The 55,958-nt window shown below is 60.6% G+C and carries 57 protein-coding genes (1 of these 57 running past the window's edge); 9 read left to right on the top strand and 48 right to left on the bottom strand.

The genetic code is table 11. The features are described 5' to 3' along the window. Positions 1-879, bottom strand: the beginning of a protein-coding gene (locus HII33_RS12140) for a glycoside hydrolase family 65 protein (protein WP_179396082.1). 1,743 nt of this gene lie to the left of the window's left edge; 879 of the gene's 2,622 nt are visible here — the first part of the coding sequence; it begins with the start codon at positions 877-879; its stop codon lies off the left edge, out of view. A gap of 200 nt (positions 880-1,079) precedes the next feature. Here HII33_RS12140 and treP point away from each other — a divergent pair, with 200 nt between their 5' ends. Then, the gene (treP, locus tag HII33_RS12135; RefSeq protein WP_179396081.1) at positions 1,080-3,053 is read left to right on the top strand and encodes a PTS system trehalose-specific EIIBC component; all 1,974 of its coding nucleotides are present in this window, start codon (positions 1,080-1,082) and stop codon (positions 3,051-3,053) included. 55 nt (positions 3,054-3,108) lie between these two features. Here treP and HII33_RS12130 read toward each other — a convergent pair whose 3' ends face one another. The 7 genes from HII33_RS12130 to HII33_RS12100 all read right to left on the bottom strand — a co-directional run bounded on the left by HII33_RS12130 (position 3,109) and on the right by HII33_RS12100 (position 9,029). Next, the gene (locus tag HII33_RS12130; protein WP_179396080.1) at positions 3,109-3,447 is read right to left on the bottom strand and encodes a cupin domain-containing protein; all 339 of its coding nucleotides are present in this window, start codon (positions 3,445-3,447) and stop codon (positions 3,109-3,111) included. Between the two features lie 10 nt (positions 3,448-3,457). Beyond that, entirely contained in the window at positions 3,458-3,763 is a 306-nt protein-coding gene (locus HII33_RS12125; RefSeq protein WP_179396079.1) for a cupin domain-containing protein, read from the bottom strand. A 191-nt stretch (positions 3,764-3,954) separates the two neighbouring features. After that, the gene (locus tag HII33_RS12120) at positions 3,955-4,854 is read right to left on the bottom strand and encodes a DUF7916 family protein (protein WP_179396078.1); all 900 of its coding nucleotides are present in this window, start codon (positions 4,852-4,854) and stop codon (positions 3,955-3,957) included. Positions 4,855-4,868: 14 nt separating this feature from the next. Continuing rightward, positions 4,869-6,161, bottom strand: a complete 1,293-nt coding sequence (celB, locus tag HII33_RS12115) for a PTS cellobiose transporter subunit IIC (protein ID WP_179396077.1) — start codon at positions 6,159-6,161, stop codon at positions 4,869-4,871. 361 nt (positions 6,162-6,522) lie between these two features. Further along, entirely contained in the window at positions 6,523-7,113 is a 591-nt protein-coding gene (locus tag HII33_RS12110; protein WP_179396076.1) for a hypothetical protein, read from the bottom strand. A 165-nt stretch (positions 7,114-7,278) separates the two neighbouring features. Next, on the bottom strand, positions 7,279-7,932 hold the full coding sequence (locus HII33_RS12105) for an MIP/aquaporin family protein (RefSeq protein ID WP_179396075.1): 654 nt from the start codon (positions 7,930-7,932) through the stop codon (positions 7,279-7,281). 83 nt (positions 7,933-8,015) lie between these two features. Continuing rightward, on the bottom strand, positions 8,016-9,029 hold the full coding sequence (locus tag HII33_RS12100) for a helix-turn-helix domain-containing protein (protein WP_179396074.1): 1,014 nt from the start codon (positions 9,027-9,029) through the stop codon (positions 8,016-8,018). A gap of 112 nt (positions 9,030-9,141) precedes the next feature. On the opposite strand from HII33_RS12100, the gene HII33_RS12095 reads away from it, so the two are divergent. Next, complete coding sequence (locus HII33_RS12095) at positions 9,142-10,440, top strand: MFS transporter (protein WP_179396073.1); 1,299 nt, start codon at positions 9,142-9,144, stop codon at positions 10,438-10,440. A gap of 87 nt (positions 10,441-10,527) precedes the next feature. Here the strand turns inward: HII33_RS12095 and cls are convergent, their stop codons facing one another. The 13 genes from cls to HII33_RS12030 all read right to left on the bottom strand — a co-directional run bounded on the left by cls (position 10,528) and on the right by HII33_RS12030 (position 23,664). Beyond that, a complete protein-coding gene (gene cls / locus HII33_RS12090; protein WP_179396072.1) occupies positions 10,528-11,979 on the bottom strand; it encodes a cardiolipin synthase in 1,452 nt (483 codons plus the stop codon). Positions 11,980-12,221: 242 nt separating this feature from the next. Beyond that, a complete protein-coding gene (locus tag HII33_RS12085) occupies positions 12,222-12,344 on the bottom strand; it encodes a putative metal homeostasis protein (RefSeq protein ID WP_179396071.1) in 123 nt (40 codons plus the stop codon). 21 nt (positions 12,345-12,365) lie between these two features. Continuing rightward, positions 12,366-12,635 (bottom strand): 30S ribosomal protein S14, encoded by a 270-nt coding sequence (rpsN, locus tag HII33_RS12080; RefSeq protein WP_179396070.1) that lies wholly within the window; start codon positions 12,633-12,635, stop codon positions 12,366-12,368. Positions 12,636-12,646: 11 nt separating this feature from the next. Continuing rightward, positions 12,647-13,534, bottom strand: a complete 888-nt coding sequence (locus tag HII33_RS12075; protein WP_179396069.1) for a metal ABC transporter solute-binding protein, Zn/Mn family — start codon at positions 13,532-13,534, stop codon at positions 12,647-12,649. A 387-nt stretch (positions 13,535-13,921) separates the two neighbouring features. Further along, positions 13,922-14,098: a hypothetical protein gene (locus HII33_RS12070; protein WP_179396068.1), complete on the bottom strand. Its 177-nt coding sequence runs from the start codon at positions 14,096-14,098 to the stop codon at positions 13,922-13,924. Between the two features lie 16 nt (positions 14,099-14,114). Next, positions 14,115-14,447 carry a lactose-specific PTS transporter subunit IIA gene (gene lacF, locus HII33_RS12065; RefSeq protein ID WP_179396067.1) on the bottom strand — a complete coding sequence of 111 codons (333 nt, stop codon included), beginning with the start codon at positions 14,445-14,447 and terminating at the stop codon, positions 14,115-14,117. 107 nt (positions 14,448-14,554) lie between these two features. Continuing rightward, on the bottom strand, positions 14,555-15,979 hold the full coding sequence (gene lacG, locus HII33_RS12060; RefSeq protein ID WP_179396066.1) for a 6-phospho-beta-galactosidase: 1,425 nt from the start codon (positions 15,977-15,979) through the stop codon (positions 14,555-14,557). Positions 15,980-16,002: 23 nt separating this feature from the next. Next, positions 16,003-17,697, bottom strand: a complete 1,695-nt coding sequence (locus tag HII33_RS12055) for a lactose-specific PTS transporter subunit EIIC (protein WP_179396065.1) — start codon at positions 17,695-17,697, stop codon at positions 16,003-16,005. A 55-nt stretch (positions 17,698-17,752) separates the two neighbouring features. After that, positions 17,753-18,616, bottom strand: coding sequence for a transcription antiterminator LacT (lacT, locus tag HII33_RS12050; RefSeq protein WP_179396064.1), 864 nt, complete (start codon positions 18,614-18,616; stop codon positions 17,753-17,755). A 205-nt stretch (positions 18,617-18,821) separates the two neighbouring features. Further along, positions 18,822-20,621 carry an oligoendopeptidase F gene (gene pepF, locus HII33_RS12045; RefSeq protein WP_179396063.1) on the bottom strand — a complete coding sequence of 600 codons (1,800 nt, stop codon included), beginning with the start codon at positions 20,619-20,621 and terminating at the stop codon, positions 18,822-18,824. Positions 20,622-20,660: 39 nt separating this feature from the next. Beyond that, entirely contained in the window at positions 20,661-22,130 is a 1,470-nt protein-coding gene (locus HII33_RS12040) for a peptide MFS transporter (RefSeq protein ID WP_179396062.1), read from the bottom strand. A gap of 141 nt (positions 22,131-22,271) precedes the next feature. Next, positions 22,272-22,814, bottom strand: a complete 543-nt coding sequence (locus tag HII33_RS12035; RefSeq protein ID WP_179396061.1) for an ECF transporter S component — start codon at positions 22,812-22,814, stop codon at positions 22,272-22,274. Beyond that, positions 22,804-23,664, bottom strand: coding sequence for a PfkB family carbohydrate kinase (locus HII33_RS12030; protein WP_179396060.1), 861 nt, complete (start codon positions 23,662-23,664; stop codon positions 22,804-22,806). Before HII33_RS12030 ends, HII33_RS12035 begins: the two co-directional genes overlap by 11 nt. 151 nt (positions 23,665-23,815) lie before the next feature. Between HII33_RS12030 and HII33_RS12025 the strand changes: the two genes are divergently transcribed. Both HII33_RS12025 and HII33_RS12020 read left to right on the top strand, forming a co-directional pair. After that, the gene (locus HII33_RS12025; RefSeq protein ID WP_179396059.1) at positions 23,816-24,190 is read left to right on the top strand and encodes a DUF1093 domain-containing protein; all 375 of its coding nucleotides are present in this window, start codon (positions 23,816-23,818) and stop codon (positions 24,188-24,190) included. A 496-nt stretch (positions 24,191-24,686) separates the two neighbouring features. Then, on the top strand, positions 24,687-25,376 hold the full coding sequence (locus tag HII33_RS12020) for a DUF554 domain-containing protein (RefSeq protein ID WP_179396058.1): 690 nt from the start codon (positions 24,687-24,689) through the stop codon (positions 25,374-25,376). A gap of 47 nt (positions 25,377-25,423) precedes the next feature. On the opposite strand, the gene HII33_RS12015 is transcribed toward HII33_RS12020, so the two are convergent. From HII33_RS12015 to HII33_RS12005, 3 genes are all read right to left on the bottom strand, one after another. Further along, positions 25,424-26,077 carry a pentapeptide repeat-containing protein gene (locus HII33_RS12015; protein WP_179396057.1) on the bottom strand — a complete coding sequence of 218 codons (654 nt, stop codon included), beginning with the start codon at positions 26,075-26,077 and terminating at the stop codon, positions 25,424-25,426. Beyond that, positions 26,056-26,466 (bottom strand): peptide deformylase, encoded by a 411-nt coding sequence (locus tag HII33_RS12010; protein ID WP_179396056.1) that lies wholly within the window; start codon positions 26,464-26,466, stop codon positions 26,056-26,058. Before HII33_RS12010 ends, HII33_RS12015 begins: the two co-directional genes overlap by 22 nt. A gap of 720 nt (positions 26,467-27,186) precedes the next feature. Next, positions 27,187-27,405 (bottom strand): P8 family protein, encoded by a 219-nt coding sequence (locus tag HII33_RS12005; protein ID WP_218841977.1) that lies wholly within the window; start codon positions 27,403-27,405, stop codon positions 27,187-27,189. 177 nt (positions 27,406-27,582) lie between these two features. Here HII33_RS12005 and HII33_RS12000 point away from each other — a divergent pair, with 177 nt between their 5' ends. Next, a complete protein-coding gene (locus HII33_RS12000; protein WP_246287458.1) occupies positions 27,583-28,815 on the top strand; it encodes an MFS transporter in 1,233 nt (410 codons plus the stop codon). A 48-nt stretch (positions 28,816-28,863) separates the two neighbouring features. Here the strand turns inward: HII33_RS12000 and HII33_RS11995 are convergent, their stop codons facing one another. The 12 genes from HII33_RS11995 to HII33_RS11940 all read right to left on the bottom strand — a co-directional run bounded on the left by HII33_RS11995 (position 28,864) and on the right by HII33_RS11940 (position 39,262). Next, a complete protein-coding gene (locus tag HII33_RS11995) occupies positions 28,864-29,505 on the bottom strand; it encodes an SDR family oxidoreductase (RefSeq protein ID WP_179396054.1) in 642 nt (213 codons plus the stop codon). A gap of 87 nt (positions 29,506-29,592) precedes the next feature. After that, positions 29,593-30,171 (bottom strand): TetR/AcrR family transcriptional regulator C-terminal domain-containing protein, encoded by a 579-nt coding sequence (locus tag HII33_RS11990; protein ID WP_179396053.1) that lies wholly within the window; start codon positions 30,169-30,171, stop codon positions 29,593-29,595. Positions 30,172-30,222: 51 nt separating this feature from the next. Then, entirely contained in the window at positions 30,223-30,531 is a 309-nt protein-coding gene (locus HII33_RS11985; protein ID WP_179396052.1) for a hypothetical protein, read from the bottom strand. A gap of 223 nt (positions 30,532-30,754) precedes the next feature. Next, positions 30,755-31,684, bottom strand: a complete 930-nt coding sequence (locus HII33_RS11980; RefSeq protein ID WP_179396051.1) for an ROK family protein — start codon at positions 31,682-31,684, stop codon at positions 30,755-30,757. A gap of 125 nt (positions 31,685-31,809) precedes the next feature. Then, positions 31,810-32,118 (bottom strand): PTS sugar transporter subunit IIB, encoded by a 309-nt coding sequence (locus tag HII33_RS11975; protein ID WP_179396050.1) that lies wholly within the window; start codon positions 32,116-32,118, stop codon positions 31,810-31,812. A 13-nt stretch (positions 32,119-32,131) separates the two neighbouring features. After that, a complete protein-coding gene (locus HII33_RS11970) occupies positions 32,132-33,586 on the bottom strand; it encodes a 6-phospho-beta-glucosidase (RefSeq protein WP_179396049.1) in 1,455 nt (484 codons plus the stop codon). Positions 33,587-33,730: 144 nt separating this feature from the next. Continuing rightward, entirely contained in the window at positions 33,731-35,068 is a 1,338-nt protein-coding gene (locus HII33_RS11965; RefSeq protein ID WP_179396048.1) for a PTS sugar transporter subunit IIC, read from the bottom strand. A 288-nt stretch (positions 35,069-35,356) separates the two neighbouring features. Further along, positions 35,357-36,097 (bottom strand): MurR/RpiR family transcriptional regulator, encoded by a 741-nt coding sequence (locus HII33_RS11960; protein WP_179396047.1) that lies wholly within the window; start codon positions 36,095-36,097, stop codon positions 35,357-35,359. Between the two features lie 131 nt (positions 36,098-36,228). Next, positions 36,229-36,807 carry a uracil-DNA glycosylase family protein gene (locus HII33_RS11955; RefSeq protein ID WP_179396046.1) on the bottom strand — a complete coding sequence of 193 codons (579 nt, stop codon included), beginning with the start codon at positions 36,805-36,807 and terminating at the stop codon, positions 36,229-36,231. Between the two features lie 128 nt (positions 36,808-36,935). After that, the gene (locus HII33_RS11950) at positions 36,936-37,865 is read right to left on the bottom strand and encodes an L-lactate dehydrogenase (protein WP_179396045.1); all 930 of its coding nucleotides are present in this window, start codon (positions 37,863-37,865) and stop codon (positions 36,936-36,938) included. Further along, the gene (locus HII33_RS11945; RefSeq protein WP_179396044.1) at positions 37,862-38,464 is read right to left on the bottom strand and encodes a YdeI/OmpD-associated family protein; all 603 of its coding nucleotides are present in this window, start codon (positions 38,462-38,464) and stop codon (positions 37,862-37,864) included. The genes HII33_RS11950 and HII33_RS11945 overlap by 4 nt, the downstream gene beginning before the upstream one ends. Positions 38,465-38,611: 147 nt before the next feature. Beyond that, a complete protein-coding gene (locus HII33_RS11940) occupies positions 38,612-39,262 on the bottom strand; it encodes a hypothetical protein (protein ID WP_179396043.1) in 651 nt (216 codons plus the stop codon). Positions 39,263-39,489: 227 nt separating this feature from the next. Between HII33_RS11940 and HII33_RS11935 the strand changes: the two genes are divergently transcribed. From HII33_RS11935 to HII33_RS11925, 3 genes are read left to right on the top strand one after another with little or no spacing between them, the layout of a single operon-like run. Next, positions 39,490-41,862, top strand: coding sequence for an ATP-dependent DNA helicase (locus HII33_RS11935; RefSeq protein ID WP_179396042.1), 2,373 nt, complete (start codon positions 39,490-39,492; stop codon positions 41,860-41,862). Further along, the gene (locus HII33_RS11930) at positions 41,849-42,523 is read left to right on the top strand and encodes a hypothetical protein (protein WP_179396041.1); all 675 of its coding nucleotides are present in this window, start codon (positions 41,849-41,851) and stop codon (positions 42,521-42,523) included. Before HII33_RS11935 ends, HII33_RS11930 begins: the two co-directional genes overlap by 14 nt. Continuing rightward, positions 42,520-43,344, top strand: a complete 825-nt coding sequence (locus tag HII33_RS11925; RefSeq protein ID WP_179396040.1) for a sce7725 family protein — start codon at positions 42,520-42,522, stop codon at positions 43,342-43,344. Before HII33_RS11930 ends, HII33_RS11925 begins: the two co-directional genes overlap by 4 nt. 83 nt (positions 43,345-43,427) lie before the next feature. Here HII33_RS11925 and HII33_RS11920 read toward each other — a convergent pair whose 3' ends face one another. From HII33_RS11920 to HII33_RS11865, 12 genes are all read right to left on the bottom strand, one after another. Beyond that, positions 43,428-44,888 (bottom strand): C40 family peptidase, encoded by a 1,461-nt coding sequence (locus HII33_RS11920; protein WP_179396039.1) that lies wholly within the window; start codon positions 44,886-44,888, stop codon positions 43,428-43,430. Between the two features lie 203 nt (positions 44,889-45,091). Continuing rightward, entirely contained in the window at positions 45,092-45,799 is a 708-nt protein-coding gene (deoD, locus tag HII33_RS11915) for a purine-nucleoside phosphorylase (RefSeq protein ID WP_179396038.1), read from the bottom strand. A 27-nt stretch (positions 45,800-45,826) separates the two neighbouring features. Further along, complete coding sequence (locus HII33_RS11910) at positions 45,827-47,020, bottom strand: phosphopentomutase (RefSeq protein WP_179396037.1); 1,194 nt, start codon at positions 47,018-47,020, stop codon at positions 45,827-45,829. Further along, positions 47,020-47,682 (bottom strand): deoxyribose-phosphate aldolase, encoded by a 663-nt coding sequence (gene deoC, locus HII33_RS11905; protein ID WP_179396036.1) that lies wholly within the window; start codon positions 47,680-47,682, stop codon positions 47,020-47,022. Before deoC ends, HII33_RS11910 begins: the two co-directional genes overlap by 1 nt. Positions 47,683-48,009: 327 nt before the next feature. Continuing rightward, positions 48,010-48,708, bottom strand: a complete 699-nt coding sequence (locus HII33_RS11900; protein WP_179396035.1) for an ABC transporter ATP-binding protein — start codon at positions 48,706-48,708, stop codon at positions 48,010-48,012. Next, positions 48,701-49,483 carry an ABC transporter ATP-binding protein gene (locus HII33_RS11895; protein ID WP_179396034.1) on the bottom strand — a complete coding sequence of 261 codons (783 nt, stop codon included), beginning with the start codon at positions 49,481-49,483 and terminating at the stop codon, positions 48,701-48,703. The genes HII33_RS11900 and HII33_RS11895 overlap by 8 nt, the downstream gene beginning before the upstream one ends. Beyond that, entirely contained in the window at positions 49,452-50,426 is a 975-nt protein-coding gene (locus HII33_RS11890; protein WP_179396033.1) for a branched-chain amino acid ABC transporter permease, read from the bottom strand. The genes HII33_RS11895 and HII33_RS11890 overlap by 32 nt, the downstream gene beginning before the upstream one ends. 2 nt (positions 50,427-50,428) lie before the next feature. Beyond that, on the bottom strand, positions 50,429-51,307 hold the full coding sequence (locus tag HII33_RS11885) for an ABC transporter permease subunit (protein WP_179396032.1): 879 nt from the start codon (positions 51,305-51,307) through the stop codon (positions 50,429-50,431). Positions 51,308-51,392: 85 nt separating this feature from the next. After that, positions 51,393-52,586: an ABC transporter substrate-binding protein gene (locus HII33_RS11880; RefSeq protein WP_179396031.1), complete on the bottom strand. Its 1,194-nt coding sequence runs from the start codon at positions 52,584-52,586 to the stop codon at positions 51,393-51,395. A gap of 533 nt (positions 52,587-53,119) precedes the next feature. Beyond that, positions 53,120-53,581: a threonine/serine exporter family protein gene (locus HII33_RS11875; protein WP_179396030.1), complete on the bottom strand. Its 462-nt coding sequence runs from the start codon at positions 53,579-53,581 to the stop codon at positions 53,120-53,122. Between the two features lie 22 nt (positions 53,582-53,603). After that, positions 53,604-54,347: a threonine/serine exporter family protein gene (locus HII33_RS11870; protein ID WP_179396029.1), complete on the bottom strand. Its 744-nt coding sequence runs from the start codon at positions 54,345-54,347 to the stop codon at positions 53,604-53,606. Continuing rightward, positions 54,337-54,660 (bottom strand): thioredoxin family protein, encoded by a 324-nt coding sequence (locus tag HII33_RS11865; RefSeq protein WP_179396028.1) that lies wholly within the window; start codon positions 54,658-54,660, stop codon positions 54,337-54,339. Before HII33_RS11865 ends, HII33_RS11870 begins: the two co-directional genes overlap by 11 nt. Positions 54,661-54,808: 148 nt before the next feature. On the opposite strand from HII33_RS11865, the gene HII33_RS11860 reads away from it, so the two are divergent. Next, positions 54,809-55,708 carry a DMT family transporter gene (locus tag HII33_RS11860; protein WP_179396027.1) on the top strand — a complete coding sequence of 300 codons (900 nt, stop codon included), beginning with the start codon at positions 54,809-54,811 and terminating at the stop codon, positions 55,706-55,708. The last annotated feature ends 250 nt before the right edge of the window (positions 55,709-55,958 follow it).

Below are 55,958 nucleotides of genomic sequence, written 5' to 3'. Positions count from 1 at the left end.
CGCCTGGCGCGTGGTCGCCCACTGGGCGATCTGACCGTCTGCGTCGCGCTGCGCGACCACTCGCATGTGCCGCCGGTTCAGATCGCGGTACCGCGCGACGTTGTAGTTCTCCACGTCACCGTCGATCCCGGCCGTGATCGTTACCGGGCCGGTGTAGTCCAGCGGCGTCAGGGTCATCTGCAACCCATAACGGTGCCAGTCGCTCAGGCTCGCGCTTTTGCGCCAGACGACCTGCCAGTGCGTCAAGCCCACCGTGATCGTCGCGGTGGCGGTCAGCTCCCCAGTGCGCAGATCCAATCGGCGGTATAGGTCCTGGACCGTCTCTGGCGTAAAGGTGAAGTGCGCCGAAGCGACTTCGAGACGCAACCCCTGGGCGTCCGGGGCGTTCACGAAGTCTTCGTTGACCACGCGTTCCCCAGCGACCTGCGACGCCGCCTCATCATACAGCCCGGCCAAGTAAGTCGCTGGATACGTGTCATCACTGCACGTCATCCCCGGCAGCGTCCCACGCAACCCCATGAAGCCATTCCCCACAGTCAGGAGTGACTCCGCCGCGTATTCAGGCTTGCCTGGCTGATAACCCCAGTACTCGATCGTCCACGCTAATTCCTGTGCCCGCGCCGCGAGCGCTGCGTCTTCATCACCTGTGCCCGCCACGACCGGGATGTTCAGGCGTTCTTCGATGAATTGCTGCACGGCCAGATCGGCCTGAACCGGTGGATAATCGACCAGGATCCCGCCGGTCAGCGGGCCGTGGGCCTCGGCCCACGCGCACGCCGTCGCCAGCGTTGTGGCGTTCAGCGGCCCAAACTCGGCCTGCGCCGTCGCCGTTGCCACCATCACCTGGTCGTTGCGCTTGGTGAAGTACACTTTCGTCATCGTCAGCACCCCTTCTTGTCTATACAGGTTTATGAACCCATCATAACAGGCCATCACCGTTTTGCAAACAGAAAGCGCTCACGATGCCCAAAATCAAGGATTTGTATTTCGAGACAAAAAACTTGCATTTCGAAATGTAAGGGGTTACGCTTAACCTACGAACTCATCTATACAAGTTATCCACTAAGGAGGAATCGCTCATGGGTAAGTACCAATCAGACGCCAAAAAGCTGCTCGACGAGATCGGGGGCAGCGCCAATATTTCTAGCTTTACCCACTGCGCCACACGTATGCGTTTCGTGTTGAACGACGACGATAAGGCGAACAAAAAAGCGATCGAGGACATCCCGTCCGTTCGCGGTATGTTCACCAACGCCGGTCAGTTCCAAGTGATCATTGGGAACGAAGTCCCGGATTTTTATAATGACTTCGTGGACGTCGCCGGCATGGTCGGCGGCTCGAAGGAAGACGCCAAGGCCGCGGCGAAGGCCCACCAGAACCCGGTCCAAAAAGCGATCGCCACGTTAGCTGAGATCTTCACGCCGCTGTTGCCTGCCATCATCGTCGGTGGTCTGATCCTCGGCTTCCGCAACATCTTGGAAGGCGTGCAGTTCGGCGGCTCCACCATCGTTCAGCAGTCCCAGTTCTGGAGCGGCGTCAACGCCTTCCTCTGGCTGCCTGGTGAAGCGATCTTCCACTTCCTCCCAGTTGGGATCACCTGGTCCATCACCAAGAAGATGAAGACCACGCAGATCCTCGGGATCGTCTTGGGGATCACATTAGTCTCCCCACAACTGCTCAACGCTTACGCGGTCGCGAGCACGCCAGCGAGCAAGATCCCGTTTTGGGACTTTGGGTTTGCCCATGTCAACATGATCGGCTACCAGGCACAAGTCATCCCAGCGATGCTAGCCGGCTTCATGCTCGTCTACCTCGAGCGCTTCTTCCGGAAATACATCCCACAATCCGTCTCCATGATCTTCGTGCCATTCTTCTCGCTGATCCCGACCATCCTGGCCGCACACACGATCCTCGGCCCGATCGGCTGGAAGATCGGGGATGCGATCTCCGCTGCTGTGAACGCCGGGTTGACCAGCCAGTTCAACTGGCTCTTCGGGCTTGCCTTCGGTGCCCTGTACGCACCAGTCGTGATCACTGGGTTGCACCACACCACCCTGGCGATCGACGCCCAACTGATCTCCACCTATAAGAGCACGAACCTCTGGCCGATGATCGCACTGTCGAACATTGCCCAGGGTTCCGCGACCCTTGCTGTCGCGATCGCGCACCGCGGAAACAAGAAGGAAGAGCAGATCTCCGTGCCGTCCACCATTTCCGCTTACCTCGGCGTCACCGAACCCGCGATGTTCGGGATCAACCTGAAGTACGTCTACCCATTCGTCGCCGCGATGATCGGCTCCGGGCTAGCCGGGATGTTCGTCACCATCATGGGCGTACGTGCCTACAGCATCGGGGTCGGTGGGCTACCGGGGATCCTCTCCATCGTCGGCCAATTCATCCCAGCCTTTGCCATCGGGATGTTGATCGCGATCGCCGTTCCGTTCGTCTTGACCTTCGTCCTGCGGAAAGTCAAGTTCCTCAACAAAGTCGAATTCGTTGATGAAGCTGCCGCCACCGCGCCAGCGACCGACGTAGACGCTCAGCCTGCTGCGCCAGTTGCAGCTCCTGACGCGGTGACCCTTGACACCACCTCAGTGCACTTCGATTACCTCTACGCCCCGGTCAACGGTGACGTGATGCCGATCGAGGCGGTGCACGACCCCGTCTTTTCAACTAAAATGATGGGCCAAGGCTTCGCCGTTCACCCTGCGGACGGCCAGATCCACTCACCCGTCGTCGGCACGGTCCTGTCCGTCTTTGAAACCAAGCATGCGATTGGGATCAAGATGGATAACGGCCTGGAGATCCTGGTGCACATGGGACTCGACACTGTGGCCTTGCACGGCGATCCGTTCACCGTCCACGTCGAAGCCGGCGATCACGTGACCCCTGAGACGTTACTCGCCGACATGGACCTCGACCAAGTCGTGGCCAGCGGCAAAGACACCGACATCGTCGTCGTGATCACGAACACAGAAAAAGTATCTGAATACAAACTCCTCAAGGCCGGGACCCACAAGGCCGGCGAGGAAGTCGTCGCCGTCAAGGCGTAGCCCCACACAAAATGCCCGTCCAGCGATCGCTGGACGGGCATTTTTGGCGAGTGTATCAGACTTGCGGCTTAACGACGACTAGTAGCATCTGGAAGCCCTCGACTGCGTACAGGGAATGGCGCGCGTTAGCGGGGATCACGATCGACTCCCCTGCGTGAACGGTGAACGTCGCCGCCTCGATCCTGACTTCGGCCACGCCGCTCAGGATGTTGACCAGCGCATCTCCGGTCGCCGAATGGCCGCCGATCTCCTGGTCAGTCGCGACCGAAAACAGGGTCATGCCGAGGTCTGGCCGCTGGACCAAGGTCCGGCTGTTGACCTGATCTTCGTCTAGCGGGATCTGCGCCTTAAGGTCCAGGACTTGCGCCTGGGCGATCTTTTCAATATATGCCATGGGGCCCTCCTCATTTCGTCTCGATCTGAATGAACCGACACCGTTCGTCTGCACGCAGCATGTGTGGCGTGTCGGCTGGGATCACGATCATCTGGCCGGCTGTGACCGCCGTGGTCGTTGCGGCCACCACCATCAGTGTGCCATCGATCACCTGGATCAGTCGCGTCAGCACCGATCGTTCGTTACTGATGCACTCGCCAGCATCAAAGGCATAGGCGACGAATGGTAAGTCGATGCCAAGCTTGCGCCCGAACGACCGACTGGCGATCGCGTGCTCCCGGTACTGGATCAAATTCGCTAAGTCTAAAACGGTCATGTGTGGCCCTCCTCGGTATCGCTCTTTCTGTTGTACCCCGTTCGCACATGTTTTGCAACCACAGTCGACGGGACTGGCCGAGTCTCCTCACCGGTCTCGTCACGAGTCAAAAAAACACGCCGATCTACGATCAGCGTGCTCGGGGGTATTGCTTGCAGCAATGTTGGTACGCCACCGCTGCAAGCCACGTCTTAGCGTTCGACAGACAAGGCCATCCGGTGGAACGTGTGCCGCTTGCCGCGGACTGCGATGGACAACTGCAGGATATTCTCGGGGTCCGCATGACCGGAGAACCCGCCGTCCCCGATGTGGTGGATGTCGCAACCCGCACGCTTACTCGTCAGTGCCAGCGCCCGGATCGTCCCGACGTCCGCCCCTTCTTGCGTCGTGCCGATCGCCCCCATGACGAGCCGGTCTTGTTCATGCACAAAATGCACCATCTCGCTCATTTCCAGCTCACTCAACCCCGGGATCGTCCCGGCGACCGGGATCAGGATCACATCCGCCCCCGCCGCGATGTAATCACTGGCGATCTGATGATCGATCACCGGCTCGGAGACTCCCGCGCCGTGCATCTTACCCGCAATGATCATCCCGTTGAAATGACGCTTGGCCAGCCGCACTGCCGCCGTGATCTCACGGTTAGACACCCCTGTCGAAGGGTTTCCCGTCAGGCAGATGAAGTCGAACCCGAGCGTCGATGCGAGCTTCAGGTTAGTGGCACTCGCGATTCGACCGGACGAGATCGCCTTGGTCGTCTCACTCAGCGTCGCGTCTGGGTCAACCGGTTCTAAGTTCACGCCGATCGGCCGACCGGTCAGCTTCTTCAGCAGCCGGATCGGATCGTCGCTGGCCGGCAGGCCTTTGATCGCCCGAGTACCGAAGTCGAACAAGTTCAGCAGGATCAGGTCCGTCCCAAAAGCCGCCACATACTCCGCATTCGTAATGTTCTTCGTCATCGGATCCAGCGCCACATCATTCTCCGCGAGGATCGTGCGCCCCGCACTTGCCGCGATACTCGCGACCAATTCCGCACGCCCGAATTGCGCAAAGTCACTCGCCGTACAATTCAATAATCGCTTCACAACCATATCAGCTTTCTCCTCTAATCTGCGACGGTTTCGTCGCCCTGCTCTTCACGCAACGCCTTGTTATCGATCATCTTGAAGAACGGGTAGTAGATGATCGTCGATACCGCGATGATCACGACCTGCAAGATCGCCCCTGAAATATGACCACCGGTGGCTAAGTAGCCGCCGATGATCGGCGGCATCGACCACGGCACTAAGACGACCGCCGGAGCCACTAACCCGATCGCCATCGACACATACGACAGCGTGAAGCAGACCAACGGAGAGATCACATACGGCACAAGGATCAGCGGGTTCATGACGACCGGGAGCCCGAACATCAGCGGCTCGTTGACCGCAAAGACGGTCGGTGGCAGGCCGAGGTGCCCCATCTGTCGCATGTACTGACTCTTACTCTTGAAGAACAACAGTAGGGCCAACCCGAGCAACACACCAGACCCGCCAACCCAGACAAACACGTTCATGAACGTGTAGTTGAGGATATGCGGGATCGTTTTGCCCGCCTGAAAGGCCACACGGTTCTCATCCACGAACTGCAGCCAAGTCGGCTGCATCACACTGAGCACCAGGTCCCAGCCGTGGATCCCGACCATCCAGAAGACGGACGTCACCAGGATGGCAAAGACCCCACCCGCATAGCCGTCCCCGATCGCCGACAGCGGCTGACCGACGAACGTGTAGATCATATCGTGGATGTTCGTGTGCCCGATCGTTGAGATCAGCAAGCGAACGACCCAGAACAGCGTCAAGGTCACCCCCGATGGGATCAGGGCAACAAAGGAGCGACTGACTGCAGGCGGCACGTTGTCTGGCAACTTGATCACGATGTTTTTCTGCACGAAGAACCGGAACACTTCGGCTGAGACCAGCGCGACCAGGATCGCCACAAACAGGCCCTTGCTCCCTAGATAAGCGAGATCCAGCCCAGTTTTAGACATCGGTGTCACGAGAATGAACGTCGATAGGGACAGCAGGCCGGCTGAGACGCCACTGACCTTGTATGAATTCGCCAGGCTGTAAGCGATGGTGAAGGCATCGAGCAGGGCCATCACACTGAACGTCGCATCAACGACGAAGTTCATGTTCGCCTGCCACTGATCCCCGAACATACCCGCAATGAATTGGTTGAAAGCCGGCCACGGAAAACTCGACAAGATCACGAACACAGAGCCCACGATGATCAGTGGCATCGTGGTCACTAACCCATCACGGATCGCAACAAGGTGCCGTTCGCCCCCGATCTTCGTCCCGATCGGTAATAACTTCTCTTGCATGAATGATTGCACTTTAGAACCCGTACTACTCATAAAACCATCCTCCTTCGTGGTCACACACGGCTGCATTGGCCGTATTGGTCATAATGATCGGTGTCAGGCCTTGAACACAGTCGTAATTGTAAACAGTTTCACAATTTCGTGTCAACGGGTTTTTTGTTCTTTTTTAAGCCGTTTTTGTTAAATAGTTTTCGATTCGATATTACAACAGTCGTGATAAGCGACGATTCGAGTCTATCGCGACGCCTTTAGCGATCCACAGCACGCGTATCACCAATTTGTTCGTCGCGTTCGTGCCACTTTGAATTTCGTTATTTAATCGCCCCGTTTTTTGCCTAATATAACTGTCGTGATAAACGCAGGCACAAAAAAAGGCCCTTAACGAGCCTAGCCTTCAGGCCTGAAACCGCCGTTGCGCCCAGATCACGATCACTCGAAGCACCCACCCGGCATCGGGGTGCGGACCTGCTGCGACGAGCTCCGGCCAGTGAATCACGATCTGCCCTTGCTGCCAGGTCAGCCACTCGCCAGTCACCCGGACCACAATCTTCGACCAAGGCTTGCTCGCGTATGGCCCGAAGAAGTCGCGGTTCAAACCGATCAAGATCGCCTGACTACGGGTGGTCGCCGGATCCGCCAAGACCGCCCGTTGTAACTCCAGTCGTCCGATCGCAAACTCGGCCTCGGCTGCGCCTGCAATGATCAGCTGCTTCAGGCGCTGCTCGTAGGCGCGCCTCATCTCCGCCTGACCTGCTTGGACCCCTTGTTGGTAACGGTCCGCCTCACGGGCCTTCACCTGCTTGACTTGATGCCAGTCTCGCGCATCGACGAATGCCGCCAGATCAGCCTCATCAATGTCATATCCCGCCTTACGACTGCACAACGTCGCTTGCAGTTTGCCCGCTCTGATCCAGCGCCGGACCGTCTCCGCGTTGCTCACCAACCCCCGTGCCTGTAATACGGCCACTGCCTGTTCGACCTTCATGTCATTCACCTCACCGGTTATATTATACGTCTAATACTACAGTCGTGTTAACGTTTTTATGTGCATCAGGTCACAAGTGATCATCTGTTGGTTGACGACCGAGGCTTGCCCAGACCAAGCACCCGACAAAAAAAGCCGAGGACTTAGCCTCGGCTCGTGGTTCGTCTAATCTTCAGTGCCCAGCAGGAAGCGCCCGGCGAATGCGGCCAAGATCGCGCCGACTTCAGGTGCGGCGATGTAGAGCCACAAGTGGTTCAACCCAGTGCCGCCAGCAAACAACGCTGGCCCGATGGACCGCGCCGGGTTCAGGGACGCCCCCGTCAAGTTGACGGAGAAGATGATCAGGAGCATTAAGGCGACCCCGATCGCTAAGCCTGCGAACTCGGCGTTGCCGAACCGGTCGGCCGTGACCGCCAAGATCACCATCAGGAACAAGAACGTTGCGAGGGCTTCAACGAAAAACGCGACCCCGACGCTGAGCTTGGGGAAGTCCGTCTGCGCCATCTGCGTCGTTGGCAGCTTCAGGGCATCAACGATCACGCGCACTGCGCCGCTAGCCGCGATCGCACCGATGATCTGTGCGATCACATAGCCGACACCATCCATCAGCGGCGTCCGCCCGTTGATCACCATTGCGGTGGTGACCGCCGGGTTGAAGTGACCGCCAGAGATCCCGCCGAACGCGTACGCCGAGATCGTGATCGCCAGCCCGAAGCCGATCGCAATGGTCAGTGCGTCACCTTTCGCGAACAGGACCGCCCCGCTACCGAGAAAGACCAGCAGGAACGTCCCCATAAATTCAGCAACTAATTTTTGCATGTGAGTGCCTCCAATAAGTTTCGTGATAATTGCATTGCGTGAACCTCCTAAGCATACCACAAAAATGGTTGTAGACAATGTTTTTACATATAGAACGCCGCGCTGCTCCCGTCTTCCTGGTTGCGCAAGATGATGCGCAGGACGTCAGCATAGCCGTGATCGGAGCGCACGCCCAGGATGCGCTCGATGCTGATGGCCTGCTGGCAGGTCTGGGTCCCGCCGGCGACGTCCCCGGCGATGATCTGGAACCAACCGCGGCAGAACAGCAGGTTGTTGGCGTGTCCGAGGTCGCCAGTGCGCTGGATCTGGCGGTCCGCTTCGGCTAACGCGGCCTGCGCCCACTGCAGCTGGCGCGCGTTGATGAAGTCGGTGAACACGCCGAATAACAGGTCGACCCGCATATGCTGGACGCTGGGAAATAGCGCGTACTGCTCGGATCGAGTGAGCGCCACGCGCAACAGCTGATGGCTCGTATCGTTAGCGATGAAGATGTGAAACACCGAGAACCAGTAGAGCTCGAAGTACCCCCAAGTTTCAACGGAGTATAGGTAGCTGACCAGCGGCCGCACCATCTCGTTAAGCTTCGCCATCAGCACCCCAATTCTTGGGTGCTGATCGGCGCGGCGGCCCAGCTCATTGCCCCGCAGAACGGCCTGCATCACCTGGATCATCAAGGCGGAGAACCGCTCACGGCGCGTCGGCACGTGGCCGTCCGCCGGCTGCAGGTAGCGCGCGACGTCGGTGTCGAAGTCGGCGATCATCGCCGGGTCGTCCACCCCGGTCGAGGTCAGCGCACCCATGCGCTGGATCAGCGCCTCGAACACCGGGTCATCCTGGCTGTTGAAGGCCCCCTCCCGGTAGCGGTTGGCCTCATCCGGCGCCGGCAGCTGGACGGTGCGCTGGGCGCGCAGGAACACGAACTCCTCCAGCGACACCTCGATGCGCCCGAGCAGGTGCTCGAAGCGCGCGAAGCCGATGGCCAGTAGCCCCCGCTCGAACTTGCTGATCGCCGCCACCGAGTTCGTCGCGTCGGCCACCTGCTGTAGCGTCAAGTGTCGGTTGCGCCGCAGCTCGCGAAATAATGTCCCGTCGTCCATCTGACCCTCCTGGGCGTCGCCTACGTTTTTTTGACTATAGTTAAAAATCGCTCAACTTGGATAATACGCCCGCTAGACTGAAGACACAATCACAAGTTAGGAAGTGGCTTCTATGCACGAATACCTCACCAACCGCGGCTACCGTGCCTCCCTCAACGCCAATGTTCTCAGCGGCATCGGCGATTCACTGTACAACATCGTCTTCATCGTCTACGCCAGCCAGATGCCGTTTCGCACCCTCGCCGTGTCGCTGGCGTCCATGGCCGGGCTGCTACCCAGCCTACTGGCGATCATCACCGGCTACCTGGCAGACGAGACCCGGCGCAAGGTTCGCTGGATGATCACCGCGCGCCTGGCTCAGGCCGCCTTGTTCGGCCTGCTGGCAGTGGCGATCGCGCTACCGCACAGCCTACCGCTGTTCATCGGTCTGCTGGCGATCAACATTATGTCCGACCTGTGCGGCCAGTACGCTAACGGCCTGGGCATGCCGCTGCTGCGCCGGCTGATCCCCGGCAACGAGCTGAACGCCGCGATGGGTTTCACCACGGCGAGCCACACCACCGTCCAGATTATTTTCCAAGGTCTCGGCGCAACGGCCATCGTGCTACTGCACCACAACTACAGCGTGTTCGGTCTGATCAACGCGCTCACCTTCGTCGCCGCGGCCGCCGTGCTGCTCAACCAGCGCCGCGTGCTACTGGCCGCTCAACCGCCGATCGCCGCAGTCGCCGCACCGCGCGTGCCAATGCGTCGTAGCATCCCGGCCGCTCTGCGGTTTTTGGTCACCCAGCACTTCCTGTTCGCGGTGATCCTAATTGCGACGGCCTTCAACCTCTTCGGCGCCTCCACCGGGGCCCTGATGAACGTCACCCTGCTCAGCGCACCGCACCTATACTGGGGCAACTACGGGACCACCGTCGCACTGCTCAACATCGCTACCTCGCTGGGTCTGATCGCCGGGTCGTTACTGGCCCACGACCTGTTCGCCAAGCGCCCGCTGATGAAGCTGATGGCGATCAGCTCGGCGCTGCTCGTGGCCGCCAGTGCCGCCTTCATCTGGGGCGGTTCGCGGGTGCTGATCCTCATCCTGATGCCGGCGTTCGGTTACATGATGGGCAAGATCAATCCGCGCATCTCCGCGATGATGATGCGTCTGGTACCTGAGGACCAGCTGGCCAAGGTCTCCGGCGTCATCGACATGCTCGCCCTGATCGGCGCCCCTATCGGCCAGTTCGTCTTCCTCGGTCTGGCCAACCTGCTAACGCCTAGCGCCGGTTGGTGGGCCTTTGGCGGCGGTGCGGCGGTACTGCTCGCCGCCACCCTGCTCGTCGACCAGCGCGTGGCTGAGCCGGCGCTACCGGACGACGATGCGGTCACCGCAGCGCCTGAGCGCGTCAGCGACGGCGACTGACGCGCGCGCCATGGCAGCCTGCGCTTGGCGCGTACCAAAAACACGCCCTGCAGCGCTGCAAGGCGTGTTTGCGGCCGGTCGCCCCCGCTACAGGATCGGCGAGATCAGCCGTGAGAAGGTCTGCTTAAAGCGCAACCAGCGTGACATGTGGGCAAAATCTGCCGCGGTCACCAACCGACTGTGCGTGATGTCAGCCAAGAACCGCTTGTTCAGCCGTGTCGCGACGACCCGGTCGTAAACGAAGGCGTTGGCCTCGAAGTTCAGCTTGAAGCTGCGAAAGTCCATATTGGCCGAACCGACCGAGGCGATCGCCCCATCTGCGACCACGACCTTGGCGTGCAGGAACCCGGCCTCGTAGAAGTAAACTTTGGCGCCATCTTGCGCCAAACCGCGTGCGTAGTACTGGCTGGCGCGGTAGACGAAGGCATGGTCTGGCATGTGCGGGATCATCACGCGCACATCGACCCCAGAGTGGATCGCCCCTCGCAGCGCTGTCAGCACCGCGTCGTCAGGGATCAGATACGGCGTCTGGATGTACAAGGTCTCCCGCGCGGCGTTGATCATCTTGAGGTAGCCCAGCTTGATCTGCTCCAGGTCGTCGTGTGGCCCACTGGTGACGACCTGCATCATCGTGGTGCCCAGACCGCCGACCGTTTTGGGAAAATGCGTCTGATTGATGTCCAACGGGTGGTTGGGCACCGTCGCGTCCCAGTCGCAGATAAACTGCTGCTGCAGCGCCAGGACCGCGTCGCCTTCGACCTTCAGGTGCGTGTCCCGCCACGGACCGAATTTTTGGCTGCGCCCAACGTACTGGTCCCCGATGTTGAAGCCACCGATGTAGCCGGTCCAGCCATCGATCGCGACGATCTTGCGGTGGTTGCGGAAGTTCAGACGAAAATCGAACCGCGAACGGATCCCGAGGAACGGCTCGACGATCGCCCCAGCTTCGCGTAGCGGATCGAAGAACGTGCCTTTGGTCCCCAGCGACCCCCAGGCATCATACAGCACCCGCACGGTGACCCCTTCTTGCGCCTTGGCGATCAAGGTGTCACGGATCGTGTTGCCCAGCTGATCATCGTAGAACGTGTAGAACTCGACGAACACGTTGTGCTGTGCCAGCGCGATCTCTTTTTGCATATCGCGAAACAGCGTCGTCCCATCGGTGAAGATCGCAGTCTGGTTGTTCAGTGTGACGAAGCTCTGATCCGTATTCTGGAACTCCCGGATCATGCTCTTGACCGTCGATTGCACATGCGTGTCAGCCGGATCAGGCTTGGGCAGGCGCGCCTGCTGCTCGGCCAACACGGCGCTGAGCTCAGCGTGCGGCTGCACCCGGATCTTGTCTAACTGCCGGCGCGACAGCTTGCGGCCGAAGAAGTAATACGCAATGAAACCGATCAGCGGGGCAAAGTTCAACACGAGCAGCCACGCCCAGGTCGCGGCAATGTCGCGCTTCTCGCGGAATACGGTAATCACCGCACCGATCACGTTGAGCGTGTAGATCACGGTGATCACGGTCTTGATCGTTGTCCAGTCCATCCTGTTGGTCTCCTTCTACTACCCAGTTCCCCCCGTCTAATGTACCGCAGTGGGCGCGTCGCAACAATAGGCGCCGAGACGCCGAAGGGGCTGAGATAGACGTGGGACTAGCCCAGAATATACGCGTAGCCCCTAGCAAAACCTTCATTCAAGTTTTGCTAGGGGCCACGCTTGTCCGGCTTGTGTTACCCCGGTCGGGCGCAGTGCGCGCCGGGCCAAAAAGCCAGCTGATCAGTCATTGCCTAAGCTTTGCCCTGCCGCTTAGCGGCCTTGATCGTTCGCAAGGCGCGTTTGCGGGTCTTGATGTTCGGGCTCTTCATCTCACGCCGCGCTGTCGCGACGGTCACAGTCTTGGTCTGGGTCATCTGAGTCTCCTCCTTCGGGGATCACCAGCTGGCCTTTTTGACGCCGGGGATCTGGCCGGCGTGGGCGAGCTGGCGGAAGTTCAAGCGCGACAGGCCGAACTTGCGCATATAGGCGTGCGGCCGGCCATCCAGCTGGTCGCGATGGTGCAAGCGCACCGGACTGGAATCGCGAGGCAGCTGTGCGAGACCAGCGTAGTCACCCGCCGCCTTGAGCGCGGCGCGCTTGGCGGCGTATTTGAGGACCAAGGCCTGCTGGCGCTTGGCTTTTTCGATCTTAGCGGTTTTTGCCATCTGTTTCTCCTTTACTTTTGGGTGTTCTGGATCTTCTCGAGTTGGGCGTACTGGCTCATCATCCAACTCGTGTACGTCTGCTTGGCCGGCATGGTCTCGGTCACCTTCAGGACCGGGATCCCGGCGGCGCGGACTTGCGCGACGATGTTGCTGACGACCTTGCTTTCGACCTGGACATTTTGGACGAAAAAGGCGATCTGCTTGTGCTTGATCGCGGCCGTCAGCTCACGGATATCCTTAGGGCTCGGGTCCGTGCTCTCCTCGACCGCAGCGGCGAAATGCGGGTTGATGATCCGGTAACCCAGCGCACTCAGGGCGTTGCTGAAGACCGGCTCGGATACCGCCACCGCTTGTCCCGCGGCCTTCGCCTTGAGGCGCGCGATCTGCGCCGTCAGCGGCTGTAACTTCTTGATGTACGCCGTTGCGTTAGCGGTGTAGGCTGCGCGGTGCTTGGGGTCCAGCGCCCCGAACTGCTTCGCCAGCGCGCGCGCCATCTTGGGCATCACTTCGGGCTTATACCAGACGTGCTCGTTCTCCCCGTCACGGATCCCGACCACCTTGGCCGCCGATACCACCTTGACTGTGCCGCTATCGGCCCCGACCAGCTTATCCATCCAAGAATCGTAGCCGCCACCATTGACGATCACGACATTCGCCCGGGCGACGGTCTTGGCGACCGCCGTGGTCGGCTCATAGTCGTGCGGGTCGATGTCCGGGTTATCGATGACGCTGGTCACCGTCCCGTAGTCCCCGACGACCGCCTTGGCGACTTCCCCGTAAAAATCCACGCTCGAGACGACGGTCAGTTTGTTTGATGCCGCATGCGTCGAACAGCCACTTAGGGTTAGCGCGGCCCCAAGCGCTAGCACGGCCCCAGCAAGCCAATGTGTCAACTTCATAATGTTCCCCCATGTTTTGGATTAAATCGTAACCATTACGATTAACAATTAATATCTTACCAGCTTTGGCCCCGCTGTCAAGCCCAACTTAATCGTAATCATTTCGGTTAAATAATGTTCAAGAATAGCACGCGCGCCCCTTGGGGTCAAGGCGTGCCCCGAAACAGCGGCCTGATCAGCGGCGCTGCGACCAAGGGTGCTTTGGACGCTGACCAGTCGCCCTTCCCCACTGATCAGGCCGCGGTGCTCAGCGCGCCATCACACTTGGCCCGTAGGCTCGTGCGTCGCAAGCGGTCCGCGCCGGTCTTGGGCCTGCCACGCAACTGGGCTTCACCGAGCACACAAACAGGGGGCCGTGACGATCGTCACGGCCCCCACTTACGTATTTCAGCCAAACTTATAGAGCAAGATTGCGGTCGTGATGACCGCAGCCGCAGCCAGCGAGGCCAAGTCCCCGCCGGAATAGGGCCGTTGTTTAGCCCGACGCACCCCACGCGGCCGGATCACAGCGAGGCTGACTCCGATCAAGCACAGCGCCCCGAACAGCATCAGTAGCTTTGACATCGCAGGCCTCCTTCGGTCACTTGTCTTCGAGTGCCTTGACCCGCTTGAGCAGGCGGATCAGATAGCGGGTCTCATCGATCAAGAGCATCGTGGTCATCAACGTGTCTTGCCCGTGCACCATGATGAACGTCACGTCCATGTTAGCGCCACCGGCCTCCTCGCTGAGGATCTTGGTCTGCTGGTTGTGCGCGTCGTTGATATCGCGTTGCGCTTCCTCCAGCAAAGCTGCGGCCTTCTCGAACTCACCGGCCTCCGCTGCATCGAGGGCGTGCAAGGCGGCGGTGCGGGCATCGCCCGCGTATGCCACCAGTGCAAACCCGACCATCGAAATCTCTTCTTTAGTTGCCATCCGTATACCTCCGATTATTGTGGTGCGATGCTGCGAACGGGTCGCCCGGTCCTCATGCTGACACGGTCAACTCGCGCTACCGGTGCTGTTCGGCGCCAAATGCCGGTTCAGTCCGGGATCACATGTGTGTCACTGACTTGCTTGAACCAGTGCGCGCTTTGCTTCACGTAACGCGCCTGAGTCGCGAAGTCGATAAAGAACAAGCCGTACCGTTTGCTGTAGCCGTTGGTCCATGAGAATTGATCCTGCAGGGACCAGACGAAGTACCCGCGCACATTGGCACCGTCATCGATCGCCGTGGCGACCGCATCCAGGTACTGCTTGAGGTAATCGATCCGCTTCGGATCCGCGATCACTGTCGCCGGTGTTGCACCATCCGGCAGTGTCTCCTTCAGCCCGATGCCGTTTTCCGTCACGTAGATCGCCGGCACCAGCGGGTACTGGTCGTGGATGCGCATCAGGATATCATGCATCCCCTGCGGGTAGATCGGCCAATCCCAATCCGTCGTCTCGATCCCTGCCGGCAGCTTCTCCTCGCCGATCCCGTGCAGCCGTGCAACTGAAGTCCCCTTCGCACCGGTCCCGTTGTGGTGCATCTCACTCGCCCCGTCGTACGCGCGCAACCACTTGCTGAAGTAGTTGTTCACGCCGACGAAGTCCTGCTGGTGTGCCGCCAAGTCGAGGGCGTCGAGCTCTTCAGGGGTCGTCTTGAACATCGGCTGACCGTTAGCCGCCAAGATCTCTTGCACCAAAGCGAGTGTCTCCGGCGCGTAAGCACCAGCAAGCGTGCCATCCAGGTAAAGCCGGTTCTCGTACGCGTCCTGCAGCGCCGCTGCGTGCACGTCAGCCGGATCATCACTGTACGGGTAGACGGTCTGCAACGCGTGAACGACCCCGATCTGGCCGCCGAGGTGCAGCCGCTTATAGGCGTTGACGATGCGTGCATGCACAACGTTCTGGTTGTGTTCAGCCTGGAACGTCTTATCGAAGCGGCCTGTCTCACCGGGCGGGAACGTCCCTCTGCTGTACTGCTGGATCGCCATAGATGTCGGCTCGTTGATCGTGATCCAGTACTTGACCTCCGGGAACTCCTTGAAGCAGAACTCAGCGTACTTGACGAAGGCATCAAGCATCCGTTGGCTGAGCCAGCCGCCTGCGGCCTGCAGGGTCAGCGGCGTGTCGAAGTGATGCAGCGTGACGAACGGCTCGACGTGGTGTTTGCGGCATGCCGCAAACACCTGGTGGTAATAGTCGACGCCGCGTGGCTCAACTGGCCCGTCGCCGGTCGGAAAAAGCCGCGACCAGGCGATCGAGAGCCGCACCGCCTGCACCCCGTACTGCTCCGACAGCGCCAGGTCCGTCTCGTAACGGTGATAAAAATCCGCCGCCGGATCCGGACTGAAGCGCCCTTGTGCGGCCAGGTATGGATCCCAGAGCACCTGGCCCTTGCCATCGACTTGCGTGGCGCCTTCGACCTGATAGGCCGCCGTTGCGCCACCCATGATGAAGTCCTTCGGTAATCTATGACTCACGTTTGTTCCCTCCTCAATGCTTGTTACAGATTCGATTCGACGAAGTTCAGGGCCATATCCCCGTTGTTGGTCAGCTCAATATACTGCCGGCCAGTCGTCGTGACGAGCTTGACTCCGTACTTCGCGGTGATCTTTTCCAGGTTGCCCTTCATACTTTCCATCTGCGGGGCCAGAATGACCATATCCATGTTCTGGATCAGGTCCATGTCCTGGCCGTACGCTCGGGCGGTCGCAGACAACTTCAACCCGCGCGCCTTCGCTAGTTTGTTCAGCGCGTTCGCCAAGATCCCCGAGGTTCCGCCGCCGGCGCACAGGACCAGCACGGCCACCTCGTTTTGCTTGAAGTAGTCTTCCCCGTGCACACCGTCAGCGACTGGAGCCGCTGGGGCGTCAGGGGTCGCTTCGGCCTCAGACGTGACTCCGCCGACCACCGCGCCATCGGCGATCAGCGCTGCTTCCTTAGCACGCTCTTCCGCGACCAGCTGCTTATCGTACTGGTGGAAGAATGGCAGGAAGATCAAGACATCGAGGACGATGATGGCCCCGACAAACACGAACGACAGTGGGGCGAAGCCGGTAGACGCGATGATCCCGATCGGTGCTGGAACGGTCCACGGCAGGTAATACATCATACTGTTCATGCCCAGCGTGGTCACGAAGAACTTGAACAACGCAATGTTGACCATCGGGGTGAGCAGGAACGGCACGAAGAAGATCGGGTTCATGATGATCGGTAGCCCGAAGAGGACCGGCTCATTGACGGAGAAGGACGCCGGGACAATAGCCGCCTTCCCGATCGCCTTGAGCTGCGCGGACTTCGCCGCCATTACCAGCACGTAGGCGATGACGAAAGTCGACCCGGTGCCGCCGAAGTTCATGACATAGTCCATCGCGTTTTGGGCCAGCACGTGAGAGACGTGCTCACCGGCTTGGTACTGCGCCAGGTTAGCCGCCGTGTTGGCGATCATGATCGGCATCACGGCAGGCGAAACGATCGATGGGCCCTGTACCCCGCAGAACCAGAAGAACGCCATCGCACCCGCGATGAGACACAGTCCGACGTAAGAGTCGCTGGCACTGAAGACCGGCGACAGGACCTGAATGATCCAGGCCGGAACGACGGTGCCGGTCGCGGCCTTGAACAGGAAGCCGAACAGCCAGAAAACGGTGACCGACAGCCCCAGCGGGATCAGGTCCTTGAACGACTGCGCGATGTTACCGGGCACCTGTGGCGGTAACTTGATCGTCACGTTGTTCTTGATGCAGAGATAGTAGATGTTTGGAACGATCAACCCGACGATGTAGGCGCAGATCAACCCCTGCGTCCCGAGGTAAGTCAGGTCGACGCCGGTCTTCAGTGGTAAGATCGACAAAATGATGAAGGCGATCTCGGACGCGATGATCACCGCGACCGGGTTGATCTGGTTCGTTTTCGGCAGGTCAAGGTTCTTGCTGTCGGTCAGGTTCTTGGCGGTCGTGCCGGCCACGAACAGGGCGAGCAGCCCCATCGAGTAGTTATAGGCCACCATCAGCGTGTTGGTGACATTGTCCGGCCAGTAGAAGCCCCACGCATTCGGCACATAAGCGACCATCATGAAGAGACTGGAGAAGATGATGATCGGCATGCAGGCGATGAAGCCGTCACGCACCGCCGACACATACTTGTTAGCGGCAATGGCTTCGAACGCCGGCTTGAGCTTATCAAACACTTTGTTCATTGATCGATCCTCCTAATTGGTTATCCTTCGGCCAAGCGGTCGAGGGGATGCAGGCTCAGTGCCCATCCGCAGCCGGTGCTTCGTTGATCAGCCGCTGGATGTGAATGATGAAATACAGGCGCTCGTCTGCACTCAGTTCTGGATATAGATTGTCCTTGATCTCGTTGAAGATCTCCGATGCGATCGCGTAAGAGCGCGGATAGGTCTCGCCCAGCTCCATCGCGACGGTCGGGGTGATCGTCACCGCAGCCTGGTCGGCGCGCTGCAACCGGTCGATCAGATACTGCAGATGGATCATGAAGCGGTCATAATAATTGCTGTTACTCGTGGAACGCAGGATCCCGTGGCGGTGCAACACGGTTTGGACCAGTCGACTGATCGTGGCCGAGCTAGGCGCATCGAACGGCTGCTCCGCGGCACTTTGGCCGGTCGCGTTGATGAAGTGCAGCGCGATGTTTTTGACCTCGGAATCCGGGAAGCGCACACCGAGGTCGTGTTCAATGACCGTCAGTGCCTCGCGGGCGACGGCGTATTCCGCCGGGTACTGCGTGTGAAAATCCGGGACCATGCTGTCGACATAATCACCGTCCCGAAGGCGCTGATAGGCACCGTAAAGGTGGTCGCCCAGTGTGATGTAGATATAATCCAGCACACTGAGGTGGTACTTGCGCTGCGCAATGTCGATGATCTCGTATGTGGTCGTCACCACGTCGATCGGAATATCTTTCAAGAGGAAATACAAGTTCTTCCGCGAGGTCTCCGTCTCAAGGTAAAAGAGCTTCTCGACCTGCTGCGGTACGATCGAATCGCCACGTTGCTTCTGGAAAGCGATCCCCTTCCCCTTCGCAACAGCCTGTCGGTGATTGTCCAGATCAACCAGCGCCACGTTGTTGTTGAAGACTTGGGCGATTTTGAGCATTCGATCCACCTCCTAGGGAAATAAAAAAACCACAAACCACGCGCCAGTGATGGCGTCGCAGCCTGCGGTCTTGCCTAATTCAATAGTCACAATCCACATTCGATATTTCTTTCGACACTTGTAGTGTACCAACCGTCAATGGATTTGTAAACGCTTTTTTGTTCGATTTTGTGTTTATTTGGTTCCGATTGTACGTCCGGTCGCCTCAAACCGTCAGCAACGCGGCCAGCGCATTGAGTTGCGTCTCGAACTGGGCGAAGGCTTCATCCAGATAATCCGGCCCGGTCACATCGACGCCGGCAGCCTTCAGGATGTTGACCGGTGTGTCGCTGGCCCCGGCGCTCAAGAAGGTCTTGTACGCCGCCACGGCTGGCGCCCCTTCCGTCAGGATCCGGTGGGCGAAGCTCGTCGCGATCGCCTTGCTTGTCGCGTACTGGTACATGTAGTAGTTATAGAAGAAGTGTGGGAGCTGCGCCCAGCCGGCGCTCGGCCAGGGTGAGTCGGCCACGTCCGGGCCGAGGTAGGTGTGCGCAAGCTCGGTCCACTTCGGCGTCAGCGTATCTGGGGTCAGCGGGGTTCCACCAGCCTCGGTCTCGTACATGTACTGCTCGAACTCGGCGAATTGCGCCTGACGGTACACCGTCCCGACAAAATCCGCAACGCTTTCGGTCAGCAGGAAGATCGTCTTTTCCCGGTCATCCTTATATTGTTCGAGCAAGTAGGCGTTCAGCAGGCTCTCGTTGGTTGTCGAGGCGACCTCCGCGGTGAAGATCGGGTAACCGGCATTCCAGTAGTCCTGGTGCGCATCGCTGTATACGGTCTGCATTGCATGCCCAGACTCGTGGACCAGCGTGCTCATGTCGCGGTAGGTATCCGCCCAATTGAGGAGGATGTACGGATGTGTCCCGTACGCACCGGTCTGAAAACCGCCGGAAGTCTTCCCGCGCGTTTCGAGCACATCGATCCACCGGTGATCGAACTCGTCTTGCAGGTGCGCCAGGTAATCAGCGCCCAGCGGGGCCAAGGCTTGCAATGCAATTGCCTTAGATGCCTCGTAATCCGGTGCTAGCGGTGGCTCTGCCCCACTCAGCGGCATCTTGGTGTCGTAACTGTACATCGGATCGACCTTGAGCACCCGCTTGTACAGCCCGTAGAAGCGGTGCAGAAGGTCCAGGTGGGCGTGCGTGCGCGCCAGTAACGTGTCGTAGACCGCCTCTGGCAGCTGGTTTTGACTCAGATCCATCTCCCGAGCCGACGAATAGTGGCGCAGCTGCGCCAGCGCGTTTTGGGTGTGCACGTGCGCATTGAGCGTTTGGGCGAACGTGTAGCGATGATCGACGTAACTCGTGCTGAACTGTTCTGCGGCCTGCGCGCGAACCGGGCGTGGCGCACGCGTGTAGACCTGGCCCAGCAACCCCTTGGTCAGCGTCTGTTGCCCCTGCCAATCGATTTGGCCGAACGTCAGATCCGCATCATCCAGCGTCGCTTGGATCGTACCAGCCGCGTTCAGGCTCTGCCCTAACTGGGCCAACAAGGCTTCTTGATCGGGGGCCAAGACGTGGCCGCGCTGCGCCCGGATCACGTCTAGCTGATGCGCGTAAGGGGTCAACTCGGGCATGGCCGACTTGAACGCCGCAAGCTGCGCGTCAGGCAACGCGATGATCGCCGGATCCAGCCAGGCCAGGGCCGCCTCGTGGTCGCTCAGCGCTTGCTGTACATGTGCCTGTAGTTGCTGCGCCGCCGCGTCGGTCTGATCCTGGCTAGTCGATAGCTCGGCATAAACATAGAGCCGCTCCAGCAGATTCTCCGCCACATAGCGATCGCGCACGACCGCGTAAAAATGCGCCGCGTCCGTCGTGAACTCGTCCTGCGCGGCCACGAGCGCCGCGTCTTGGCGGGCAAGGTCTGCGATCCCCGCTTCAAAGGCCGCCGCATCCGCGAACAGATCCGTCAAATTCCAAGTCAACGCCACCGGGGCGTCTTGTCGTGCCAATTGTGCTACCATCTGTATTCCTCCTTCGTCAGCGGTCCTGCCGCGACATCGTTACTGTAACCCGCTGAGTGTCCCAGCCTCGATCTGCCGATGCCAGACGCACATCGCGATGCCGTAAGCCACGGTCAGCGTACCGATCACTTCAAAATATGCGGCTTCATGCTCCCGCACGTAAAAATTCGCCAGCAACGCGGACAGGCCCGCACCCGCCGATTGCGACAGTGCGTACACGGTGACTAGCTGTGACGCAAACGCCACGGGCGCGATCCGCGTCGACAGCGCCGTGCCGATCGGCGCCGTCAACGATTCGCCGAGAACGATCAACCCGTAGAATGCGAGTAACCACAGCGGTGAGACCTTCACCCCAGGCGCATACCACGTCAGTGGCACCGCCATGAACAGCGGTCCGGCACCCCACAGCACGATCCCGAGCCCGAACTTCAGACTTTCGCTGGGCTGACGCGCCCCAAGGTGGGCCCAGGCGTAGCTCATCACCGTCCCGAACACGATCGCGAGGACCGCCGGCACCGTCTGAAACGCCGCGGGCGTCAGGTGCAACCCCCACGCGTTCAGCTGGACCGAGTCGGCGGCGTATAGCGCAAGGATCCCGGTCGACTGGCCGTAGACCATCATGCAGATGCTGTTGCCCAGCAGGTAGACCCCAAAGTACCGGATCCGCCGCCCCTCTATCGCTGTGGTCTTGGGGCTGCGCAGCATCGCGCCGCCGTACACCAGCGGTAGGGCGAGACTCAGCCAGCCGACGCCGTTGACAAACCCCGTTGCCGTCAGCCAGTGCCAGGCAAAACTCGCACCGAGCAGCGCCGTGACCACCAGCACCGCGCCACCACCTAGCCACAGCATGCGCCGCCGGGCCGTCGGCGTCAATGGGTCCGGTGCCGTCAGTCCGATCGATCCGAACAGTCGACGCTGCAAGAAGACATACGGCAAGAGGCTAAGCGCCAATACGATCGCCGCGGTCAAGAAACCCATGGCGTAACCGAAGTGTAAGGCGATGCTCCCGGTGATCACTGGCGCGGCTGCCCCGATATTCGCGGTGATGTACAGCAGCGCGAAGGCCGAATCCCGCAGCGGGCTGACCTGGCTGTACAAGGCGCCCGCCAGCGCATTCAGACTCTGGCCGGCCACTCCTGCGCCGAACACTTGCAGGACAAGGCTTGCGACTAAGGCGGGCATCCCGCCGTGGGGAACAGCGAGCAAGGCGATCCCGATCGCCTTGATCCCGTTGCCTATCGCAAAGGGCCGACGAGTCCCGACCAGTCGATCCGCCGCATAGCTCCCGATCATCCCCGCGATAAAGCTGATCGAGGTGAACACCGCCAGGATCTGCGTGGCCGTGACCTTATCCAGCCCAAGTCCCGCCTGCGTAAGCGGCGTGTAGAGATATAAGATCAGAATGGCCGAGACGCCATATGTCGCAAACCCGGTCCCCAGTGACCCCAACGCCAAGGTGGCGAATGCGGGTGGGTGGCGGGCGCCGGTGTGCTTGGTTGTCGATGACATGCCTTCACCTCCAAAGTGTGATCGCCTACCACCCTATCACAGCATTCTCATTTTGTCCTCATGACGCGCCAATTTTTTTACCGGATTAGGCGCAAAAAGACGGTCCGGCTGGGCCGGACCGTCGCGGTCGTCTCGCCCACCTCACCGGCGTGTGAAGACCGGCCGCAGGGCGAGGTAAAGCACGGGGACGATGATCGCTGTCGCCAGCGAGTTGATCGCCGTGGCCGGCAGGCTCAAGAAGGCCGCGACGATCGCCACGCCGAACTTGGTCCCCACCATCAAGGCCTCGACGATCCCAACGAGATACGAGGTGACCAGCTTCGTCAGCCCGCCGATCACCCCGATCGCGGCAATGCGACCTGGGTGCGCCGATACGCGTAGCGCACGCATGGCTTGGCTGATCACCAGCGCCATCACGGCGACCTCCAACACGGTCAGCCAGCTGGTCGCCGCGTACCCGTTCAGCAGATCGAAGCCACCGAGGCCAATCGCCCCGGCGGCGAAGCCGTACCCGCCGCCCAAAAAGACGATCGCCAAGATCATCAGCGGGTTGCCGAAGTGGATGAAAGGCCGGCCCACCAGCGCGGGCAACGGGATCCGTAGTAGTGAGATCCCGATGAAGATGATCGCGGCGAATAGGCCGGTGAAGATCAGTTGTCGTAGACGTGAACGATCAGTTGTCATGTTGTGCCTCCTTAGTTGTCGCCAGTTGGGTGATCAGCCACGGCAAGATCGGCGCGTAGGCGACCCCGAAGCGTGGATCTGCCGTCACCGTGCGGGTGTACGCGAGCGCCCGCCGGATGAACTCAGCGGCCAGCGCTGCCGCGTCTGAGATGGCCCAACCACGCACGATCGCCCCCGCCAAAAGTGCCGTGAACAGATCACCAGTGCCAAAATAGTCCCCCGGTGTGCGCGGCGCACGCTGGGCCCAGGCCCCTGTCGCCGTCTGGCCGAACACGCCGATCGCTCCATCGACCAGCGAGACGCCAGTCAGCACCACATCGACCCCGAAGCGCGTCGCCACCGCCTGCGCGAGTGCCGCCGCGGCGGCCGGCGTCTGGGCGGCCGCCGTCAACGGCTGGCCGAGTAATGCCTGGGCCTCCGTCACATTCGGTGTGATCAGCGTCGCCTGCGTGACCAACCGGCGCATCCCCACCACCTCTGCGGCGCCAAACCCGCGGTAGAGCTTGCCATGGTCCCCCATCACCGGGTCGATGAGCCGCAAAGGCACTGAACCCAGCTGCGGTAGCCACGCCTGCCACACGGCCATGGCCGAGCGACCAAGGTAGCCGAGCACGACGGCTTGCCAGTCAAGCCCAAGCGTCTGCCAATGGGTCAAGACCTTGGGCATCTCCGCACTGAGATCCAGTGCGGTGTTCGCCCCCAGGCCCCCGGTATGACTCGACAAGAGCGCCGTTGGCAAGGCGCACGGCATCAGGTCCATCGCCGTGAGCAACGGGAGCGCCGCGCTCATCGAGACGCCGCCGACGCCACTCAAGTCTTCACTCAGGATCACCGCTGCGCGCTCGTTCATTTTCTGAAACCCCCTTGGTTTTCCCTATTGTATGCGCTGGTGGCGAGTTTGACCAGCGTGAAGTGACAATTTTGGAAGTCCATTGCGATGGCGTCGTCACCCCAAACGGGCTATGATAGAATCAGTTAATCTAGAAATGAGGGATTTTTCCATGAAAAAAGTGCTCGGTGCCTTGCTCGTCTTAGCGATCGTCGCTGGCGGCTGGTTCGGCTTCAAATACTACAATGAGACCTATACGGGGCAAACGGCCTACGCTAAGGTCACGACAACCCCGACCAAGGAACAGACCAAAGACTCGTCCGGCAAAGTTCAGGCCGGGTTGTACAGCTACGACTACGACTTCACCTTCGTCTTCGCAGATGGCACCACGCAACAGATGAGCTACGAACTGACAGGCAAAGACCCGCAGCCGCTGACTGTTGGGAAGTACGTCAAGGCCAAGATCAGTGCCAAGCGCGTGATCGAAGGCCCGAATTACGTCGATGCCAGTGCGGTCCCTGCCAAGGCGATGGCCAAGCTCAACTAGCACTAGCTGGGAACATTCACGGAACAAGTTCCTTTCTCAGTCCTAATCGTGCCCATTGATCCACCTGATCGAATGCATTGTCGGCCACCCGATGCGCACCCTAACGTGATTTTTTCATGGAAGTACCGGCCAAACACGCTTATTATCGCGACCGATGGCGGGGCCGTGCGCGACCGTCTGTTTTTTCTGTCACAACCGCGCACCCTAAGTGGTCCCGGGACCACTTTACCCACCTCGACGTCTGCCTTATAATGACAGTGTCATTGCATATCTATCCTGTGTGGATCACCCCCCAGCTGCGCTCAACCGACCGCAGTGTTGATCCCACGTTGTCAGGACTGCCCCTGACGTGAGTTTGACCCGAGCCCCGCGACCACGGGGCTTTTTTGCTGTCCCGCACAGCCCAAGCCACGGCGCTTGGGACTTTCCCGCTCACCTGCTCGTCGCAGCCCGTTTTGGCGTACAATAAGACCATTACGGACCAGGAGGCAACAAGATGTGGGGAACACTTTTTAACGTCGCGATGATCATCATCGGGAGCGCGATCGGGGCCAGCTTCAACCGGGGGCTCAACGCGCGCTACCAAGCAGGCCTGATGCAGGCGATGGGGCTGGCCGTCATGCTGCTCGGCGCGAACACGACACTACAGAATATGCCCAAGAGCCGCTACCCGGTCCTCTTTCTTGCCAGCATGGCGATCGGCGCGCTGATCGGGCAGTGGCTCGACCTGGAAGGCCGCTTCGACCACCTGCTCCACCGCGGTGATCGGCCGTCCGCACTGGCGGAAGGGCTATCGACCGGGATCTTACTGTTTTGCATCGGGACCCTCTCGATCGTCGGGCCCATGGAAGCAGCCTTGCACCACGACTACACGTTCCTCTTCACGAACGGGACGCTCGATCTGATCACGTCGATCGTCCTTGCATCGACGTTCGGCCTTGGGATGATGCTCGCCGCCCCAGTCCTGTTCGTCTGGCAGGGGAGTATCTACCTGATCGCGCTCCTGCTACGCGGCGCGCTGTCTGCGGCGCTGATCACTGAACTCTCCGTGGTCGGCGGGATCCTGATCTTCGCCTCCGGGGTCAACATCCTCGGGCTCAAAAAAATCAGCACGCTGAACCTGTTGCCGGCCCTGGTCGTCCCGCCGCTTTTCTTCGCGATCCAACACTTGTTCGGTCTGAACTGATCGCGACTCAAAACCACAGACAGATCACGCAATCTGCCTGTGGTTTTTTAGTCCACTAAAGTCAGGCCTAACAGTTGTGTCGCAAGTTGGCCAGCCTGGGCGTGCGTCACCCGCAGGCCACGCAGCTGCTGAGGCGCGACGTCCAACTGCTTGAAGCGGCAGGTACTGAGGTCTAACCCACGCAGCTTGGTCCCGCTCAACGCGAGCTGGTCGACGTCACACGCCGTGAACGTCACTTGGGTCAACTGGCAGTCAGTCAGGTCGGCGCCGGTGAGCACGCAGCGCTCGAAGCGGACCTGCTTGAGCTTGGCCGTCTGCCACCCGGTCAGATCCAATCGACAATCCGTGAACGTGACCTGATTCAGGTAGGCCCCAGTCAGCTCACACCCCGTCAGCCGGCATCCGGTGAAGGTCGTGCGAAACAGTCCGGCGGTTGCCAACGTCGCGTTGGCCAAGTCGCAATTGCGCCAGGCCACCTCGATCGCCTCCAGTCGCGTCAGGTCAGCGCCAGTCAGCTCAACATGGCTGGCGGTGCTCGCCTCAATCGTTGGGTGAGCCGAAAAGCCGGCCACCGTGGCGGCGCCGCGCAAGTCAACGCCGGTCAAGAACGCGTCTTCGGCGGCTTGCCACTCGGCGACCGTCGTCGTGACAAGCGTGTGGGTGTCATCTGGCCCCGCCATCAGATCACGATCCCATCGCAATGATCGACCTCATGCTGGATGATCTGGGCCACAAAGCCTGTGAAGGTCTGTGTCTGCGGTTGGAATCGCCCATCGAGGTACTGCACGGTGATCGTCTCGTACCGCGTGGTCGGTCGCTCCCCCACAAGTGACAGACACCCTTCCTGTGTGGCGTACGCGCCCTGACGCGCAATGATCCTCGGATTGACCATCGGGACGTTGAGTGGCCCGATCGCCACCGCGATGATGCGTCGGCCCACGCCGATCATGTTCGCGGCCATGCCGACGCAGCCGTCACGGTGGGCGGCCAGCGTTTCGACAAGGTCTGTGACCACGGCTGCATCCTTGGGCGTCGCCTTGGCCGATTTGCGAGCCAGTAGTTGCGGATCTCGGTTGATGGATCTGATCATGAGTCGTCCTCCTTCTTGCATTCGGCGTCTATCATCCCACACCCCTGCATGCACGTCAAAACAGGGCGGTGACAAAAGTCACGCCGCTTTTTTGGGTCACGATCATGCCAGCAGCGCAACGGCCCAAAAAGTGTATTTGGCACAGTTCATCAAAAAAGCGGCCGAGACCCCATCGGCGGCTCACGATCGACGCACGCCTATTCCAGAACAGTACGCGCCATACGCGACTCCCTTGCTTCCGTCCGGCTATGCCGTACTCCGCAGTAAACACCCTTGCTTCCGTCCGGCTATGCCGTACTCCGCAGTAAACACCCTTGCTTTCCTCCGGCTATGCCGTACTCCGCAGTAAACACCCTTGCTTTCCTCCGGCTATGCCGTACTCCGCAGTATGTACCCTTGCTTCCCTCCGGCTATGCCGTACTCCGCAGTAAGCACCCTTGCTTCCCTCCGGCTATGCCGTACTCCGCAGTAAGCACCCTTGCTTCCCTCCGGCTATGCCGTACTCCGCAGTATGCACCCTTGCTTCCGTCCGGCTATGCCGTACTCCGCAGTAAGCACCCTTGCTTCCCTCCGGCTATGCCGAAGGCCACAGCGAGGCATTCTAGCGCATGTCTACCTGTACAAGCGTGGCCCCCAGCCAAACCTAAGTTCAGGTTTGCTGAGGGCCACGCGTATACTCTGGGCTAAAACCGCTTGATGTCTCAGCCGCTAATGGCGAGGTTACTTCTTCAGCAACTTCTCCGCCAGTGCCTTGACCTCGTCATCAGACATATCCAGCACCGGCTTCATCTCTTCTTCAGTCTTGATCGTATCGCGACTGTTCTGCTCCATGTAGTAATTCCACAATGCATCACGGACCGGGGTCTCACTGTCGCTCCAGTCAAACACCGCGTTCATCGGTTCATCAAGCACAAGCGTCTTTTCAACATCTGCTGCCATGATCCAATCCCTCCATTGTTTGGTTACTTTTCTAGACGTCTTTATTATAACGCGTTCAGCGGGGGATGACACAACTATTTAGCACTTGTAACATTAGAGTGCTAATTATGAGATATTGACTTTCTTATGATGAAGACCAAGAATGAAGTGATTTCAGAAAAAAGGACGGTCAGGCTCTTGTCGATACTCCGCAGCACCTTCTCTTCCCTTCGCATCAAAAATTTTCGCTACTTCTGGTTCGGCCAGCTCCTGTCCGTCATGGGCACCTGGATCCAGCGTACCGCACAGACGTGGCTGGTCTACCAGATGACCGGCTCGGCCCTCTTGGTCGGGATCCTCTCGGCCTGTCAGTTCGTGCCGATCCTGCTCCTGACGCTGATGGCTGGCACGCTGATCGACCGCATCCCTAAGCGTCGCATCCTCCTGATCACCCAAGCCGGCTTCTTGGTGCTCGGCGTGATCATGACGCTGATCGTCTACCTCAAGGTCGTCGCCTATTGGCAGGTGCTCCTGATCGCGCTGGGCTATGGCGTGCTCCAGAGCTTCGACACGCCGACGCGCCAGTCCTTCGTGGTCGAGCTGGTCGGGCAGAAGGACTTGATGAACGGGATCTCCCTGAACTCCACAGTGTTCAACCTTGCCAAGATCGCCGGGCCGTCACTGGCCGGGCTTCTGATGGTCCAGTTCTCCGTCGGCTTCTGCTTTTTGGTCGATGCGATCAGCTACGTGGCCGTCTTGATCGGGCTGCTCGCCATCCACCAGACCCATGTGGTCGCCACCCCCTCTAAGCAACGCATGTGGCGTGACGTCCTGGATGGGCTGCAGTATGTCTGGACGCACGCCGAGGTGCGGCTATCGGCTGAGATGATGATCGTCGTGTGCACATTGAACTACAACAACAACGTGATCATCCCGATTTTCGCCAAGGAGGTCCTGCACGCCGGCGCGCAGACTTACGCGAACCTCCTGTCAGCCACTGGGATCGGCAGCCTTACCGCCGCCTTTTTGATGAGCTACCTAGCACGCTTCGGCTTGCAGCGTAACATCTACCTCGCTGTAGCCCTCAGCACCGCCGCCTTACAAGGCGCGATGCTGATCGTTCACAACTACGCCCTGGCAATGCTGATGATGGTCGCGATCGGCTTTTGCAACATGGTGTTTCTCAACCAAAGCAACGCCAGCTTCCAATACGACATCCCCCACCAGCTGCGCGGCCGCATCATGAGCGTCTATGTCTTACTCAACCAAGGCACCACTCCGATCGGCAGTCTCTACGTCGGCGGGATCATGGACGTCGCCGGTGGTCTCTGGGGCTTTCCGGCGTGCGGCTTGCTCGCACTAGTGCTCCTGATCCCAGTGTTGGCGACCCACCGCCCACTCGTGCACCGCTGGCTGACCCATTCGGCGTGATCAACAAACAAGGCCCGCATACGCGGGCCTTGTTTCATCGCTCAGCCCTCAATAAAACGAAGGCTTGTCGCCGGCCGTATTGGGCTGGTTGACGCCCAGCGAGTGACGGATCGCCTGAGTGGGGGCGTTGATCAAGTGAACGACCAAGTCCGCGATACTCTTACGCGAGACTTCGGTCCCCTTGAACGGCTCGCCTTTTTGCGTGATCTCGTAACTGACGAGGTCCCGATTGGACAGCCAGGCCGGCCGGATGATGGTGTAATCGAGGTCACTGGCCTCGATCACCTGTGCCGCAGCCGCGTATGGTTCGAGGTAACCCCCGTCGAGTTGTGCGTGGTTCCACTGCCCGAACGCCCCAGGCACCTCATCGTAGATCCCAAGCGTGGAGATCCAGATCAGGCGCCGGACCCCAGTAGCGTCCATTGCGTCAACGACAGCCTGGGCTTGGGCCGCGATATTGTGCCCCGCTAAGTTCGCGTAGACGACGTCGATCCCACCCAGCGCCGCCTGAATGTCTGTGGCGTTGCGCGCGTCACCATCGATGATGACTTCACGAGCGGCATCCTGCACCGCCAGCCGCTTCGCCCGCCGCAGGAACAGCGTCAGGTGATGCGCGGTCGTATCCAGTAACTGCTGTGTCGCCAGCCGGGCGATCTGCCCGTTGGCGCCGAGGATCAATACATTTGCCATAAGATGACCTCCTATTCGATGACAAGAACAGGATAGCACTGACTAATCGTAAGCAAAACGGACAGTTCCACCGAACTGTCCGTTACCTCACTCCGCCAGCGCAATGGGGTGCTTCGCACGGGCCAGCGTGCCGGCGAACCCATCTGCCACAAAAGTATTGAGCTGCGCCTCGAGCGTCGCGACCGCCGGCCGTGGGGTGGCCGCTAGCCACTGCTTGAGCGCGGCCACGAACGCGTGACTCAGGAGCCCCTGCAAGAAGTCGACATACGCCGGGTCCACCACGATCATCTCCGCGGCGCCCATATCGCGCAGGATCTGCCCGATCATCCGGTGCAGGTGCGACACGATCACGTCTTCCGGTGCGTTTTGCTCATCGATCCGTAGCACGACGGCGTAGAAGGCGGCGTTGGCCGCGAAGTACGCGAGCATGGTGTGTAGCGTCCGGGTCCAGTAACGGTAGTTGCCGCAGTACTGGACCGCCGCATCGATCTCGTGCTGGTAGATGTCACCCAGCACATCATATTTGTCTCGGTAATAGTCATAGAACGTCTGCCGACGCAGGCCAGCCGCCTTCATGATGCTGGTGACATTGATCTCACTGAACGCCTCACTGACGACCAGTTGCTTCGTCGCGTCGATGATCCGCTGTTGCGTCTTAGTTGCCATGATGCACCTCCCGCCCCAGTATACTGCTCGGTGCTGTCCTTGCCCACCGTTTTAACGGCGCGCGCGCCAGCGCGTCCAGGCGCCGACCCCCACGCTGCCGGCGCCCCACAGTACAACGCTGAGCCCCAGCACGACCCAGAAGTACACGCCGTCCGCATCCGTGCTAACCAGGTCGCGGTACCCGCCGTATTGACTCACCGTCACCCCGACCCCGATCATCGCCGCGGTCTGGAGCAAAATATACAGGCATTGGCGGCGCATGGTCGGGTGCGGTTCAGTCGCGCCCAACACGCCCGCGATCCCCTGGATCAGAACTAATAGGCTGACCCCTATGATCATGCATTGCTTCAAAAATTCCATTCGGCTCCCCCCTCAGTGTGGTTGGTGGCTCCACCATACCCGGTGACGCGGCGCACCGTCAATCGAACCAGGCTCTGCCACACCCGGTCTAAGGGAAACTTAAGCGTTGCGCGACCGATTATCATGGGACTGATCATCGATAACCACCAGAATGATCGTGCAGGCCACCCAACACCAATGCCCCGCCTTGCACGGAGGTCTTGTGCAGGCGGGGCATTGGGCGTCACTTGAGCTGTGTCAGGGGGTACACAGCGCCGATCAAGCCGGCGTTATTGCGGAGGCCGGCGGGCATGAGGCGGAAGTGCAGCCGCGGGTTAACGCGGTTCAGGCTCTCATGGCGAGCCATGAACTCGTCGAAGTGCGCCTGCAGGTCAGCCATGAAGCGGTCGTTCGCACTGATCCCACCGCCGACCAGGATCCGCTCGGGATCGAGCGTTCCGATCAGGTTCATGAGCATCACGGTCACATCGTCTAGGTACTGCCGGTAGATCGGACTGGCAATGCGATCGTGCTCATGGGCCAGGGCCAGGATGTCCGCCGCGTCGTTGAGCGGCTGGGCCGTCGGCTGGACCTGCGCCAGGCTCGCATTGTAGCGCCGCACAAGGCCGCTGACCACCGCGGCGGAAAAATTCAGCGAGGCCGCTTCGAAGTTGTGCGTGTAGTCAAGGTCGTGCGTGATGCTCCAGCCGATCTCTCCGGCCATACCGTGGGCGCCGCGGTAAACGGCGTTGTTCAACACGATCCCACCGCCGATTCCGGTGCCCAGCACCAAGCAGATGTAGTCTGCGACGTCTTGCGCGTTACCGAGCCAATGCTCGGCGATCGCCGCAGCGTTCGCATCGTTTTCGACCCGCACCGGCAGGCCGGTCATCTCGCTCAGGACCCCGGCGAGGTCGAATTCATAGAAGCATGCGACCGCTCCACCAGTGATCATGTAACCTTCTCGCGTGATGATCCCCGGAGCGGAAAGCCCGATCCCGGCGATGGCGTGGTCCTGCTGGTAGCGCGCCGTGGCCTTGACCAGCGCATTCAGGTTATCCTGGCGCAGCTGCGCCGTGGGGAACGACCCTTGATCCAAGATCTGGCCTTGACCGTTGATCAGGCCATACTGGGTATTGGTGCCCCCGATGTCAAATCCCACATACTCTGTCATAACGTTTTCCTGCCTTCTCCATCGTTCGTTCACGACTGCTGGCGCATTCTTGGCCCGAGGGGACCGTGATCATCCCCGTCGGCCGGCTGACCGGGGCCACACGCATGCTGCGACCCCGTGTCTGATCAATCGAGCATGTCCAAGGCACTGGTCAGCACCTTGTCCCCGTTCATCATGCCGTAGTCCTGCATGTTGATCACGGCAACTGGGATGCTGACGCGGCCCTTCACCTGCGCTTCCATGTAGCGGACCTGAGGCCCAAGCAGCAGCACGTCTGGGTGCTCACTGGCCATCTTGTTGTCGATGTCGCTGGCCGGGATCGCAAAGATCTTCGCGTCGACGCCCTTGGCTTCGGCGGCTTTTTGCATCTTTGACACGAGTAAACTCGTGGACATACCGGCGGCGCAGGCCAGCATAATGGTCGTTTCTGCCATGTTGAACCCTCCTTTAGTCCGGGACGACCACGTTATCGAGGTCAGCCCCATTAGTCTTGATCACGTTTTGGTACCAGTAGAAGGAATCCTTCTTGTAGCGGTCGAGGGTGCCTTCCCCAGCATCGTTTTTGTCAACGTAGATCACCCCGTAACGCTTATCCATCTGCCCGGTACCCGCCGACACAAGGTCGATGAAGCCCCACGGCGTGTAACCGATCAGATCCACGCCGTCGACTTCCACGGCCAGCTTCATCTGTTCGATGTGCGCCCGTAAGTAGTCGACACGGTACGGATCGTGCACCCGGTGATCCGGAGTGATGTCGTCGATCGCCCCGAAGCCGTTTTCGACGATGAACAGCGGCAAGTCGTAGCGATCCTTGAACCAGTTCATCGCGTAGCGTAGCCCGACCGGGTCGATCTGCCAGCCCCACTCGGAGCGCTCGACAGTCGGGTTCTCAACCACATCACCCGCCTCGTGGTACTTGTAGTTGGCCGGCTCATCCGGCGCGGCTTGCACTGCCATGGACATGTAGTAGGAGAACCCGATGTAATCCACGGTCCCACAGGCGAGCACGTTCAGGTCTTCCAGCGTGATGTCGAGGTCGAACCCGGCGTCTGCCTGATACTGGCGCAGCCAGGCTGGGTAGCGGCCGTTGCACTGCACATCGGCGAACCAGTAGCGTGCTTGCATCGCCCGCTCTGCTTTCATGATATCTTCAGGCTTCGGGCTCGCTGGGTAGATCGGCACCATTGCGATCATCGCCCCGATCTGGTTAGCCGGATCGATCTGATGACCGATCTGCACGGCCAGCGCGCTGGCGACAGTCTCGTAGTGCGCCGCTTGATACATCAGTGCCTCGGCATTTTCACCCGGTCCGACCTGGATCCCGGAGTTGGTGAACAGGGCGAAGGTCCCACTCGTGTTGGCCTGGTTGTTGATCTCGTTGAAGGTCATCCAGTAGTGGACCTTCCCCTTGTAGCGCGTGAACACGGTGGTCGCGAAGCGGACGAAGAAGTCCACAACGCGACGGTCCCGCCAACCGCCATATTCGGTCACCAGGTGGTACGGCATCTCGAAGTGCGACAGCGTGATCACAGGTTCGATCCCGTTTGCCAGCAGCTCATCGAACAGGTCGTCATAGAATTGCAACCCGGCCTCGTTCGGAGTGGTCTCATCACCATTAGGGAAAATGCGCGTCCACGCGATCGAGGTGCGGAATGCTTTGAGTCCGAGTTCCTTGAAGAGCTGAATATCCGACTTATAGCGGTGATAAAAATCGATCGCCTCATGGTTCGGGTAGTTCTCTCCCGGCACCACACCGGCCGTGATGCGCCGCTCGACGCCGTTGGCCCCGGCGGTCATCACGTCAGCCACGCTGACGCCCTTGCCACCTTCCTGCCAGCCGCCTTCAAGTTGGTGCGCCGCGACAGCGCCTCCCCACAGAAAGTCTGATCGTAACTTAGACATAATTTCGCTCCTTTAACATAGTGGACGCCGAGTTTGACGTCCGGGTAACGGGCCGGCCGTTCCGGCCTTTGACGAGTAAAGCCACCCGCCGACTTTCGGACAGATGGCTTCACTTCAACACTTTATTGAGTCGCTATCGGTCGATCAGTTCTTGATCGCATCTTCCATGCTCTGACCGGATTCGACCGCCACGTTCAGCTTATCCTGCTTGCGGGCGAATGGCAGATAGATGAAGAAGGTCATCACGAGCATCAGTGCCTGCCATGCAGCGGCTTGCCAGCCACCGATCAGGAAACCGGAGATCACCGGTGGGGTGGTCCAAGGTACCATCGTCCCAGGGAACAGGGCGAGCAACCCGAACTTCAGGGCGAAGTAGGTCAGCGTCGCAGACAGCAGCGGTGCCAGGAAGAACGGGATCCCGAGGATCGGGTTCATCACGATCGGGCTAGCGAACAAGATCGGTTCGTTGATGTTGAACAGCGCTGGCGCCAGGGACAGCCGACCCAGGTCACGCCACTGCTTGGACTTCGCGAAGAAGACCATGAAGACAACGAGCCCGATAGTCATCCCAGAACCAGTCACGGTCATGAATTGGTCCATCAGCTGCTGGGTCACGATGTGGCCCCCATTCGCGGTAGTCAGCGCCTGGCCAGCATCGAGGATCTTCTGGTTTTCAAGCGCGTTGGCCTGCAACAGCGGCCCCATGATCCCGCCGACGATCGTCGCACCATGCACCCCGAAGAACCAGAGGAATGGCACCAGGAAGGCGATGGCGAGCGTGCCGCCGAAGGAGTCGGTCAGCCCTTGCAGCGGGGTCTGGATGAAGCTGTAGATCCAGCCGGTCATGGTCGTGTTGAGCAGCTTATCGAAGAAGACATAGACACCGAGCCAGCCGGTGATCAGCACAGCAGCTGGGATCAACGCGGTGAAGGAGCTGGCAACGTTAGCCGGCACCTGGTCTGGCAACTTGATCCGGATGTCTTTGTTCATGAACCAGGTGTAGACGAGCCCGGTGATCATCCCAACGATGATGGCGGCGATCATCCCTTTGCCGCCCAGCCAATCGCGGTCGATAAAGCTGGTCTGGGCCATCTGTTCTGCCGTCGCGAGCACCTTGCCGCCGACGTTGACGGCGTTGCTTGGCCGCATCACGAGCAAGAAGGAGACCCCGGCGAGCAGGCCGGCCGGCAGTGGTTCGTAGCCGGCACTCTTGACCCAGGAGTACGCGATCCCGATAACGGCGATGAAGGCCATGATCGCAAAGGACGCGTTGAAGGCGACGTTCCAGTAGGCAGACAACCCTGTGTTGGTCATCCAGTCCGCAACATGTTGCTCAGGGAAGTTCGCGAGGATCAGGAAGATCGACCCGACGATGGTGAACGGCATCACGTAGAGCATCCCGTCACGCAGCGAGCTGATCGCCCGTGTATTCACGAACTTCATCACTGGAGGCAACAATTTGTTATTGATAAAATCGTTCATTGATAACTTCCCCCGTTTGTCATTGAATAATTTCCACATGTTCTGGCCAGAACAGCGTGATGACTCATCACTATTACAGCATAGCTGGTCCAGCTTGTTTTTGGAAGCGTTTGCCAACTTAAAGAAACCGGTTTCTCGCGTTCTCACCTGTTACAGGATTGTCACCGGTGACAAGTGGTCTAGGTTGACCCCCGCCCAGCCAGTGTGAGCACAGCCAAATAGACGGAGGACTCGATTGGATCATCCGTCGAGCCCTCCGTCTATTCGGGGCAACCTTACCGTCTAGCGTCAGCCATTCAGTTCATCGAGTCGGTGCGCGATCAGCTCGATCAGGTAGACGACCGGCACCTGCGTCGTCAAGTTCAAGTCCGCGTGCCGGATCTCCGGCATGTAGTAGCTGATGCACAGATCAGCCATCTTCGCGAGTGTCGAGTTGCCTGAATTCGTCACGGCGATGATCTTGACGTCCTCCGGCTTGATCTTGGTCACGAACTCCAAGGTCTGCCGGGTCTCACCGGACACGGACATCACGATCACCACCGTATCCTTCGGCAGCGGTGAGTTCGTCGGAAATGGCTGGAACGGATCGAACACGGGCAGCGCCATCTTACCCGCGTTGGAGAAGAAGCGGGCCCCGTACTGCGCCAGCGAGTTCCCGGAGCCCAGTCCGAAGAACAGGACCATCGGCGCCTGGCGGATCATCGCCATCGCTGCATCGATCAGCTTATTGAAGTCCGTCGAGTTGACTTTGGAGAAAAAATCGACCAGGGGGATCGCGATGTCGTAATGGTCGGAGTCCTTGGTCGCCTGCTGGTTCTTGCGCTGCTGCTTCAGGGCAAAGCGCAACTCGGAATAGCCGTCGTACCCCATCTTGTCCGCGAAGCGCAGGACCGTGGCCGTGGACACATGCGCCTGCTCGGCAAGCTGGCGGATCGGCATCGTCTCGACGTCCGTCGCGTGCTTGATGATGTAGTTATACACCACCGTTTCGATCTCATTGAGCGTCTGAAGCTTGTCATACGGAAACATTGCCGCACCTTCCTTAACGCATTTTGCAAGCTCAAGGGACGCTGACCAGTCGTCCAGCCAGCGTCTCACCTTATTCCATCATGACCATCTCACGGTCAAAAAACAACCGCTTCCACGACAATTCGCGCTGATCAGCGCAACGCGTGACGGACTTGCGCCCGTAAAACAGGCAACACCGTCGCCTCGAACCAGGGATTGTGCTTGATCCAGCCATAATTCAACGGCGACGGGTGGACCAGTGGAAAGTTCGGCCGGTAGTCGTCAAAATGACGGACTGTCTCGGTCAGCGTCGGGCGCGCGGCGCGGCCCAAATAGTACTTCTGCGCGTAGGCCCCGACCAAAAGCGTCAACTCGACCTTGGGCATCAACGGGCGCAACAGCGGGTGCCACTGAGCGGCGAACCCTTTGCGCGGCGGTAGGTCGCCGCTTTTGCCCTTGCCCGGATAGTAGAAGTCCAGCGGCATGACGGCCAGCTTCCCGGAGTGGTAGAACTCATCCGGCGTCACGCCCATCCAATCGCGCAGGCGATCCCCGCTCGGATCGTTCCAAAACACCATCGAGGATTGCGCCTTGCTGCTCGGGGCCTGACTGATCAGCAGGATCGTCGCCTCCGGTTCGATGTGATACAGTGGCTCAACCCCCTGCGCGGTGTACGCCGCGTTCGCTGGATCCGCCTTGATCGCCTCAAAGATCGCCTCTGCCGTCTGCATGTCTGTACCCCCTTCGTCTGCATTCCAGTGTACCACGCCGCCGCGGGCCGGGAAAGCAGGTGTCTTGACTGCCCCGTACTCGATAAAAAACCGTCCCACCTAGGTTGGTGAGACGGTCAGACTCGGCCCTACAGCACCGAGTTCAGGTTGGCCTTCAGGATCTCTGCGGAGTCGGCCAGGCGCTTGGCGTCCGCCGCATTGAGGTCTAACTCGATGATCCGCGCCAACCCGTTGGCACCGAGTAGCACCGGCACACCGATCGACACGTCGTGCAGCCCATATTCGCCGTCAAGATGGACGGACATCGCAAAGGCCGCCCGGTCGTCGTTGAGCACCGCGGCGGTCAGCCGAGTCAGGCTGGCGGCGATGCCGTAGAAGGTCGCGCCCTTCTTCTGAATGATCGAGTAAGCGGCCGTCTTGACCTGCGTACTGATCGCATCTAGGTCACCGGCCAACCGGCTCGCCGGCACAAAGTCGCGGATCGGCTGGCCGCCGATCGTGGTAAAATCCCAGACCGGGAACTCAGAATCCCCGTGCTCGCCCATGATGTAGCCATGGACCGAGCGCACATCGACGTTGTAGCGGCGCCCGATCTCGGACCGCAGACGCGCGGTGTCCAGCGCGGTCCCCGACCCGAGCACGCGGTTGCGCGGTAGGCCGGAGAGCCGCAGCACCAGCTCGGTCAGGATGTCGACCGGGTTGGAGGCGACCAAGATGATGCCATCGAAGTCGTTGGCCATGATCTGGTTAGTGATCTCGGTGATGATCGCGGCGTTCTTCTGCAGCAACTGCAGGCGCGTCTCGCCTGGTTTTTGCGCCACACCGGCCGTGATCACCACGATGTCCGCGTAGCGACAGTCCTCATAGTTGGCCGCGTAGATATTTTTTTGGGAGACATACGGCAGTGCGTCCGCGAGGTCCTCGACGTCGCCTTGCACGCGTTCGCGATTGACGTCGATGATGCCGATGCTCTTGCCGACCCCGGTCGTCAAGCAGTTGAAGGCGTAGCTGGAGCCGATCGCGCCGTCGCCGACGAGAATGATATTCGCAGATTTCATGTGTGGTCCTCCTTCGTTGTCCGCGCACGCCAAGGCATCTTCATGTAGACATCCCCGGCGCGCAGTTCCTCTAGCATCTGATCCGCGCGCCGGACCCGAGTGGCCGCTTGCTTGGCACGCATGATCCAATTCACATAATCCGTCCGCTGATAGGGCGGGCGCGCCTCGTAGGCCGCCAGCAGATCCTGAGCGATCAGCTGGTCACGCAAGGCCGCTGGCAGGGTGACCACCGGCCTGCGGGTGACCGGTCGCGGGGTCCCCGCGGCCACTTCGACCAGTCGTTCGCGTACCAGTGCGGCGACAATCGCCTCTGGTAGTGGCTGGGCGTACGGAAACTGGATCGCGCCCTTAGTCCGGTGCCAGTCGCCGAGCTGCGACGCCAGGGCCTGAAGCGGGCCTGGCGTCGGGTAGAACCCCAGCCACCGCTGGTGCGCGGCAAAGTACACCAGCGTCACGCCCCCCTGCGCAAACGCGGGCATCCCGTAGCTGAACTGCTCGACCGCTGACGGCAACAGTTGCTGCAACTGCGCATAAAGCTGGCGCGCATGCGGCTGCTGCGCCGCAGGTAAGGCATCAAGGTAATCGGTGATGATCGTCATATCGGCTCCTTTCCGCCTTGGTCAGGCCAGTGCTCGCGCTTCACTTACCCTGTAAGCGTGCCGCAAAACGGGCGCAAGTGCAAGCAAAAACCCCTGCAGGCTGAACCTGTAGGGGCAACACGGTCACATCGACCGCAACGCCTGCGGTCACTTGGTCGGCTTGGCCTTGGTCGTCGGTGCCTTCTTAGCGGTCGTTGCGCGCTTGGTGGCGGGCTTCTTGGCCGCCGGCTTCCGCGTGGTCGCCTTGGTCGTCGGTGCCTTCTTGGCGGCCGTCCGCCGCGTGGCCGGCTTCTTGGTCGTCGCTCGGGCGGCTGGCGCTTCCTTCACCACCGGCTTCGGTGCGGTCCGCACCGCTTCGATCAGGGCCAGTTTCTCTTGTGCCTCTGCGATCACCACAGCCTGATCCGCCGCGCGGTGTTGCTGATACTCATCCGCAGACGCCACGGTATCGATGCGCAGGCCGGACTGATTGACGTAAGGCGAGATCACGATCAAATTGAGCTTGAGTGGGACCATCGCCGTCTCATCGAGGAAGTTATTGACCTTCTTGCTGTCGGCCAGTGGTAGGTTGATCACCCCGGTCTCCAACCGCAGCGTGGTCGGCTCCGCGCTAGTGATCACGAGGTCGACCTGCGCCAACACGCCCTGGTCCAATGCGGCGTCGAGCGCCGCAAAGGCGGGGCGCAGGCACTGATCGAGGCCCTGGTCCGCCACCTGCGTCGGGGTCACCGACAGCTGCGTGACCTGGTAGTTATCCGCTGCGATGGCGTCTTGAAAAGCTTGTACGTTGATCTCCATATCGAATTCGTCTCCGTTCACGCGGCCGGGTCGGCCCATTTTGACTGGCGGCGCACCGCCACAACACGGCTCATTCTACCGTACTTCCCCCCTCAGATTCAACCGTGACGGGAACCGCCCGCCAAAACAGGGGGCCGTGTGCGCCTTCCCGCCACGCGAGCAGTGCTCTATAATGAGGAGGATCGCCCCTGCGCCGCTGCGCGCGGGCCGCGTTGAAAGGAGACCACATGGCTGACCACCGCATCGGCATTCGTGAACTCGTCGAGCTCACCGTGCGCACGGGGGATCTCGATCCCACCACCACCAACTCGAATAACACCGCCCAGCTTGGCAGCCAGATCCACCGGCGGCTGCAAGGTGCGCACGAGGCCGACTACGCCAAGGAGGTCTACCTCGCGCAGACCGTGACCGTCAACGGTGAGTCCTACACGATCGACGGCCGTGCAGACGGGGTGGACACCAGCCACGCCCGCACGGTGATCGAAGAGATCAAGACCAGCGCACGCGATTGGGCGAACGTGACGCAGAACACCAAGGACCGCTACTGGGCGCAGGCGCGGGTGTACGGCCACTTCCTCTGCCTTGAGCGGGACCTGCCGGAAGTCGAGCTCGACTTGATCTATTACCAGACCACCACCGACGAGATCACGCGCTTCACCGAAGTGCAGACGGCCGCAGACCTGGCCCTGTTTTTTGAGGACCTGGTGGCCGATTGGGCCGACTGGCTGAAAATGCGTAGCGACATCGTCGCCGCTCGCGATGCCTCGATCAAGGGGCTAACCTTCCCGTTTCCTGCCTACCGCAAGGGCCAGCGTGAGCTTGCCGTCGCGGTGTACAAGACCATCGCGGCCAAGACGCGCCTGTTCGTTGAGGCGCCAACCGGAACGGGCAAAACGATCTCGACGCTGTTCCCGACGGTTCAAGCGATGGGCACCGGCCTGATCCAGCGCGCTTTTTACCTGACCGCCAAGCAGAGCACCCGGGTGGTCGCGGAGCAGGCGATGGCGATGATGGCCGAACACGGGCTGGCCGCCAAATCGATCACCCTGACTGCCAAAGACACCATCCGCTTTGCGGATGAACCCGACGACCCGACGCAAAACCCCTACATGCTGGGTTACTACGATCGACTCAAGCCGGCCCTGAAAGACCTACTGGCCCACGAGGATCAACTGACCCGTGCCGTGATCGAGCGATACGCGCAGCAACACACACTCGACCCCTTCGAGTTCTCGCTGGACGCCTCCCTGTTCTGCGACGTGATCATCTGCGATTACAACTACCTGTTCGACCCAGCGGTGTTCCTGCAACGCTTTTTCGCTGAGCCCGACGACACCAACTTCTTCCTGGTCGACGAGGCCCATAACCTCGCCTCACGGGCGCGCGAGATGTACAGCGCCGCACTGACCGACACCAGCTTCACGGCGCTCAAAACGGCACTGAGGCCGCACAAAGGCGGTAGCGCGCTGACCACCGTCAAGCGCACGCTGACCCAGACGATCACCGCCTTTGACACCGTCCGGCTCACCGTCTCAGATCAGCCGCTGACCTTCCAGTCGGCCCCACTGGACGACTTCATCGGCGCCTTGGATCGCTTCGCCGCCGCGGTGCACGATTGGCTCGGTGAGCCTCCGGAGGCCCGCGACGAGGAAGCAGTCGACCTGGTCTTGCCCGTGTTCTTCGAGGCCAACAGCTTCTTGCGCATCGCCGACCTGTACAACGACACCTACGAGACCGAGATCGCCTTGACCCCGGAGGCGATCACCCTCAAGCAACTATGCCTAGACCCCAGCGCCTTCATGGACGCCTGTATGGCCAAAGGCCGCGGAGCGGTCCTGTTCTCGGCTACCCTATCACCGCTCGATTACTACCAGGACATCCTCGGTGGGGCGGCCAACAGCCTCGCCTACCGCCTCGAGTCCCCGTTTCCCCGCGAGCAGCTCAAGGTCGTCGTGACGACTGACATCACCCCGATCTACCGCATGCGCGAGCGCACGCTGCCAGTGCTCGTCGCGAGCCTGATCCTGATGGCGACTACCCATCCCGGTCACTATCTGGTTTTCTTACCGTCGCACGCTTACATGGAGACCGTCGCCAGCGCATTCCAGACGGCTGCGCCTCAGTTGGCGGTGATCACACAGACCCCCGAGATGGATGGCGCGGCCCGCACCGCCTACCTGGCCCGGTTCACCGACGACCCGGCCCCGGTCGTTGGATTCGCCGTGCTCGGCGGCTTGTTTGCCGAGGGCATCGACCTCGGCGGGGCAGCCCTAGTCGGCGCCGCGGTGATCACCGTCGGCTTGCCGGGCCTGAATCCCGAGACCGACCGTCTGCGCGCCTACTTCGATGCGCAGGGCAAAGACGGCTTCGCCTACGCCTATCAGCTCCCTGGGTTCAACAACGTGTTGCAGGCCGGGGGCCGCGTGATCCGCGGCGCGCACGACCACGGCGTGCTCCTGCTTTTAGACAGCCGCTTTGCCACCCCACGCTATGCGAGTCTATTCCCACCACATTGGGCGCACGCCACGGTCAGTCGGGGGATCGACGACCTCGCCGCGCAGCTCACCAACTTTTGGGAGGCCCAAGATGACCAAAACTGACCTGACGCTCGACCTAGAGCAGACCCTCTACGCCTACTGGGAGGCCCTCGGTGCCATCGCCGTTGAAGAGGTGACGATGCCCGACGACCTCGGCATCGTCGACACGCTGGTCCTTCAGGGGGACACTTGGCGGTGCTTTGAGCTGAAAGTGACCAAAGCCGATTTTCACAGCAAAGCGAAGCTGAGCTTCGTCGGCCACTACAACTCGTTCGTCCTGCCACAGGCGCTGTACGACCAGGTGCGCGAAGAGATCCCTGCGGGTATCGGCGTGATGACCTACCAGCCCTTCGACCCCGCCCGCGTCGCTGCCAGCAGCCTACCGGTCGCGACGCCGGGTCAGCTGACCATCGCCAAGCCCGCCCGGCGCCAAGCGCTGCAGGTGCCTCCGGCCGCGCTGACGGAACGCTTCTTGGCCAGTCTGAATCGTGAAGTGCTCAAGGCTAAGCGCCTGGACCGCGGCCTGACAGGCTTTACCGACGAGCAACTGCTGCGCGAGCTGCGGCGCCGCACCGCCACTTACTCGGTCTATGCGCCTGAGGACAATCTCTACGACCGCTTCGAGGCGCAGATGACCACCACCGCGATCGAGACCCTGCAGGCCGAGGTCGACGCGCTGGCGGCGGAGCTGGCCGAGTACAAGCTGCGGGAGGCGGGCCTGTGAACTACTATCCCCTGATCCGCGGGCGTCAGTATGACTTGCTCGCCCTCAGCCAGATGGCGCAGATGCTCTCCCCCCACGTGATCCCAGTGATCGAACCGGTCAAGGACATCCCCGCGCTCGCGCGCTGTGCCGCTGCCTTCACGAAGCACCACCACCCGCTGTTCGTGATCCAAAATCCACTGGTCGGGGCGTACGGCCTGCTGGCTCAGCCCAAAACAACGATCCCGTACAGCGACTGGGTGCGCCCCGCCCGCTGGTTCGATCCGACCGCCAGTCCCCTGACGCTGGTGCAGTCGCTCACTCAGCTACATCAGCTCGACGCCACCCAGCTGGCGCTCATCCCGGCTGCCGCCCGATTCCGCGCCGTCGCCCACCCGGCCGCGATCTACCTGGAAGACCACACCTCGACGCGGGCACGCACCGAGGACTATCAGCAGGTGCAGACCGAGTTCTACCAGTACCCGGTCGCCCAGCTCCCTGGCGTTGGGCTCGCCGATTATCCCTTGAGCACCCACCACTACGATGACCACGGCTACGCCCAGCGGGCCATCGCGATCCACCTGCTTTTCATCGATCGCGGCGCCCTGTTCGTTCGCCACTTCACTTCAGTCAACAACCTCGACTATACCGACCCACAGACCAAATTCTTCGAGGCCGTGGCCCCACTGACGCCATGGTTGGCCGATCACCCTGACGCCGCCACGCCGGCGACGGCCGAACTGCAACGCCTCGCGGCCACGCAACACTTTCCGGGACTGGGCACGCTCCGCAAGCTTCAGCTCCAGCACTGGCTCACCATCATGGGCCGCTGGCTGGACTGAGCGAGCACCCCGTCCACCAGAAAAAATCCGCAGACGACAAAAATGCCTCACCCAGCCGGGTGGGGCATTTCGCGATGTCTGAATTAGAACAGCCGGGTGGCAAAAGATGGCTGATAGTACTGTGTGGCACCGATCTTGACCACATCACCAGGCTTGGGCGCGGCAATGTATTGGCCGTTGCCCAAGGCGATCGCCACGTGGTAGGCGTCACCATTGCTGGACCAGAAGTAGAGGTCACCAGGCTGTGCCTGCGCAACGGAGATCCGAGTCCCCTGCGTCGCCTGCATCTCAGACGTCCGCAGCAGGGAGATCCCCGCAGCGTGCTGAAGCACATACTGCGTGAAGCCAGAGCAGTCGAACCCGTTGAGCGTGGTCCCACCCCAGACGTACGGTGTGCCTTGCAGGCTCTTGGCCAGGCTCAAGATCGCCTGGACCTTCGCGGCGCGGCTGGTCGTGCTGGTCTGGTTGCTCGACGTGTTCGTGTTGCTCGTGTTCGTCGGCTTGCTCGGCGTCGTGCTCGTCGACGGGGCTGTGCTGGTGCTTCCGGTGCTCGTACTCGTTGAAGTCCCGGTAGAGGTGCTCCCGGTCTTCGTGAAGCGTGCGGGCACGTAGCCGCCGCTAGTCAGCTTGTACCAGGTCTCACCGGCAACAACGACCTTACCGTTAGCCGTGACCGACGCGCCGTTCGCGAGGTAGGTCCCGTTCGCCTTAGCGTACGCCGGCGTCGCCCAGACGGTGACGACACTGCCCGGATTGCTGATCGTCAAGCTGTAGCTCCCGCTGGTGACGTTGCTCGTCGCCGGCGTGCTAGTGCTTGGCGTGCTCGTTGCGGGCGCAGTGGTCGTCGGCGCTTGCGTCGCCGTATTCTGGCTCGTCGCGTTCTGGCTCGGCGTTGCTGCCGGGGCCTGAGTGGCTGGGGTGGTCGACGCACTCGGCGTCGTGCTGGTGCTTGGCGTCGTCTGTGTGCTGGTTGCAGCACCTGCAACGCTGGTGAAGCGGCCCGGAACGTAGCCCCCGGTGCTCAGCTTATACCAGGTCTCACCGGCACTGACGGTCTTTGCGACCGCAGTGACCGTCTGGCCGGCCGTCAGGTAACGGCCGGTCGGGGCGCTGTAGCTGGTCCCCGCCCACACGGTGGTCGCACCACCAGTGTAGGTGACCTTCAGCGTGAAGGCCCCTGCCTGGCTGCTGGCGCTCGCCGTTGCGGCTTGGCTAGCGGCCTGCGCCGGTGTGGTCGTGGCCGCCGCGTTGGCGCTACCGGCGATCTGCATGTACACCGCTGGGATCCACTCATTGGCACCGATCTGGTACCAGATCGCACCATTGACGGTCTTTTGACCCAAGATCTCGATCTGTTGGTTGTAGACCACGTAACGCTTGACCTGGTTGAAGGCAGGCGTCTGCCAAACGGTCGTAGCGCCTTCTTTATAGGTGATCGTCCCCGTGGATGCGCTCACTTGCTCTGGCGCCGCAGTCAGTGCCGCGAAGCCGGCAGCGCCGACGAGCCCGGCGGTCAGTGCGATTGCCTTAGTGCTTTTACCCATATGAGTGAATCCTCCCATCGGTTTCCTTGAATAATTCGTAAATATATTTATCGATTCTTAAAGAGTTAACTTTAGCCTACCACGGTGACCCCCCTTTTGCACACGAATACACGTTCGCGGGCGTCCAAGTTCGCTGCCCCTAACTACAAAAAAGCGGTCGTGGCGCGCCTTACAGCGTCCACGACCGTTATTTGACATTTGTGTTACACGCGTTTGGCAACGTTCAACGCGATCTCGATCATATCGTTGAAGCTGGTCTGGCGCTCCTGCGCGGTGGTCTCTTCCCCAGTGATGATGTGGTTCGACACCGTCAGGACGGACAGCGCCCGCCGGTGATACTTGGCCGCCAGCAGATAGAGCGCAGGGGTCTCCATCTCACTAGCCAAGATCCCGTAGTCGATCAGCTTCTGTCGGTCCAATTCATCATTATAGAAGCGATCCTCCCCGAGCACGTTGCCGACGTGGGTGGTGACGCCCTTAGCTTCTGCTGCCGCATGTGCGGTCGTCAGCAGGCCGTAATCCGCCAGCGGCGCATAATACAGCCCCGCACCGAATGTGTTCAGCAGAATGCTGGAATCGGTGCTCGACCCTTGCGCTAACACAACGTCGCGCACGTGCACATCCGGCCCGAGCCCGCCAGCGGTGCCGACACGGATCAAGACCTTGACGCCGTAATCCACCATCAGTTCGGTCGCATAGATGCTGATGGAGGGGATCCCCATGCCCGAAGCCTGCACGGAGACGCGCCGGCCCTGATAAGTGCCGGTGAACCCGAACGCATTGCGGACAGTGTTATAGCGCACCGGATCATCCAGGAATGTCTCGGCAATGTACTGGGCGCGCAGTGGATCGCCAGGCATCAAAACAACGTCTGCGATCGCGCCTTGTGGTGCATCAATGTGTGTACTCATCTTGGCCCTCCTTGTTGTCGTGCGCGGTTACTTGAGTTGGTCGAGGAAGCTCTGACCGACGCCGTTGCCGGCGACCCCGAAGTTATCAAGGATCGTGGCACCCATTACGGCGAACGGAGTCAGCGTCCCGAGGTCGCCGTTACCCGGCAGGGACTTGCTGTAAACCACCATCGGCACATACTCTCGCGTGTGGTCGGTCCCGGTGAAGCCCGGGTCGTTCCCATGGTCAGAGGTGATCATCAGCAGGTCGTCTGGGCGCATCGCGTCCAGCAACTCACCCAACTGGCGGTCGAAGGTCATCAGGGCCTCGCCATCGCCTTGCGCGTTACGCCGGTGACCGTACATCGCGTCGAAGTCGACCAAGTTCGTGAAGATGAACCCGTCGCGGTCGCTCTTGACGGCCGAGATGGTCTGATCCATCCCGTCCACGTTGCTGGTGGTGTGCACCCCGTCATCGAGACCCTGCCCGGAGAAAATGTCATTGATCTTACCGATGCCATACGTCGCCACCCCGGCCGCTTGCAAGCGGTCAAGGTCGGTCGGCGCATTCGGCAGCAAGGCGTAGTCGTGTCGGTCGCTAGTCCGCGTGAACGTCGCCGCGGAGTCGCCAACATACGGCCGGGCGATCACCCGACCGATGCGATACGGCTGATCCGTGGTAATACTGCGGGCGAAAGCGCAGATCCGGTACAGCTCTTCCAGCGGGATCACCGCCGTATTCGCCGCGATCTGCAGCACAGAGTCGCCGCTGGTGTAGACGATCAGCGCCCCCGTGCGCAGCTGTTCCTCACCGTATTTTTCGATCACTTCAGTCCCGGAGTACGGCTTGTTGACGATCACCTTGCGTCCGGAGAAGTCTTCGATCTGTTTGAGCAGGGCGTCGGGAAAGCCGTCCGGGAAAAAGCCGAGTGGCTCGGTCACCGGCAGACCCATCATCTCCCAGTGGCCATCCATGCTGTCCTTGCCCGCGGAGATCTCGTACATCTTGCCGAAGTACCCGATCGGTGCGTCGATTGGCTCGACGCCCTGGATCGGCGTGTCGCGCGCGATGTTCCCAAGGCCGAGTCGCTGCCAGTTCGGCAAATGCAGGTCACCCTTGAAGTGCGCCCCGATGTGGCCAAGCGTATCCGCCCCCGTGTCGTGATACTTCGCGGCATCCGGCGCCGCCCCGATGCCGATGGAATCCGTGACGATCCCGATCACACGCTTGAACTTAGCCATCAGGCATTCGCCTCCTTCATGATCGCGACGCCAGCGCTGGCGCCAAGGCGTGACGCCCCCGCCTCGATTAGCGCGGTCGCGTCTGCTAGGCTGTGGATCCCGCCGGACGCCTTCACACCGAGGCGGTCACCGACCGTCTGGCGCATCAAGGCGACATCGTGGACCGTGGCGCCACCACCAGCGAAGCCCGTCGACGTCTTCACGAAATCAGCCCCCGCCGCTTCCGCCAGCTTGCAGGCACGCACTTTCTCGTCATCCGTCAGCAAGACACACTCGATGATCACCTTGAGCAGGGCCTGCTTGGCGTGCGCCGCATCTGCCACGGCCTGGATATCTGCACGGACCTGGTCATCGTGCCCGGCCTTGAGTTCACCGATGTTAATCACCATGTCGACTTCCGTTGCCCCTGCATCGATCGCCTGGTCGGCTTCAGCGACCTTGATCTGCGTCGTGTTCGCCCCCAGCGGGAACCCGATCACCGTGCAGACCGTCACGTCCGTTCCGGCCAGCGCGGCCTTGGCGCGCGCCACCCAGTACGGATTGATGCAGACACTTGCAAACTCATACTGCTTGGCTTCTTCGAGCACCGCGTCGATCTGATCCTGCGTGGCCTCTGGCTTGAGCAGTGTGTGGTCAATGTACTTTGCTAATGGCTTGTCCATGAAATACCCCTCTCTATAATTGGCTCTAGTCCAATCTTACCATGTTCAGGCACCCGGAAAAAGTGCGCAACGACGCAAATGTAAGCACTTTCGCTTAAAAATATGCAAAGTAGTGCTGGGTATTGTCGCGACACGCCGTCCCTAGCGGCCCACCGCTGGCCCTAAGCTTACGCCGTTGGGGGCGCTTTCGCCAACTTCACGCCTGGACGCCAACAAGCACCAGGGCCTCTGCGTGCGAGCGCCTGGTGCTTGGGTATACGGATGAACTTTCTTGGTCATCGCAACTGGCGCCGCCTCGGTCAAGGCTCTGCCAGTCGGCCGCAATCGCTAGCCGCCCAGGTAGGCGGCGCGAACCGCTTCGCTGTTGAGGAGGTCCGTTCCAGTCCCGGTCAGCTTGACCGTGCCAGCGGCAAGCACATAACCACGGTCGGCGATCTGCAGCGCCTGCTGCGCGTTTTGCTCGATCAGGAGCACCGTGGTCCCGCTTGCGTTGATCGCCTTGATGATGGCGAAGATCTTGTTGATGTAGATCGGGGCCAGCCCCATCGATGGCTCATCTAAGAGCAGGAGCTTCGGCCGTGCCATCAGCGCGCGCCCCATCGCGAGCATCTGCTGCTCGCCACCAGAGAGCGTCGCGGCGTCCTGGTTGCGACGCTCCTTGAGGACGGGAAACTGGTCAAAGACGACCGCCAGCTGGTCGGCCTGGTGCTTGGGCTGGAGGTACGCACCCATCTTCAGGTTCTCCATCACGCTGAGCCCGGCGAACACATGGCGTCCTTCCGGCACTTGCGCGATCCCAGCGGCCACGATCTTGGAGGCTGAGAGCTTGGTCAGGTCCAGGTTGCCATAGGTGACGCTACCGGCTTTGGGCCGCAACAGCCCGCTGATCGTCTTGAGGACCGTGCTTTTGCCCGCCCCGTTCGCCCCAATCAGCGTGACGATCTCGCCGTCGTTGACGGTGAAGTCGACGCCTTGGACCGCCTTGATGGCGCCGTAGTTGACTTGCAAGTTGGTCACATTAAGCATGGACGCCACCCCCCAGGTATGCGGCGATGACCGCCTCATCCTGCTGGATCGCCGCCGGGGTCCCGGTCGCGATCAGCTTTCCGTGCTCCAGCACGTAGATGCGCTCGGCCAGGTTCATCACCAGGCTCATGTCGTGTTCGATCAGGACCACCGTCAGGTGAAACTCGCTGCGCAGCCGCCGGATCAGCGCCGTCAGCGCCGCGGTCTCTTCGGGGTTCATCCCCGCCGCTGGTTCATCGAGGAAAATGATCTTCGGCTGCGTCGCGACTGCGCGGGCGATCTCCACTCGCCGCTGGGTCCCATACGGCAGGTTGTCGGCATCGAGATCCGCGACATCTGTCAGGTCAAAAGCGGTCAGGAGCGCATCTGTCCACGTCGCGACTAGTTGTTCCTTCCTATAATAAGCAGGCAACCGGAGGATCTGGGCGAAGAAATTCTCGGTGTAGCGATGCGTCATCGCGGCTTGGATGTTCTCGCGCACCGTCAACCGGGCAAACAGACGGATGTTCTGGAACGTCCGCGCCAAGCCCATCTTGGCGACTTGGTAAGGCGGTTTGCCGATCAGGCTGACCGACTGGCCAGCCACGTCCAACGTGATCGTCCCACTGGTCGGCGGCGTCACCCCCGTCAGCAGGTTGAACAGCGTGGTCTTCCCGGCCCCGTTAGGCCCGATCAGCGCGACCAGCTCCCCTTCGTCAACGTGCATGTCGATGTCGGCGACGGCATCTAGCCCACCGAAGCGTTTACTCAGACCGGTCACTGTTAGAAGTGGCATGTTGGCCTCCTTTCCGGTCGAACCACGCACGGATCGACACCTCGTAGCGGCCCAGTAAGCCGCTTGGTTTGAACACCATGATCAAGATCAGCGCCAAGGCGTAGATCACCATGCGCAGCGGCCCGAAGCTCTGCAGCACGGTGTCCAGCACGCCGAGCACGATCGCGGCCATGAACGTCCCGGTCATACTCCCGACCCCGCCGAGCACAACGATGATCAGGATCGCGATCGAGTTCATGATGCCAAAATCACTCGGCGCGATCGTCTGGATGTACACCGCGTGCAGCGAACCGCCGATCGCCGCGGTCGCGCCCCCCATCACGAAGGCCGCCAGCTTCCACTTCGTCGGGTCGATCCCGCTCGCTTCCGCCGCGATCTCGTCTTCCCGGATCGCCTGGATCGCCCGCCCCGCGCGCGAGCGCGCGAAGTTCACGATCATCAGGGTGGTCAAGCAGACCAGGACGTACACCGTCGGCCAGCCGGCCAGCGCCGGGATGTTGAACATCCCCGCCGCCCCATTGGTGATCTTCAGGTTGTTCAAGATCACGCGGATGATCTCCGCCGCCCCCATCGTCGCGATAGCGAGGTAATCCCCGCGCAAACGTAGCGTCGGTACGCCGATGATCACGGCGACCCCCATGGCGATCAAGATCCCCACCGCCATCGACAAGTAGAACCCGAAGACCGTCGGCATGCTACTGGTAATGATGGCCGTTGCGTATGCCCCCACGGCCATGAAGCCTGCGTGCCCCAGCGAGAACTGGCCGGAGAACCCGATGATCAGGTTCAGCCCGGTCGCCAGGATGATGTTGATCCCGATGGTTACCAGCATGTTCTCGATGAACGCATCGACCACGCCAACGACGATCAGCACATTGATGAGCACGAACCCGAAGACAGCGATCGCTAACCAGGCCAGTGCGGCTTTCCATTTTGTCGCCATGATCACACCTTCTCCTTCACGTTCTTACCCAGCAGGCCGCTTGGCAGGATCACCAAGATCACGATCAGCACAACGTACACCGCCGCATCCTTGTAGGCGCTGAGGCCGATCGCCTGGACCCCGGTCTCCAGAAGCCCGATCAAGAAGCCTCCGATCGCCGCGCCGGGGATCGAGCCGATGCCGCCGACTACGGCGGCAACGAAGGCTTTGATCCCGGGCGTCATGCCCATCAGCGGGTCGATCGAGTTGTAGTACAGCCCGATCAGCACCCCCCCGGCACCGGCGAGTGCCGACCCCAGACCGAAGGTGAACGAGATCACGTGGTTGGGGTCGATGCCGACTAACGCGGCCGCTTCTGGGTCGACCGCAACGGCGCGCATCGCCGTGCCCATCTTCGTTTTTTGGACGATCAGCTGCAGGCCCACCATCAAGATGACGGCGGTGACCAGGATCAGGACCTGAATGTTCGAGACGGTGATCCCCGCCACTTGGTAGTTGCGCTGCGCCACGGCTTGGGGAAAATCACGCGTGTTGGCCCCAAACAGGAAGGACATCCCGTTCTCGAGGAAATACGAGACCCCGATCGCGGTGATCAGCGCCGTGATCCGCGGCGAGTGACGCAGCGGTCGGTACGCGAGAAACTCGATCAGCATCCCCAGCCCCGCCGTCACGACCATCGAGGACAGCAGCGCGACGAAGAAGTCAACGTGGTAAGTGTTGATCACGTAGTAGCCCCAGAAGGCCCCGATCATGTAGATGTCCCCGTGCGCGAAGTTGATCAGCTTGATGATCCCGTAGACCATGGTGTACCCCAGCGCCAAAAGCGCGTAGATACTCCCCAGTGATAGCCCATTGATCACCTGTTGGAGAAAGGTTTGCACTGTTTTGCCCTCCATTATTCATGGCCACGCAAGGCCGGACGCGATCTCCGCGTTCGGCCTGTGGCACTGCTTGTGGTGACGTCGCCTACTTGACCGCAGTCGCAGCGACGACCTTGCCGTTTTGCATCTCTTCGATGACGATCGGCTTTTCTGGGTCGTGGTTCTTATCCACACTGGTGGTCCCAGTGACCGCCGGCATGTCCTTGATCTTAGCCAGCGCCTTGGCGATCTTCACGGAGTTAGTAGACTTCGCGTCTTCGATCGCCTGCTTGATCATCAGGACAGAGTCGTAAGCCAGCGCGGAGAACGTCGGGGCGTCTGTCCCGTATTCCGCCTTGAAGTCGGCCATGAACTGCTTGGCCACGTCGTTGGTCTCACCGGACTTGGTGGAAAATGGCGTCGTGTAGTAGATGTCATTGGTGTTGCTGGCGCCGGCGATCTGCGCCAGCTTCGGATCTGCCATCCCGTCAGAACCGATGATCGGCACCGTCACGCCAGCTTGGCGCGCTTGCTTGATGATCAGCCCGACCTCAGAGTAGTAGCCCGGTGCGTAGATCGCGTCGACGTCTTTGGCCTTGATCGCGGTGATCAGGGCGTTGAAGTCCTTATCGCCTTCCTGGAAGCTCTGGGCAGACACGACGCGACCGGTGAAGGTTTTTTTGAAGGCCGCTGCCAGCCCGGTGCCGTAATCACTGGAGTTATCCTGCAGGATCGCGACTTTCTTAGCCTTCAGCGTCTTGTCCGCAAAGTGCGCGGCGGTCTCGCCTTGCAGGTCGTTGTTGAAGCAGGCACGGAAGACATAATCTTGCACGCTCCCGTCTTTTTGTAGCGTGTAGTCCGGGTCCGTCGCCGATGGTGACACCGATGCGACACTGGCCTTCGTCAGGTTCGGGATCGCCGCGGTGCCGTCGTTGGTCGTCGCCGGTCCGACGATCGCGCTGACCTTGTCCTTCGCGGTCAGCTGGGCCGTGACCGATGCGGAGCCGTTCGTCGTCGACTTGTTGTCCTGAATGACCGTCTGGATCTTCATCTTCTTGTCGCCGACCTTGATCCCCCCGGCCGCGTTGATCTGCTTGACCGCCAGCTCAAAGCCCTGCTTCATCTGGTTGCCGTAACCCGCGGCGGCACCGGACAGTTCCATGTTCATGCCGATCTTGACCTTGTCCCCTGTGCTCTCGTTACCCTCGGTGGCCGACTTGGCGGAACACCCGGCCATGATCCCGATACTCATCACAGCGGCAGCCGCCGCGATCACTTTTTTCATTGTCTGCTTCATCATGTTTTTCTCACTTTCTCTAATTGCGCCCCCGCGGTGCGCGCCGCCGCCGGGTCATTGACCAAAAACAAAAGGCCTCATCCACCATCGGAATGAGGCCACTCAAGGTCAGTCTTGAGAGCCCCATTGCCAAAGCGAAAACAGGGCTCAACGTGTTAGCGATTGCTAATCAGTCGGGTCCTTTTGCTTCAACAACAAGGCCAGATCTTGGGCCGGGGTAGTGAATCGACGAACCGTATTTTGCTGTGACATGAGCAACTACCCCTTCCCAGAATTAGTTAATGGTTAGAATTTACACCATGGTTTAATCGATGTCAACACTTCCGGGCAAAAAATATTCTCAAAGCCTGCGCTGCACACAAAAATAGCGGGGATGATCAGAGATCATCCCCGCCGCACAGTACCTGCTGACGCAGATAAGGCCCGCTGGCTCCACAACCTTGGACCACTGGCCCCCACAAATCCGGTGGGTAATGCATGACCAGCTGCTCTTTCACCATTGCTGGTTACTCGACTCATCGCATAACTTGATTATATCACTTCGGGTCCGTCGTTGTCGCGCGCATTCGGTAAGTCGTCTCCGCAAGTAGCTGCGCCAGCATGAACCCGACCGCGATCGCGCCGGCCACCATCGCCACGCGCAGCGTCAAGCCCAGGGCGGCATCGATCCGCCCCAGGACCAGCGCGCGCACCGCCTGGTAAGCGGTCGCACCCGGGACGAGTGGGACCAACCCGGGAATGTTGAAAATGATCACCGGCATTTTTTTGCGGCGCGCGAAGAGCATCCCGCAGACCCCGATCGCCAAGGCGCCGAGCAGGTTGGCCAGCATCCGACCGGTGTGCAGCTCCATCAAGAGCCAATACACCAGCCACCCGGTCGCACCGGCCCAGCCGGCCAGGTTCAGTGCGCGGCGTGGAACGTTGATGATGATCGCAAACGCGACCGTGGAGAGGTAACTGAAACTGATCTGGACCAGTAGTTCGAGCCAGTATGGCATAGCGTGTCTCCTTTCGGTGCAGTTAGAAGAACCTGAAGATCATCGCGATGCCCACACCGATCGCACAGGCGCTCAGAATCGCCTCCATGCCGCGCGCCATGCCCGACAGGAGGTGCCCCGCCAGCATGTCGCGGATGGAGTTAGTGATCGCCACCCCTGGCACCAGTGGCATGACCGCCCCAATGATCACGTTATCGAGGTTCGTGCCCAGTCCGAGCCGCACGCCGATCCAGGCGCATAGCCCGACCACAAGCGCCCCGACTAGCTCCGAGATGAAGCGCACGTTGGTCAGGTGACCAAGGCGGAGGTAGGCGTAAAAGCCGATGCCGCCGACAACTGCCGCCAGCGGCATGTCGGCCCAGTCATATGCCTGAGCGAACAACACCATCAGCGTGGTGCTACACAGCGCGGCCGCCACGACCTGCAACCAGACAGGGAAAAACGGCGTGTTCGCGTCTAACTTGACCAGCGCGAGGCGCAGCTGGGTCAGTGAGAGCTGGCCCGCCGCGAACGCACGCGAGAGTTGGTTAACGCCGGCGACTTTTTCCATGTCGATCCCCCGGCGGCGCACCGGCTCGAGCTGCGCCAGAGGCTCGGCGTCCATCGCAATGAATAGGCCGGTCGGGGTGGTGAAGACCATCGCCCGGTGCGCCCCTGCGTTGCGCGCGATGCGCGTCATCGTGTCATCGACCCGGTACATCTCACTGCCGCCCTCGATCATGATGCGTCCGGCCAGCAGGCACGTCGCAAGCACCTCACTGGTCATGGCGCGCCTCCAGCAGCTGGGCCAGATGCCGCTGCAGCTTTGCCTTCGGGTACGCGCCAGTGATCTTCTCCACTGGCCGCCCGTCCCGGAACACGAGCATCGTCGGGATGCTCTGCACCCCATATTCCGTTGCCACCGCTGTATCCCCGTCGACGTTCAGCGTCAGCAGGGTGAAGGGCATCTCCTGTTCTAACTCGATGAGCAGCGGGCTCAGGATCTGACACGGGCCGCACCACGGCGCCCACAGATCCACGACCGTCACCCCGTCACCGAGATGCGCTGCCATCGTCTTGCTCGTGACACTGATCGCCATCTGATCCCCTCCGAATCGTTCTTGTGCCTTTAATTTTAGCATTTTAACCCGGTGAACGGCATTAAAAAACGGCTGGTCGCGGCGCGTCAAAATCGCTATACTGGAGCCTATCAGCTTTGGTCCCTGACGGACCGAATGGAGGCCATTCATGTCACACCGTTCTGTTCCCCCAGCTGCCCTCGCCGCCACCGGTACTTGTATGTGGGGTGTCGGCGGCGTGCTCAGCAATATCATCTTCGACACCACGACCGCCAGCCCCGCCTGGGTCGTCAGCATGCGCCTGACCTGGGCGGGCCTCGCGATGCTCGCGTTCGGGCGCCTCACGCATCAGCCCTTGATGCGCGTGTGGCGCGATCGCGCCAGCGCCATCCGCCTGCTCCTGTTCGGCGTCATCGGCGTGGCGCTGGCGCAGCTGACCTACCTGCTGTCGATCTTCTACGGCAACGCCGCGATCGCAACCATCATGTTGTCACTGGTCCCGGCAATGATCACCGTCGTCACGAGTAGCCACCAGCGCGTACTGCCGCGGCCGATCGACACACTGGCGATCGCCGTCGCCTTGTTCGGGGTCTTTCTCCTCGTCACCAACGGCAGTGTCACCCAACTTCGCGTCGCCCCAGCGGCGATCCTCTGGGGTCTGCTCGCCGCCGTCACCGGCGCCGCCTACACCATGCTGCCGCGACCACTTGTTCAGACCGAGCCGCCACTGGTCGTCGTCGGCTGGGGCCTCGTGATCGGCGCGGTCATGATGAATGTCATGGCGCCAGTCTGGCAGGTGCCGACCGGCTTCACCACCGGGACCTGGAGCGCCCTGGCGTTCATCATCTTCGGCGCAACCTTCCTGGCGTATATCTTCTATGTCTCGAGCCTCAAGACCCTGCGTCCCGTTACGGCCAGCATGATCGAGAACCTCGAACCGATGACCGCAACACTGCTGTCGATCCTCTTTCTCGACCTCGGGTTTCACCCGTTGCAGTTTTTTGGGATCATCCTCGTGCTCGGCGCCGTCTTCATGATGAGCTGGGTGCCCAAGCGCAAACGGCTTTGATCAACCACTAGGCGCTCAGCCCTCGCCCACAACCGAGACGCTGAGCGCCTATTAGCATGCTCGCATCAGGCATCTATGTCGCCGTCGTGGCGTGTCGCCCATTCGTTGAGCTACTCTGTGCGTCAAAGCGCAAGGTGCGACACGCTGCGTGTAGAAGGTAAGCACCTAATAACAGACCGGATATGAATGCCAGCTTCTGGGCGATATGATTGCCTCATCAAATATGGTGAGGTGATTTTTATTGGATGAG

The sequence above is a fragment of the Lacticaseibacillus absianus genome, from assembly GCF_013407595.1.
GTDB classification, from domain to species: domain Bacteria; phylum Bacillota; class Bacilli; order Lactobacillales; family Lactobacillaceae; genus Lacticaseibacillus; species Lacticaseibacillus absianus.
The sequence above is the reverse complement of the archived record's forward strand: the minus strand, read 5'-3'. Positions and strand labels throughout refer to the sequence as shown.

What these genes read in the sequence shown, in the direction of transcription:
- HII33_RS11940 (WP_179396043.1), bottom strand. Translation starts at nt 39,262, where the DNA reads ATGGAGATCAACGTACAAGCTTTTCAAGACGCCATCGCAGCGGATAAC.
- deoC (WP_179396036.1), bottom strand. Translation starts at nt 47,682, where the DNA reads ATGGACAAGCCATTAGCAAAGTACATTGACCACACACTGCTCAAGCCA.
- HII33_RS11860 (WP_179396027.1), top strand. Translation starts at nt 54,809, where the DNA reads ATGTCACACCGTTCTGTTCCCCCAGCTGCCCTCGCCGCCACCGGTACT.
- celB (WP_179396077.1), bottom strand. Translation starts at nt 6,161, where the DNA reads ATGAGTAGTACGGGTTCTAAAGTGCAATCATTCATGCAAGAGAAGTTA.
- HII33_RS11955 (WP_179396046.1), bottom strand. Translation starts at nt 36,807, where the DNA reads ATGCAGACGGCAGAGGCGATCTTTGAGGCGATCAAGGCGGATCCAGCG.
- HII33_RS12030 (WP_179396060.1), bottom strand. Translation starts at nt 23,664, where the DNA reads ATGAACGAGCGCGCAGCGGTGATCCTGAGTGAAGACTTGAGTGGCGTC.
- HII33_RS12110 (WP_179396076.1), bottom strand. Translation starts at nt 7,113, where the DNA reads ATGAAGGTCGAACAGGCAGTGGCCGTATTACAGGCACGGGGGTTGGTG.
- HII33_RS12100 (WP_179396074.1), bottom strand. Translation starts at nt 9,029, where the DNA reads ATGGACGACGGGACATTATTTCGCGAGCTGCGGCGCAACCGACACTTG.
- HII33_RS11910 (WP_179396037.1), bottom strand. Translation starts at nt 47,020, where the DNA reads ATGGCTAAGTTCAAGCGTGTGATCGGGATCGTCACGGATTCCATCGGC.
- HII33_RS11890 (WP_179396033.1), bottom strand. Translation starts at nt 50,426, where the DNA reads ATGGCGACAAAATGGAAAGCCGCACTGGCCTGGTTAGCGATCGCTGTC.
- HII33_RS12025 (WP_179396059.1), top strand. Translation starts at nt 23,816, where the DNA reads ATGAAAAAAGTGCTCGGTGCCTTGCTCGTCTTAGCGATCGTCGCTGGC.
- HII33_RS11980 (WP_179396051.1), bottom strand. Translation starts at nt 31,684, where the DNA reads ATGACAGAGTATGTGGGATTTGACATCGGGGGCACCAATACCCAGTAT.
- HII33_RS12010 (WP_179396056.1), bottom strand. Translation starts at nt 26,466, where the DNA reads ATGATCAGATCCATCAACCGAGATCCGCAACTACTGGCTCGCAAATCG.
- HII33_RS11935 (WP_179396042.1), top strand. Translation starts at nt 39,490, where the DNA reads ATGGCTGACCACCGCATCGGCATTCGTGAACTCGTCGAGCTCACCGTG.
- HII33_RS12085 (WP_179396071.1), bottom strand. Translation starts at nt 12,344, where the DNA reads ATGACCCAGACCAAGACTGTGACCGTCGCGACAGCGCGGCGTGAGATG.
- HII33_RS11990 (WP_179396053.1), bottom strand. Translation starts at nt 30,171, where the DNA reads ATGGCAACTAAGACGCAACAGCGGATCATCGACGCGACGAAGCAACTG.
- HII33_RS11880 (WP_179396031.1), bottom strand. Translation starts at nt 52,586, where the DNA reads ATGATGAAGCAGACAATGAAAAAAGTGATCGCGGCGGCTGCCGCTGTG.
- HII33_RS12070 (WP_179396068.1), bottom strand. Translation starts at nt 14,098, where the DNA reads ATGTCAAAGCTACTGATGCTGTTCGGGGCGCTGTGCTTGATCGGAGTC.
- cls (WP_179396072.1), bottom strand. Translation starts at nt 11,979, where the DNA reads ATGGACTGGACAACGATCAAGACCGTGATCACCGTGATCTACACGCTC.
- HII33_RS11920 (WP_179396039.1), bottom strand. Translation starts at nt 44,888, where the DNA reads ATGGGTAAAAGCACTAAGGCAATCGCACTGACCGCCGGGCTCGTCGGC.
- HII33_RS11870 (WP_179396029.1), bottom strand. Translation starts at nt 54,347, where the DNA reads ATGACCAGTGAGGTGCTTGCGACGTGCCTGCTGGCCGGACGCATCATG.
- HII33_RS12040 (WP_179396062.1), bottom strand. Translation starts at nt 22,130, where the DNA reads ATGTCATCGACAACCAAGCACACCGGCGCCCGCCACCCACCCGCATTC.
- HII33_RS11950 (WP_179396045.1), bottom strand. Translation starts at nt 37,865, where the DNA reads ATGAAATCTGCGAATATCATTCTCGTCGGCGACGGCGCGATCGGCTCC.
- HII33_RS11865 (WP_179396028.1), bottom strand. Translation starts at nt 54,660, where the DNA reads ATGGCGATCAGTGTCACGAGCAAGACGATGGCAGCGCATCTCGGTGAC.
- HII33_RS11900 (WP_179396035.1), bottom strand. Translation starts at nt 48,708, where the DNA reads ATGCTTAATGTGACCAACTTGCAAGTCAACTACGGCGCCATCAAGGCG.
- HII33_RS12075 (WP_179396069.1), bottom strand. Translation starts at nt 13,534, where the DNA reads ATGAAGTTGACACATTGGCTTGCTGGGGCCGTGCTAGCGCTTGGGGCC.
- rpsN (WP_179396070.1), bottom strand. Translation starts at nt 12,635, where the DNA reads ATGGCAAAAACCGCTAAGATCGAAAAAGCCAAGCGCCAGCAGGCCTTG.
- HII33_RS12130 (WP_179396080.1), bottom strand. Translation starts at nt 3,447, where the DNA reads ATGGCATATATTGAAAAGATCGCCCAGGCGCAAGTCCTGGACCTTAAG.
- HII33_RS12035 (WP_179396061.1), bottom strand. Translation starts at nt 22,814, where the DNA reads ATGACAACTGATCGTTCACGTCTACGACAACTGATCTTCACCGGCCTA.
- treP (WP_179396081.1), top strand. Translation starts at nt 1,080, where the DNA reads ATGGGTAAGTACCAATCAGACGCCAAAAAGCTGCTCGACGAGATCGGG.
- HII33_RS12005 (WP_218841977.1), bottom strand. Translation starts at nt 27,405, where the DNA reads ATGGCAGCAGATGTTGAAAAGACGCTTGTGCTTGATGAACCGATGAAC.
- HII33_RS12055 (WP_179396065.1), bottom strand. Translation starts at nt 17,697, where the DNA reads ATGAACAAAGTGTTTGATAAGCTCAAGCCGGCGTTCGAAGCCATTGCC.
- lacF (WP_179396067.1), bottom strand. Translation starts at nt 14,447, where the DNA reads ATGGCAACTAAAGAAGAGATTTCGATGGTCGGGTTTGCACTGGTGGCA.
- HII33_RS12105 (WP_179396075.1), bottom strand. Translation starts at nt 7,932, where the DNA reads ATGCAAAAATTAGTTGCTGAATTTATGGGGACGTTCCTGCTGGTCTTT.
- HII33_RS11875 (WP_179396030.1), bottom strand. Translation starts at nt 53,581, where the DNA reads ATGCCATACTGGCTCGAACTACTGGTCCAGATCAGTTTCAGTTACCTC.
- HII33_RS11970 (WP_179396049.1), bottom strand. Translation starts at nt 33,586, where the DNA reads ATGTCTAAGTTACGATCAGACTTTCTGTGGGGAGGCGCTGTCGCGGCG.
- deoD (WP_179396038.1), bottom strand. Translation starts at nt 45,799, where the DNA reads ATGAGTACACACATTGATGCACCACAAGGCGCGATCGCAGACGTTGTT.
- HII33_RS12125 (WP_179396079.1), bottom strand. Translation starts at nt 3,763, where the DNA reads ATGACCGTTTTAGACTTAGCGAATTTGATCCAGTACCGGGAGCACGCG.
- HII33_RS11985 (WP_179396052.1), bottom strand. Translation starts at nt 30,531, where the DNA reads ATGGAATTTTTGAAGCAATGCATGATCATAGGGGTCAGCCTATTAGTT.
- HII33_RS12095 (WP_179396073.1), top strand. Translation starts at nt 9,142, where the DNA reads ATGCACGAATACCTCACCAACCGCGGCTACCGTGCCTCCCTCAACGCC.
- lacT (WP_179396064.1), bottom strand. Translation starts at nt 18,616, where the DNA reads ATGCTCAAAATCGCCCAAGTCTTCAACAACAACGTGGCGCTGGTTGAT.
- pepF (WP_179396063.1), bottom strand. Translation starts at nt 20,621, where the DNA reads ATGGTAGCACAATTGGCACGACAAGACGCCCCGGTGGCGTTGACTTGG.
- HII33_RS11895 (WP_179396034.1), bottom strand. Translation starts at nt 49,483, where the DNA reads ATGCCACTTCTAACAGTGACCGGTCTGAGTAAACGCTTCGGTGGGCTA.
- HII33_RS11960 (WP_179396047.1), bottom strand. Translation starts at nt 36,097, where the DNA reads ATGTTTCCGTATGACAAGCTTCAGACGCTCAATGAGATCGAAACGGTG.
- HII33_RS12120 (WP_179396078.1), bottom strand. Translation starts at nt 4,854, where the DNA reads ATGGTTGTGAAGCGATTATTGAATTGTACGGCGAGTGACTTTGCGCAA.
- HII33_RS11995 (WP_179396054.1), bottom strand. Translation starts at nt 29,505, where the DNA reads ATGGCAAATGTATTGATCCTCGGCGCCAACGGGCAGATCGCCCGGCTG.
- HII33_RS11975 (WP_179396050.1), bottom strand. Translation starts at nt 32,118, where the DNA reads ATGGCAGAAACGACCATTATGCTGGCCTGCGCCGCCGGTATGTCCACG.
- HII33_RS11965 (WP_179396048.1), bottom strand. Translation starts at nt 35,068, where the DNA reads ATGAACGATTTTATCAATAACAAATTGTTGCCTCCAGTGATGAAGTTC.
- HII33_RS11945 (WP_179396044.1), bottom strand. Translation starts at nt 38,464, where the DNA reads ATGACGATCATCACCGATTACCTTGATGCCTTACCTGCGGCGCAGCAG.
- HII33_RS11930 (WP_179396041.1), top strand. Translation starts at nt 41,849, where the DNA reads ATGACCAAAACTGACCTGACGCTCGACCTAGAGCAGACCCTCTACGCC.
- HII33_RS12020 (WP_179396058.1), top strand. Translation starts at nt 24,687, where the DNA reads ATGTGGGGAACACTTTTTAACGTCGCGATGATCATCATCGGGAGCGCG.